Raw genomic sequence first — 56,427 nt, forward strand, 5'->3', positions numbered from 1 at the left:
GCGTGCCGGGCCGCGGGGGGGGGGGCGCCCCCCCCCCCCGGGGGGGGGGGGCCCCCCCGGGGGGGGGGGGGCCCCCCCCCCCCCGCCCGCGCCGTATTTCCGGTCCTCCCGGTGCCGGACACCGAGACTTCGTCACCGCCTTGACAGGTGACGCCACTCATGAAAGATTCATAACCAGTCAGGGCGGTGACGCACAAGGACACCGGCGATGCCGGACCGCCCGTCCGAAAGCCTTAAGGGCATCTGAAAAGGGGTTCGTCGTGGTCAGCATCAAGGGTGGACGCAAGCGGCTCGTGACGGGCGTGGTCTCGACTCTCACTGCAGGCCTCGCCCTCGGCGCGTTTGCCCTCAGCGGCACCGCGAACGGTGCGACGGGCACCGCCGAGGCGGGCCGGCACGTCAAGCCGACGATCGTCCTGGAACACGGTGCCTTCGCCGACGGCTCCAGTTGGAACGGCGTGATCGCCGACCTGCGGGCCGACGGCTACCCGGTCGTCGCCGCCGCCAACCCGCTGCGCGGCCCGGCCTCCGACGCCGCCGCCCTGCGGACGGTCCTCGACCACGTCAAGGGTCCGAAGATCCTGGTCGGCCACTCCTACGGCGGCAACGTCATCAGCGAGGCCGCAACCGACGACCCCGAGGTCAAGGGCCTGGTCTACGTCGCGGCCTTCCTGCCGGCGCCCGGTGAGAGCGCCCTGGAGCTGACCAACAAGTACCCGGGCTCCACGCTGCCGGACGCCCTCGACCCGGTCACCTACCAGCAGGCCGACGGCACCACCGCCACCGACCTGTACATCCAGCAGGACAAGTTCCGCCACCAGTTCGCCGCCGACGTCTCCGCCGGCCAGGCCGCCCTCATGGCCGCCGAGCAGCGCCCCATCGCCCAGTCCGCCCTGGAGGAGAAGGCCACCACCGCGGCCTGGAAGACCAAGCCCAGCTGGGACATCGTCACCACCCGCGACCTCAACATCCCCGCGGCCGTGCAGCGCTTCATGGCCAAGCGCGCCCACTCCCACACCACCGAGGTCGCCGCGTCCCACTCGGTCGCGGTCTCCCACCCGCACCTCGTCGCCGACGTCATCGAGCAGGCCGCCCGCGCCACCGTCCGCTGACATCGTCACGGATGACGAGACCGCTGGTTCCAGCGCCCCTCTTGTTCCGAACGCCCGTACACCTCACAGGTGTACGGGCGTTCGTGTGAGAAAGGACGTCAGACCTACGCCCCGAGGACGCCGCCGGACACCGGCGGGCGACCAACTGGGCGTGATCAGGCGTCGTAAGAGTAGAAGCCCCGTCCGCTCTTGCGGCCGAGGTGACCGGCGGCGACCATACGGCGCAGCAGCGCCGGCGCGGCATGGAGCGGTTCCTTGAACTCCTCGTACATCGATTCCGCGACCGCCTGCGCGGTGTCCAGGCCGATGAGATCCAGCAGTCGCAGCGGCCCCATGGGGTGGGCGCGGCCGAGTTCCATGCCCCGGTCGATGTCCTCGGGCCGGGCACTTCCCGACTCCACCATGCGCACCGCGCCGAGCAAGTAGGGCACAAGCAGAGCGTTGACGACGAAGCCGGAGCGGTCAGGGGCCTGGACAGGCTGTTTGCCCAGCTGCTCGGCCAGGGCCCGGGTACGGCGCAGGGTCTCTTGGCTGGTGGTCAGGGCCGGAATTATCTCGACGAGTTGCTGTACGGGCACCGGGTTGAAGAAGTGCAGACCGATGATCCGGCCGGGACGTTCGGTGGCGACAGCGAGGTCGACGATCGGGATGGACGAGGTGTTGGTGGCCAGCACGGCCTCGGCGTCCTCTACCGTCTTGTCCAGGGCGCGGACGACGTCGGTCTTGATGTCACGGTTCTCGGCGACGGCTTCGATGACGACCTGGCGGTCCGCCAGATCGCCGAGGTCGTGGGTGAAGGTGAGCCGGGCACGGGCCTGATCTCGCTGATGTGTGGTGAGTTTGCCGCGTAGCACGCCCCGGTCGAGAGATGCCGCAATGCGCCGACGGCCGGCGTCGGTTGCATCTGCTGAGATCTCGGCGACCCGGACGTCGAGGCCGCTCAGAGCCGCTACTTCGGCGACGCCTGAACCCATGAGGCCGCAGCCGACGACGCCTAGGCGGGTGACGGGTTCCATCTTGAGGTCCTCTCGCTTGGTTCGGACGTTACGCACGGCAGGTTGGAAGCGAAGTCATCGATGTGCATGCCACGAGCGAGATATGTCTCGGCGTAGGTGAACCACGACCGGGATGTCTTCCCGGAGGGGGCTGTGGAACGGCGACGGCAAAACAGTAGGACGACCTAGTAAATTACGTTAAGTGACAGCGCGTGTGAGCATGAGCACAACGCAGCAGGTCGGGATCGTCCAGCCGACGGCCCTCGAGGTGCGCAGCGGCCGGTGAGGGGCGCTTCGGAGCAGACACGTATCACTGTCGCCCGCGCGAGCCGGATCGACCACCTGGCCGGCCTGCGCAAGCGGACCCGATCGAGCGGATCGAATCACCGGCTTCCATCGTGTAGTCAAATCAGCCCTCAAGGTCTACCGTCGTAGACATGAGCGGCTTCGGCCGTCCACGTGCCGCGATCGACGCACGAGGAGGAACCGACAACCCGGCGGTGCCCCGCACGACCGGCATCGGGTCACACCGGCTGCACATGAGGGAGTGCTGATGACGACAGAGGCCCGAGTGGACACCCCGTGCCACCGAAAGGCGTCGCGCACTCGACCTCGCGGGCCTCGAAGTCGCAACGGCGGCGATACGCAGGCGCCTCCGACCGCCCTTCGAACATTACTGTGAAGCCCCGGCCCCGGAAATGCACCTGCGAGCACCTGTAGCCTCCGCCGGCCCTCCGGGTGTCCACCGACCGACCCGCGCTTTCGGCGGGAGGGCCGCGCTCCTGCGAGACCTCTGGTCTACGCCTGCCATCGGGCCGCGAAGGATTCGCAGTGCCTCGCGACGCCGAGCGGGCCACCGGCGATCCAGCCGCGACAAAACCCAAGGTCAACAGCCTCGAACGGGATTCGGGGGTTGACACTCTTCAGGTCGCTCCTATGATTATCCCCAATAGCGACCTGCGTGGAGATGAGCCGCCCACCACGACGGCGACGAGGCCTCGTGGTGGATCAAGAGATACGAGGACGCAATGTTGCGCTCTGACGTGAACGAACGTCTCAGTCTCGTCGGCGCCGGGACACCTGCGGGCGAGCTCTTTCGCCGGCAGTGGCAGCCGATCGCGACCGAGGCGGACCTGGCCGGGAACCCCGTCAAACGGGTGCGGATCCTCGGCGAGGATCTCGTGCTGTACCGCGCCACATCCGGCGAGCTGGGACTCGTGCGCGAGCGGTGCCCGCACCGCGGCGCCTCCCTCGGATACGGGTTTCCGGAGGAGAACGGGCTGCGGTGCCCCTACCACGGCTGGCTGTTCTCAGCGCGGGGCGAGTGTCTCGAGCAGCCCAACCAGGTGCCCGACTCACCGCAGCTCAAGTCCCGTGCCCAGATCACCGGCTACCCGGTCCAGGTGCTGGGCGGACTGGTCTTCGCCTACCTCGGTCCCGGGCCCGCACCGGCACTGCCGCGGCTGGACCTGTTCACCCGGGAGGAAGGGCCGGCCCGCTTCCGGGACATCGGATACGCGGTGATCCCGTGCAACTGGCTCCAGATCATGGAGAACTCCTTCGACCCGACCCACGTCGAATGGCTGCACGGTCATCTCTTCAACTACCACCTCGAACGCGAGGGCAAGGAGCCGACCGTCCTCGGCGGCCACCACATCAAGATCGGTTTCGACCTCGTCGACTACGGCATCATCAAGCGGCGCCTGCGCGAGGGACAGACCGAGGACGACGAGGACTGGAAGGTGGGCCACCCGGTCTACTTCCCCAACATCCTCAAGGTCGGCGGCTACGGGCTGAGCTCCTTCCAGATCCGGGTCCCGGTCGACGACACCCACACCCTGCACTTCTGGTACTGCTGGTACGACGTTCCCGAGGAGTACGGCCCCCTCGTGGACGACGTCCGCCACCTGCCGGACGCCTACGAGGTGACCCTGCAGAACGAGGACGGCAGCTTCCTGATGGACACCATCGACTCGCAGGACGCCATGGTGTGGGTGACCCAGGGTCCGCTCACCACCCGTGACGACGAACACCTCAGCTCCTCCGACCAGGGCATCGCCCTGTACCGCAACCTGCTGCGCAGCCAGCTGGAGATCGTGGAGAACGGCGGCACGCCGATGAACGTCACCGCGGCGGAGGACGCCAAGGACGTCATCGAACTGCCCCAGGAACAGAAGGAGCTGGGGATCGGCGGCGGGGGCGGCAATCCCGTGGCCTCCTTCCTGCGCACCCAGGCTCTCTACAGTCCGCGGCTGAGCGGACTGGCGCAGCGCATCGACTCCGCGCTGTGGAAGGCCGGTTGAGTCCGCCGTGGGGCACACCGACGACACCGGGTCAGCGGCCGGGACACCGTCCTGCGGCACCGGTCGGCATCTGAACACCGGGGGCATCTGCCAGGTGTGCGGAGAGTGGCTCCCCACCGCGACCTGCCGCGCGGCGGGCTGCGGGTGGACGGCCGCGATCGGCGCCCGCACCCATGAGGAGGCCGTCCGCCATCTGTGCGCGACCGGCCACACCATCCGCGTACTCGTCAACTGACGTGTGCGGGAGACGCGTTCACCCACGGTGGAGCCGTTCCGCCGCCCGTGAAATGAGAACCACGACATGCCGAAGCCAGGAACTGCTCCCCCGGCGGGAGGGCCCTCCTTCGGGCTGTTCACGCCCGTGGTGCAGCCCATCAACCTCCAGGACTGGGAGGACACCGCGGGCCCGGAGGACCTCGCCGCCGTCGTCACGGCGGCGGAGTCCCTCTCCCTGGACTTCGTCACCGTCGGCGACCACGCCGCCCTCACCGACGGTGAACGCGCCCTCTACGGCAGTGCCCGGTTCTTCGATCCGGTCGCGACCATCGGGTTCCTGGCCGCCCGCACCCGGCACATCCGGTTCGCCACGCACGTCTACCAGATCCCGCTGCGCAGCCCGCTGATCACCGCGAAGGCCTTCGCCACCCTCGATGTGCTCTCACAGGGCCGGGTCATCGCCGGGTTCGGTGTGGGCCGGCGCGCCTACGAGTCTCAGGCCGCACGGATCCCCTTCGCCGAACGTGGAGCGATCGCCGACGAGTACCTCGCGGCAGTGCTCCGACTGTGGGAAGGAGAGCCGGTCAGCAGCCGGGGCACCTACGTCACGATGGACCAGCTGATCTGCCGGCCGGCTCCCGTGCAGCGGCCGCGGCCGCCCGTCTGGGTGGGCGGCGACCGCGCCGTCGGACTGCGCAGAGCGCTCGACCTGGGCGACGCCTGGACCCCCTGGGCACTGACGCCTCATCAGGTCACGGAGCTGCTGGACCGAGCCGCCGCGGCACGCGGAGGACTGCCCGAGGACTTCCGGGTCGTCGTCCCCATCGCCCCGCTGGGCGGTCGCGCACCGCGCGGCCGGCCCGCTCCCCCCTCCGCCGCACCGGGCGCGCAGGCCACGCAGGCCTGCCTGGAGCTGGTGGAGCGCTGGCGGTCGGCGGGCGCCACCGACTTCATCGTGGACCTGCCCAGCCCCAGCCAGTCCGCACTGATCGAGGCCATGACCTGGTTCGGCTCGGACGTGCTGCCCGAGGTCCGGCCGGATGCCGCCGGCCCCGGCACCACCCCTCTTTGCTGATCACACCCCCTCAGGAAACCCAAGCCGTCCCAAGGAGCATGTGAGATGCCACAAAGGATCGTCGACGTCCACGGCCACATCGTCGCGCCGTCGGAGCTCTACAGCTACCGGGAGTTCCTCATCGGCACCCGCGGCCACTACGGCCGCCGGCTGAAGGGATTCTCCGAGGCGCGGGAGGGGATGAGCCACGGCCGTACCGGCGTCATCCCCCCCGAGGAGCTGAAGCACTTCGCCGAAGAGCACATCGCCTGGCTCGACCGGGTCGGCACGGACGTGCAGCTGGTGTCGGCGCGGCCCTACAGCCTGATGCACTCCGAGAAGCCGGCCCGGATCGTGCACTGGTGGGCGGAGACCGTCAACGACGCCATCGCCACCCAGGTGCAGTTCTTCCCCGACCGGCTCCAGGGCATCGCCAACCTTCCGGTGGTGTGGAACGAACCCGTCGATGTCGTCTTCGACGAGCTGGACCGCTGCGCGAACGAACTCGGTTTCGTCGGCGTGCTGCTGAATCCGGACCCCAGCGAGGGCCGGGCCCCCATGGACGTTCCGGGCCTGGGCGACGAGTACTGGTACCCGCTGTACGAGAAGCTGGTGGCGTACGAGATGCCGCTGCTGGTGCACTCGGCGGGCTGCGTCTCCATCCGCGAGAACCAGAGCCTGCACTTCATCAACGAAGAGTCCATCGCGGTGATGTCGCTCGTGCAGTCCGACGTCTTCGAGACGTTCCCCGAGCTGAAGGTCATCGTCCCGCACGGCGGCGGCTCCATCCCCTACCAGGTCGGCCGTTTCCGCGGCACCTACTGGGAGGGCACCGGCCGGGGCGGCACCTTCGACGAGGCCATCCGCAAGCTCTACTACGACACCTGCCTCTACACGGAGGAGGCGCTCGGGCTCCTGGTCAAGGCGGTGGGCAGCGACCGTGTGGTGCTGGGTACCGAACGGCCCGGCGACGGCTCGCACAAGAAGACCCCTGCCGAGGGCTGGGCCGACGACATCGCCGCCGTGCTGCGCGGCAACGCGGCCAACTCCACCGCCGATCTCGACCTCATGCTGGGCGACACCGCGCTGGACATCTTCCCGCGGCTGCGCAAGAACCTCGAGGCCGCGGAGTCCGGACGATGACCGGGAACGCGGTCGCCGAGCCGCTGGCCCCGGCGGAGAGAAAGCAGTTCCTGCGCCTGGTGAGGGAGTTCGCCCAGGAGAAGGTGGCCCCGCGGGTCCAGGAGTACGACGCCGCGGAGAAGCTGCCCGACGACCTCCTCGCCGAGATGGCCGGCCTCGGTTTCTTCGGCGGGGTGGTGCCGCCCGAGTGGGGCGGCCTGGGCCTGGACCACGTCACCTTCTCCCAGGTGATCGAGGAGATATCCCGGGTCGACCACTGCCTGGGCGTGCTGATGAGCATGCCGTCGGCCCTGGTGGGCGCCGGGCTGCTCACCTTCGGGACCGACGAACAGCGCAAGCGCTGGCTGGTTCCGCTCGCCGAAGGCAGGATCTTCGGCGGCGCGGGCGTCACCGAGCCCCGCTCGGGCAGTGACGTCGCGGGCACCAGCACGCGCTACGAGCGGACCCGTGACGGCTACGTGCTGCACGGCGCCAAGGCCTGGATCACCAACCTCGACCGGGCCTCGTTCTTCGTCACGTTCGCCACCGCGGACCCGTCCCTGGGACGGCGCGGCCTGTCCGCCTTCATCATTCCGGCCGACGCGCCGGGGGTGCTCAAGGAACCGGTGCACAACAAGCTCGGCTTCCGTCCGCTGTGCACCGGAGGCCTGACCCTCGGCGGGGTGGAACTGGGCGAGGAGGCACTGCTGGGCGAAGAAGGCCAGGGCTTCGCCGTCGCCATGACCGCCGTCGAGCGAGGCCGGCTGTCGGTCGCCTCCCGGGCGGTGGGTCTCGCCCAGAGCTGTCTGGACGCCTCGGTCGGCTACGCGGTGGACCGGGTCGTCTTCGGCCAGCCCATCGCCAACTTCCAGATGGTCCAGCACAAAATCGCCAACATGGCGGTCTCCGTGCAGGCGGCACGGCTGCTCACCCAGCAGTGCGCCGAGGCGATGCAACGCGGCGAACGGGCCCGCACCGAGGCGAGCATGGCCAAGCTGTACGCCAGCGACACCGCGCAGTCGGCCGCCACGGAAGCCGTGCAGATCCACGGCGCCTACGGCGTCTCGGAGGACTACGGAGTCGCCCGCGCCTACCGTGACGCCAAGGTGTTCCAGATCGTCGAGGGCGCCAACGACATCCACCGCCTCCTCATCGCCCGCGACGCCCTGGCCACCGCCGGCCGGGAGAGCGGGTCATGACCCAGGCGTCGGCTCCGACCGCGCACGGGACCATCGCCCGGGTGCGCCGCCGGATCCAGGTCCTACGGGCCGGCGCCGCCCTGGGCGAGGCGACCGGCCGGACCCTGCTCGAACCACTCGGTCTGCCGTTCGTACCGATGACGACAGCCGGCTCGGCGCAGGAGGCCGTCGCGGCCGCGGCCGGCTTCGGGGGCCCGGTGGTCCTCAAGGCACTGTCCGACGCTGTGATCCACAAGAGCGACGCCGGGCTGGTCCGACTCGGCCCGGCCACCGCCGAGCAGGTACGCGACGCCTACGCCCAACTGCGGGCCACCAGCGAGAACCTGGGTCTTGAGGACGCTGTCGTCGGGGTACAGCCGATGATCGGGGCCGGTGTCGACATGTTCCTCGGCTGGGTACGGGACGCCACATTCGGCCCGGTGATCCTGACCGGCATGGGCGGGGTGACGGTCGAGCTGTTCCGGGACGTGGCGCGCGCGGTCGCCCCGCTGACGGCAGCTGACGCGGCACGCATGCTGGGGTCGCTGGCCTGCGCCCCGCTGCTGGCCGGCTACCGAGGCCAGGAACCGGTGAACACCACCGCTTTCTGCCGGCTCGTCGCCGATATCAGCGCGCTGGCCATGGCACTGCCCGAGGTGGCGGAGCTGGATCTGAACCCGGTACGGATCCTGCCGGACGGCACGTGCCGGGTGCTCGACGTCGGCATGGTCCTCACCGGCGGCGCGCCCGCCGGGGCCGGCGGTGCCGTCCGTCCCGCGCCCGACCTTCGCCCGCTGGCCAGGCCGGACAGCATCGTCGTCATCGGCGCCTCCCGGGATCCGGCGAAGCCCGGCGGACGGGTGCTGCGTTCCCTGCGCGGGCACGGTTTCACCGGTGCCCTCTACCCGGTCAACCCCTCGGGCGGCGAGGTGGACGGCCTGCCCGCGGCCGCCTCACTGGACGACCTGCCCGTCGTGCCGGACCTCGCGTGCATCGCGCTGCCGGCCGCCGCCAGCGTGGACGCGGTGCGCGAGTGCGTGCGCAGGGGGGTGCCCGCCGCCATCGTCTACGCGTCCGGGTTCGGCGAGGCGGGCGCGGACGGCAGTGCCCTGGAGGAGCGATTGCGGCGGGCCGCCGAGGGCTCACGCACCGTCGTGTGCGGCCCCAACACGATCGGGGTGGTCTCCGCCCACCACCGGATGGCCGCCACGTTCAGCCAGGCCGTCGACGGGCAGGTGCTGCGGCCCTCGGGGACGTGTGTGATCGCCCAGAGTGGTGCCGTCGCCGGCAGCCTCGTCTCGCACGAGCTGACCCAGGGATACGGCATCGGCGACTGGGTCACCGTCGGCAACCAGACACAGCTGGACGTCGCCGACTACCTCGCCTACTTCGCCGGTCTGGACACCACGGACGCCGTCGCCGTGTTCCTGGAGGGTGTGGTGGACGGGGCACGTTTCCGCGGGGCGCTGCGCACGGCCCGGGAGGCCGGGGTACCGGTCGTCGTGTTCAAGACGGGCGTCACCGCGGCGGGCAGGCAGGCGGTGGCGTCGCACTCCGGCGCGCTCGCCGGCAGCGAGTCCGCCTACCGGGCGGTTCTGGAACAGGAGGGCGCCGTCCAGGTCTCCGAGATGACCGAACTGCTCGAGACGGCCTGGGTGCTGGGCAGTGTGCCCCGCCCCGCGGGCCGGCGCATCGCGGTGGTGACCACCTCCGGCGGCGCGGGCAGTGCCACCGCGGACCTGATCAGCCAACAGGGCCTGGATGTCGCCCGGTTCGGCGACGCCACCACCGAGGCGCTGGCGCGGGCGCTGCCGGCGTTCGCGCACGCGGCCAACCCGCTGGATGTGACCGCGGAGGGCGCTTTCGCCGCTGGCACGCTGCGCCGGACGCTCGAACTGGTCGCCGACGACCCCGGGGTGGACGTCACCTGTGTGGTGCTCACCAGCATCGTCGGGCAGGACGCGGTCCGGGTCGCCCGGGAGATCGCCGACGCCGGCGGGCCCGGCCGGCCGCCGGTGCTGGTGACCTGGCTGGTCGCCCGGGACCTCGCCGAGGAAGGCATGCGCCTGCTGGCCGAACGGGGGATCCGGGTGTTCGCCGAGCCGGCCCGCATGGCCCGGGCGGCGGCCCGCCTGGTCGCGGCCCCGCCGCGGTGACCGATCACCGACAGTCCTGAAAGGAACGTCTTTCATGAGCACCACCGAACTGGACGACCTGCGAGCCCTGGTCGCCCTGTCCTGCCGGATACTCGCCGCCACGGGATGCGTCCGGGAGATCACCGGCCACGTGAGCGCGCGGGTGCCGGGAACCGACCGGTTCCTGGTGCGGTGCCGGCCGCCGCAGGACCCCGGAGTCGAGTTCACGGTCGTCGACGACATCAAACTCGTCGGTCTCGACTCCACCAACGCCGACCTGGACGGCGGTTACGCCCTGCCCGGAGAGTGGCCCATCCACACCGAGCTGTACCGGGCGCGCCCGGACGTCGGTTGTGTGGTGCACGGTCATCCGCGTGCCTCGCTGCTGTGCGGGGTGCTCGGCCTTCCGATGCAGCCGGTGATCGGCGCCTACGACCCGGGAGCGATGGAACTCGCCGTGCGGGGCGTACCGGTGTATCCGCGGGCGGTCCTGATCAGCGACCGGGAACTGGGCGGCGCGGTCGCGGCCACGATGGGCGACGTCGACGCCTGTCTGCTGCGCGGGCACGGGATCGTCGCGGTCGGGGAGGACGTCCAGCAGGCCACCGTCCGTGCGATCAAGCTGGAGACGCTGGCCGACCTGACCCTCGGCTTGCACAGCGTGGGGGACGCCACGCCGGTGCTGCTGAGTGACGAGGACGCGGCGGAGGTCGCGGACTTCGTCGACAGCCGCAAGGCCGCGCAGACCTATGCCCACTGGACGTGGGACTTCTACCGGCACTCGCTGGGCGCGGCCGCCGATGTCACGAGGAGGAACTGAGATGGCGCAACTGGTGGGTGGCGCGGGCGTGTCCCACAGCCCGCAGCTGTCGATCGAGCCGGGCGGCTGGCGTGCGCACGGGGACCTGGAGCAGGGCAGGCTCGCCGAACTCGGCCTGCCGCCCACGACCCGGACCGCGGGCGAGCTGGAGGGGGAACTCGACCCGCATCTGATGGCGGCCCGGCACGAGGCCTGCCAGCGGGCTCTGGAGCGGACCCGGCAGGAGTTGCTGGACCTGCGGCCGGACGTCCTGGTGGTGATCGGTGACGACCAGCGGGAGCTGTTCCTCGACGACATCATGCCCGCCCTGTCGATCTTCTGGGGCACGTCCCTGGACGACCGGCCGCCGGGCATGGCCGGTTACCCGCACACGATGGAGTCCGCCTACCCGTACTACCACGCGGAGCAGGACGACACCTACGAGACCGATCCCGTACTGGGACTGCACCTGGTCGAGCAGCTCGTCGAAGCGGGCGTGGACGCCGCGCAGTTCACCGAGCAGCCGACGGACCGGACGCTGGGGCACGCGTTCACCTTCATCTACCGCAGGCTCTTCGAGGGGCTGCCCCGGCTGCCCCTGGTGCCGATCATGCTCAACACGTACTACCCGCCCAACCAGCCCACGCCGAAGCGGTGTGTGCAGATCGGGCAGGAGCTGCGGGCGGCGATCGACAGCTGGGACTCCGACAAGCGGGTCGCCCTGATCGCGTCCGGCGGTCTGACGCACCCGATCATCGACGAGAAGCTCGACCGCGGGCTGCTGGAGGCGCTGGAGCGGCACGACACGGACGCGCTGGCCCAGCTCCCGGTGGAGGGGCTGACGGAGGGAAGCTCGGAGATCCGCAACTGGATCGCCGTGGGGGCGGCCATGCGGGGCCTGCCGGGCAGGACCGTCGACTACATCCCCGCCTACCGCTCGACGGCCGGCTCCGGCTGCGGCATGGGCTTCTTCACCTGGGCCGAGGACGGCTCATGAGCGAACTGCGCGAGCGGCTGGCCGCGTTGGACACCTGTTTGATCTCCGACGCGCTGGACTCGCTGGGCCTCGCGGGCGCGGTGGCCGGAGTGCTGCCCGTCTGGGAGGGCGGCCGCCTGGCCGGGCGGGTCGTGCCGATGCGCACCGTGCCCGCCGAAGGCCGGTCCGCGCCACGCCACTTGGGGACCGCCGCGCTCGAACTGGCCGAGCCCGGCGACATCGTCGTGGTGGAACAGGCCGAGGCAGGGACCGTCCCGGTCTCGGCGACGTGGGGCGGGCTGCTCGCCCTGACGGCGTCCCTGCGCGAGGTCGGCGGGATCGTCGTCGACGGCGCCTGCCGGGACGTGGACGAGATCCGCGAACTCCGGCTTCCGGTGTCGGCGCGCGCGGTCGTCCCCTTCACCGCGCGCGGCCGCTACATCGAGGACACCGTCGGCGAGCCGATCGTCTTCGCGGGTGTGCCGGTGAACCCGGGTGACTGGGTGGCCGCCGACGCGAGCGGGGTGGTCTTCGTGCCGTCCGCGCGCATCGGCGAGGTACTGGACATCGCCGAACGGCTGGTGGCCAAGGAGCGGTTGATGGCCGAGGCCCTGCGGCGCGGGGACGCGCCCTCCGCGGTGCTGGGCCGGAACTACGAGGAGATGCTCGATGGAGAGTGACCAGACGGTCGCGCGGTTGCGCGAGATCGGCACATCCACCCTGTCCGACGCCCTGGACCGGCTCGGCCTGCCCGGTGCCGTGCCCGGTGTGCTGCCCTTCGACACCGGACTGCGGCTGTGCGGGCGGGCGTTCACCGGGCAGTACGAGCCGGTCGACGAGAACGGGGGCACGGTCGGCGACTACATCGACGACGTCGCCCCGGGCGAGATCGTCGTGCTGAACAACCACGGCCGCCTGGACTGCACGGTGTGGGGCGACATCCTCACCTACGTCTCCTCGGCGCGCGGCATCGGCGGCACGGTCATCGACGGGGTGTGCCGTGACGTCGGGCCCAGCCTGGAGCTGCGGTACCCGGTGTTCACCCGGGGCCGCACCATGCAGACCGGCAAGGACCGGGTCCGTCTCGCGCACACCGGGCGGCCCGTCCTGCTGGGGCAGGTCGAGGTCGTGCCCGGGGACTTCGTGGTGGGGGACGCGGACGGCGTCGTCGTGCTGGCCGCCGCCGAGGCCGAGCGGGTGCTCGCGGTCGCGGTCGAGATCGACGAGGCCGAGGACCGTATCCGGCGGGCCGTCGCCGCCGGTTCCCGGCTGGACGAGGCGCGCGCCGAGGCCGGCTACCACGTGCTCCAGACCCGCGGCGGCGCACGGTGAACGCGACGGCGGTGGACCTGCACCCCTACGGGACGGCGACCCTGCACGAGTCGGGGGCGGTGCCGCTGCCACCGCGGATCCGCCCGCTGGACCGGACCTGGTGGGTGTGCGGGCGGGTGTTCACCGTGGACGCCGCGCCCGGTCACAACATCTGGCTGCACCGCGCCATCTACGCCGCCGAACCCGGCGACGTCCTGGTGGTCGCGACCGGCGGCGGCTTCGAGTACGGCTACTGGGGCGACATCATGACCCACGCCGCGCGCGAACGCCGGCTGGGCGGCCTGGTCATCGACGGCTGTGTCCGGGACGGCAGCGATCTGCTCCGGATGGGTCTGCCCGTCTTCGCTCGCGGCCTGTGCGTGCGCGGCACCGGCAAGGACCCCTCCCGGGGCGGTCTGCGGGGGGAGTTGAGCATCGGCGGGGCGACCGTGTGCTCCGGCGACATCGTCGTGGGGGACGCCGACGGGGTCGTGGTCCTGCCGGCCGAACAGATCGACGTGGTGGCGGCCCGTGCGTACGAGCGGGAGCAGAAGGAGGAGTCGGTCCGTACCCGGCTCGCCGCCGGGGAGTCGACGCTCGACATCTACGGACTGGCATGAGCGCCGTTCGCGGGCTGGGCATCGTCGGCTGGGGCGCGGCCGGCCGGCTGATGGCCGCCGCGGTGGCCCGCACCGGCCGCTTCCGGCTGGCCGGGGTGGCGGACGTCAGTGACGCAGCCCGGACCCGGGCGGCGCGGGAGACGGGCTGCACGGTGTTCACCGACGTGGCCGGGCTGGCGGCCGCGCAGGACGTCGACGTGCTCTACGTCGCCTCCCCGACCGCCCACCACCTGAGTGCCGTACGCACCGCGGCCGGCCACGGCAAGCAGGTGATCAGCGAGAAGCCCCTGGCCGCGACGCTCGAGGACGCGCGGGCGGCGGTAGAGGCGGCGCGCGCGGCGGGTGTCGTCCTGCTGGTGGGCGCGACGCACAGCAGCGACGCGCCGGTGCGGGCCCTGCGCCGGGTGGCCGCCACCGGGCGGCTCGGCCGTCTGCTGTCGGTGTCCTCGGTCTGCCACACCGACTGGCACACCAGGCCCCGCTCCCCCGCGAACCTGGACGCCGGACTGGGCAACGGACTCGTCCTGCGCCAGGGCGCCCACCAGCTCGACATCCTGCGGTACGTGTGCGGAGGCCGTGCCGAGTGGATCTTCGGGATGCCGTTCGGCGGCACCGGCGGCACCGAGCTGGGGTTTTCGGCCCAACTCGGTTTCGCCGACGGCGTCCACGCCAGCGCCTACTACGACGGCACCGGCGCGTTCGACGGCCGCCTGCTGACCTGGGGGGTGGGGGAACTCGCCACGTTCGACATCGCCCCCTCCCCCGTGCTCGGCAAGTACTTCGCCCTGCCGGGGCGGGACGATGCAGGGCGGGTGTGCCCGATGTTCGGCGCCACGGTCGCCACGTTCAGCGGCGGGGCGGCCTGGGTGACCCCCAAGGGCCTGCTGCTGCGCGAGGGACAGCACGTCAACGAGGTGCTGGTGGACGACGAGCCCTCGGGATGGGACGCCGCCCTCGCGGAGATGGACGCGGCCCTCGACGGGCAGCCGCCCGCCCACGACGGTGCCTGGGGCGTCGCCACGCTGGAGACGTGCCTCGCGCTGTACGAGTCGGCCCGCACGGGCGCGCCCGTCGCCCTGCGCCACCAAGTGGGCCTGCCCCAGGCCCTGGTATCAAGCACCAAGGAGAACCCGTGATCATCGATGCCCACGCACATCTGAACGCGCCGGCCGAACTGTACGCCTACCAGGCCTCGTTGCTGTCCTCGCGCGGCACGCACGGACAGTTCGGCGCCGGGGTCACCGACGCCCAGCTCAAGGAGTACGGCGAGCGCACGGTCACGACGATGGACAGTGTCGGGACCGACGTGCAGCTGATCTCGCCGCGCCCGTTCTCGTGCGCGCACTCCGTCGAGCCGGCCCGTGTCGTGCACTGGTGGACGGATGCCGTGAACGACGCGATCGCCCGCCAGGCGGCCCAGTTCCCGGGGCGGCTGGCCGGTGTCGCCGGTCTTCCGCAGGCCTACGGCGAGACCCCGCGCGAGTGGGCGGTGGCGCTGGGGCGGGCGGTGACCGAGTTCGGCATGGTCGGCTGCGTCCTCAACCCGGACCCCTCCGAGGGCACCGGACATGTGGCGCCGCTGGGCGACGAGTGGTGGTACCCGCTCTTCGACAAGCTGGTCGAGCTGGACGTGCCCGCGCTCATCCACTCCGGTGGCTGCCAGAACGGCCGGGAGACCTACAGCGAGCACTTCATCACCGAGGAGAGCATCGCGATCCTGTCGCTGCTCAACTCCGAGGTGTTCCTGCGCTATCCCACCCTGAAGATCATCGTCGCGCACGGCGGCGGCTCGGTGCCGTACCAGATCGGCCGGTGGCGCGCGGCCCGGGCGCACCCCAAGCTGCGTCAGGGACAAGTGCTGACCGAGTCCTTCGACGACAGTCTGCGACGCCTGTGGTTCGACACCGTCCTGCACCACCCGCTCTCCCTGGAGCTGCTGCTGCGGACGGTGGGCTGGGACCGGGTGCTGTTCGGCACGGAGAAGCCGGGCAGTGGGAGCGCGCCCGATCCGCTGACCGGTCACGACTTCGACGACATCCGGCCGGTGATCGAGGGCTTCGGGTTTCTCGACGAGCGGCAGAAGCAGGCCGTCTTCTCCGGAAACGCGCTCTCCGTCTTCCGGATCCCCGGTGTCGACAGGGCCTGAGACGGACGAAGGGGCCGTCGTCCCGCGGTGTTCACCGCGGGACGACGGCCCCTTCGCGCGCCCGGCGTGCCGTGGTTCAACGGTGCAGGAACCGCTCGATCGCGTCCCGGGCTTGGGGGGAACCGGCGAGGGACGAGATCATCTCGCTCTCCCGGGCCAGCTGGGCGGAGAGGGTCCGGCCGGCCGCCGATTCCAGGAACAGCCGTTTGGTGGCGATGAGCGCCGCCAGCGGCACCGTGCCGAGGTCCCGGGCGACTTCCCGCGCGCGGTCGACGAGTCCGGTGTCCTCGACGACCTCGCTCGCCAGCCCCCAGGCGACCGCGTCCTCGGCGCTCACCACGCGGTTGGTCAGGGCGAGTTCCAGTGCGCGCCGCGGGCCCAGCAGTCGGGGAAGCGTCCAGCTGGCGCCGTTGTCGGGAGAGAGCCCGACGGCCGTGTAAGCGAGCCGTATCCGGGTGGAGCGGGCCACCAGGATGATGTCACCGGCCAACGCCAGTCCGACGCCGGCGCCCGCGACGGCGCCCTGGACGGCGCAGATCACGGGTACCGGCAGCCTGTGCAGGTTCTCCCGTGCCGCGTGGGCGGCGTCGGCTACCGCCTTGACGTAGCCGCCCAGGTCGTCGCCGTGCGCGGCGAAGGAGCGGAGGTCACCGCCCACACAGAAGTTCTTGCCCTCGGCGCGCAGGAGGACCGCGCGCAGGCCGGATCCGACGGCCACCTCGGCGGTGGCCGAGCGGAGCTGTTCGGCGGTGTCGAGGTCGAGTGCGTTGGAGCGGCCGGGCGAACTCAGCACCAGCTCGGCCACATCGCCGGCATAGCGGATCTGCACCCTGGAGTCGGTCACGGGGCGTTCTTCCTCACCTGGTCGTCGTCGGGTCTCACAGGTCCAGCACGAGTTCGTCGGACGCACAGCTGCCCACGCAGATCATCATCGAGGTGTGGCCGGCACGGTCGTTCTCGGACAGGACCGTGTCGCGGTGGACGGGCGTGCCGCTGAGCACCTTGGTGTCGCAGGTGCCGCAGAAGCCCTCCTCGCACGAGTAGGGGACCTCGGGGCGCAGTCGGCGGACGGCGTCGAGGATGGTGCATCCGTCGGTGACGGTGGCCGTCTCGCCCGTCTGCGCCAGGACGACGGTGAAGTCCCGCTCGTGCCGGTCCGGGGCGGTGTGGGGCGCGGCGTCGCCCGGGGTGGGCGCGGGGGCGGTGAACAGTTCCGTGTGCAGGGTGAGGTCGGGTCTGCGGGCGACGGCGGTGCGCAGGGCCGCGAGCATGGGCGCGGGGCCGCAGGCGTAGACCGCGCCGCCGTCGCCCGCGCCGGCGACGATGCCGTCGAGGTCGAGCAGTCCGTGGACGTCTTCGGGGAGCACGGCGACGGGGGCTCCCGCGGCCGCGGCGAGTTCGGCGATCGCCGGGACGAAGGCCATGGACCGCGCCGAGCGGCCGCCGTAGTGGAGGGACCAGGCCGTGCTCCTGGAGGTGGCCGCGCGCGCCATGCCGAGGATCGGGGTGATGCCGATGCCGCCGGCGACGAAGGTGTAGGAGGGCGCGGGCAGCAGCGGAAAGTCGTTGCGCGGGCCGCGGACTGTGAGCTCCCGGCCCACGAGGGCCGTGTCGTGGATCTCGGCGGAGCCGCCGCGCCCGTCGTGGGCCCGCAGGACGGCGACGGTGTAGCCCGTGCGGTCGTCGGGGGCTCCGCACAGCGAGTACTGCCGGATCAGCCTCGAGGGCAGCCGTATCTCCAGGTGGGCGCCGGGCTCCCAGGCGGGCAGTTCACCGTCGTCGCGGCGGGCGAACCGGATCGAGACCACGTCGTCGGCCTCGTGGCGGACCTGCCTGACGTGGAGGCGCAACTCCTGAAGGTGCTGGTGGCCGGTCATGACGCCTCCTGAGGGCGGGCATGGGAGGGGACGGGTCTCCGTCGGTATGTCCGCTGCGGGCCGCCGGGCTCTCGCGCTCCGGCAGGCTCAAGGGCCCCACTCAGCGGGCATAACTAGTATAATCAATCGTCTTTAATCTGGCTACGGTGGTGCCGCCCCCTCCGCACGTGGGGTGCGCGGGCTCGTACCGCGCCTGCTCGCGGCCTGTTCCGGCGCTCGCGAAAGGTTGTTGCGAGGGCCTGACGCGTATGATGAATAGAATTTTGGGAGCGTTCGGCGACCAGTCGAGAGGTGTGGGCCGCATGACGGATGGCGAGTCGGGCAACGGGGAATCCAGAGGGCGGGAAAGGGCTCCGCGACGCCGTCCCGAGAGCCGTCGCGCCCAGAAGGCCGCCCTGGTGATCGCCCAGCGCATTGTCGACGACATCACCGAGGACAAACTCGCCCCCGGCACGAAGATGGCCAGCGAACGCGACATGCTGAGCCGTTTCGAGGCGGGCCGGGGAACCCTGCGGGAATCGCTGCGCTTTCTCGAGATGAACGGCGTCATCACGGTGAAGGCGGGACCGCACGGCGGTCCCATCGTGTCCGAGCCCGACGCCCAGGACCTGGCCGGAGTTCTGGGCCTTTTCCTGCAACTGCGCGGCCTGCCCTTCAAGGAACTGGTGTCGGCGCGGGAGATTCTCGAACCCGAACTGGCGGCCCTGGCCGCCGCGGTCTCCGGCGGCGACGTGGCGGACGAGATCACCGATTCCATCGACGGAATGCGGCAGTTCCTGGACGACGAACAGAACTTCCTAGCAGAGAACGACCGCTTTCACGCGGCCGTGGCGAGCGCCGCCGGAAACGGGCTGTTCGCCCTGCTCATCTCGTCCCTCCATGCCATCACGGACGGTATGCCGCTCGGCGTGAGTTATCCGCTGGAGCGCCGCGAGGCCGTGCTCCGTGCCCACGAGGCCGTCGGCGAGGCGATCACCTCCGGTGACGCCGAGGGTGCCCGGTGGGCCATGCGCCGGCACATGCGGGAGTTCCGGCGCTATGTCGAGGAGAAGTTCCCCATGGTGTACGAGCGTCCGGTGCGCTGGCGGGATGTCGCGCCCTGACGGACGGGCGGGGGGGGGGGGGGGGGGGGGGGGGCACCCCCCCCCCCCCCCCCCCCCCCCCGCCCGCGCTTCTCGGCTATTTCGAATGCACCAGATTCCAGACCGTGTTGCGCAGGTCGGTGAATTCGTCGGACACCTGGTACTTCAAGGGCCGGGGCCGCGGCGTGGGGCAGGCGAGCACCTCACGCACCCGTCCAGGACGCCCCGAGAGGACCACGACCCGGTCCGCGAGGTAGATGGCCTCGCCGATGTCATGGGTGACGAAGACCGTCGTCGTGCCGGCCTGGACGGCGATCCGCTGCAGTTCGATCTGCAGTTCCTCCCGCGTCTGGGCGTCCAGGGCGCTGAACGGCTCGTCCATCAGCAACAGTTGCGGATCGATCGCCAGGGCCCGCGCAAGGTTGGCGCGTTGCTGCATTCCACCGGAGATCTGGTGCGGGTAGTAGTCCTCGAAGCCTTCCAGACCCACCAGCTCGATGAGTTCCTGTGCCTTGGCACGCACGGCTTTGCGCGACCGGTCACGACGGTGCGGGGTGCGCGCCCGGAGTTCCGTCCCGAAAGCCACGTTGCGCAGCACGGTCCGCCAGGGGTAGAGGCTGGCCTGCTGGAAGACGAAGCCCGTGCGGGCGCCGGCGGCGGTGCCGTCCCCGACGCCGATCGTCCCGCTCGTGGGAGGCATCATGGCGGCGATGAGCCTGAGCAGGGTGGTCTTGCCGCAGCCTGACGGGCCCACCACGGCGACGAACTCGCCGGGCTCGATGTCGAGGTCGATGCCTTCCAGCGCGGTGAGTGTCCGCCCGTTGTTCGGCTGGGAGAACCGCATGCCCACGTCCTTCAGGCGCAGGGCGGCTCCCCCGGTGCCGGTCGTAAGGGCGCCGTCGGTTCTCAGGTCAGCTCGCATCGGTCCTCCAAGGGCAGGTCATGCGCTCGACGAAACGCAGGAACGTGGTCAGGACGACTCCCAGGGCGGCGAGGAGGATGGTGCCGACGAAGACGTCGGCCGTGCGGAACTGCTGGGCCCCTTGCAGGATGAGGAAGCCGAGCCCCTTCTGGGCCCCGAAGAAATCGGCGACCACGATGCCGACCAGGCCGCGGCCGACGGCGAGCCGCAGCCCGGTGAAGATGAAGGGCAGGGCTCCCGGCAGCGCCACCTTGAGGAAGCGCTCCAGCCAGCCGGCCTTGAAGGAGGAGGCGACGTCGTTCCATTCACGCGCCAGGCTCTCCACACCGGACAAGGTGTTGATGGCGACCGGGAAGAACGCCATGAGCACCACGATGAAGGCTTTGGCCCCGAAACCGAATCCGAGCCAGATGATGAAAAGGGGTGCGAGTCCGATGCTGGGCGTGGCGTAGAGCGCCAGCACCCAGGGTTCGGTGGCGTACCTGACGTACCGGAACTGGCCCATCAGCAACCCGACCACCACGCCCAGGACGCCGGCGACGGCGAACCCCGCGCCGAACTGCCGCAGGCTGGTGGTGACATGCCCGGCCAGCTCACCTGTGGACATCAGGTCGCCGAGGGCCCGGCCTATCTGGACAGGCGACGCGAGGACCAGCGGATTCACGTGGAACACGACCGTCGCGCCCTGCCACAGGGCGATTCCGCCGACGATGGAGATCCATCCGATCCAGAATCCGGCCCTGTTCCCGGCCCGGCGGCCGAAGAGCCGCCGTGGGCGTGCCGTCGGCGCGGGCGCGGCGGCGGAGGACGGCGCTGCCGTCCGGTCGCCGGCCATCAGGCGCCCGCCGCACGGTTGAGAAAGCGCTGGTCCACGAAGCCTTCGATGCTGGTTCCCTTTTTCATCGTCCCGTGGTCGACGAACGCCTTGACCGCACCTTCCAATGCGGCGATGTCGATCTTCCCGTCCGCCGGGAAAAGGGCGTCGGCACGTTTTCCGGTGAGCCAGTATTCGTAAGCCTGCTGAATGACGGAAGCGGGTGAACCGAGAATGCGTGAGACGCGGCGCACGAGTTCTTTCTCATTAGCCGGGTCGTGCATCCAGCGCAGGGTGTGCAGCCACGCCCGGCAGAAAGCGACCAGTGTCGCGTCGTGACCGGAGGCGAAACCTTTCGTCGTGACGACGAAGCCGGACGCGAAGTGCGGCATGGTGTCATAGAGCGAGCCGAGCCGCCGCAGCCCCTGTTCCGCGGCCTGGAACTCCACGGGCGAGGTGACGACGGTCGCGTCGGCCCGGCCGTTGCGCACCGCCGTGAAGCGCTCGGCGGTGCCCCCGGCCGTGAACATCCGGTAGGAGCCTGTGCCGAGGCCCGCCTTCTGGAGCGTGGTCGTCAGCGCGACCGTGGAGACCGTGCTCGGCCCCGAGGTGGCGATCGTACGGTTCCGCAGGTCGGCGAGTCCGGAGATCCCGCGCTTGGCCACCACGCTCCAGATGGGGGCGTTGCACAGGCCGGCGATCGCGATGAGGGAGGCGCCCTGCTGGCGGGCGACGACCAGTTCCGAGCCGCCGATCTGCAGGTCGAAGGAGCCGCCCATCAGCCCGGCCGTCATCGTGCTGGTGCTCTGCCCGATCGTCGTCCTGATCTCCAGCCCCTCCTTGGCCATGAAGCCGAGGTCCTGGCCCAGGGTGAGGGGGGTGGTGGCGAAGTTCTGTTCCTGCACGGCGAGCCGGAGCACCTTCTTGCCGTTCGAGGAGCCGCCGGCCCGCGCACTGTTGCCCGTGAGCGAGCCACAGGCCGTTGCGGTGCCGGCGGCGGCCGCCGCCAGGAGGGTCTTGAGGGTCTGCCTTCGTGAACACGCGCTGAGCATCGTTGCTCCCGTCTGCGCCAGGATGCGTGGTGCCACTGGTGTGTCACCACGCTTGCGACCAATCGCTCCTATGATTAGCCTATAACGCGCACAGGGTCTAGCAGCGTGCACGAACTGATCGCCCGTATGCTCCTGTCCATGAGTACTGTGCAGCCTGCCCGCAAGCGTGACGGGGCCGCGACGCGTGAGGCGATCCTCGCCGCGGCGGTGGTGGAGTTCACCGAGCATGGATACGCGCGAGCCGGGGTCCGGCAGATCGCCGAGCGCGCGGGTGTGACAGCGATGATGATCAATCGCTACTTCGGTTCTAAGGAACTGCTGTTCGCGCGCGCCGTGGACCGCGCCTTCGAACCGCCGACAGTGGTCGGCGACGAACGCCCCGGGCTCTCGCGCACCCTCGCGCACACGCTCGCCGAGCGAACCGCGCCCGGTGCTGAACGACTCGATCCGTTCCTGCTGATGCTGCGCTCGGCGCCGGACCCGGAAGCGGTGGACATCCTGCGCCGCGGTATCGAGGCGCATGTCGGCACTCGGCTGGCGGGTCTGCTGGTAGGGCCGGACACGGACGTCCGGGCCCAGCTCGGGCTCGCCCTCGTCGCGGGGACATGGCTGCTCCGCACCGTCGTGGGAACCTCGGCGCTCGCGGCGGCCGACAACGACATGCTCGCGGACTTCCTGACGGACATGCTCACACCCGTGACCGGGGAGACGGCCGCCGCCGCTCCCGCCTGAGGCGGGAGCGGCGGCGGCGCGGTGCAGGTGCCGTGCCCCCACGGTCCGGCACCCGCACCGGCAACCGCGTTCTGTCCGTGGTGTTCTCAGAACGCGGAGCGGATGAGCCCGCCGTCGATGCGGATGGTGGCACCGCTGACGTACTGCGCGTAGTCACTGCACAGGTACGCGACCGCGGCCGCGATCTCGTCCGGCTCGCCGAAGCGCTCCTGGTCGTTCGGAATCAGGGCGTTCACCGCGTTGGGCTGGATCTCCTCCCAGGTCTCGCCCCAGCCGCGGGCCGGGCCGATCTGGGTGACGAGTTCCTTCGTGGCCTCGACGAGGATCGCTCCGGGCGAGACCACGTTGGAGGTGACGCCCGTGCCCTTCAGGTCACGGGCCAGCGAGACGGCGAGGTTGTGCCGCGCCGCCAGGGTGGCGTTGTACTGCGGGTGGGTGTTCATCGGCTGGGAGGCGAGTCCGCCGCCGATCGTGATGACCCGGCCCCAGCCGCGCTCGCGCATCGCGGGGACCAGGTGCTGGATCATCCGCACACCGGAGACCACGTTGATGTTGTAGGTGTCGCGCCACTCGTCGGGGGTGGCCTCGGCCCACGACAGGTGCCGGTAGAAGCCCGCGTTGTTGACGAGGATGTCGATAGGACCGTCCGCGACGGCCGCCTGAGCGACCTCGGCAGCGGTCGCGTCGTCGGCCAGGTCGCCCAGCACCGTGGTGGCGATGCCGCCGGCCTCACGGATCTCCTGCGCGACCTTCTCCGTGCGCTCCTTGTCGCGACCGTGGATGACCAGCGCGGCACCCTCGGCGGCCAGCAGCTTCGCGGTGGCCTCGCCGAGCCCGAGGCTCGAACCCGTGACGAGCGCCCGCTTTCCGGTCAGGTTGAGGTTCATGTCGTGGTTCCCTCTCGAAGTGTGTCTCTACGAACAAGTATACACAAGTAGACTTCTGATGCGAAGGGATGTCGCCACCCCCGGAAAGAGGGGCCGATCAGCCCGGCAGGGCAGGGCCGTGTCAGTTCACCGAACGGATGGTTCCGCCGTCCACGCGCAGGTTCGCGCCGCTGATGTAGTCGGCCAACGGGCTCGCGAGGAAGACGACCGCCGCGGCGATCTCCTCGGGGCGCCCGAAGCGGTTGGTGTCGTTGGGCACCCAGCTCTCCGCCGCCGCCCGCTCGATCTCCTCCCACGTGTCGCCCCAGCCGTGGCCGGGCGCGATCTGCCACAGCAGGTCCCGCACCGCGTCGGTGAGGATCGCCCCGGGCGCCACCGTGTTGGAGGTGATACCGCTCCCCTTCAACTCACGTGCCAGGGACACGGCGAGGTTGTGCCGGGCCGCGAGCGAGGCGTTGTAGTGCGGCTGCGCCGACATCGGCTGGACGGCCAGACCGCCGCCGATCTGGATGACGCGGCCCCAGCCGCGCTCCCGCATCACCGGGACCAGGTGCTGGATCATCCGCACCCCGGAGAGCACGTTGGTCTGGTAGGTCTCCGCCCAGATCTCCGGCGTGGCGTCCATCCAGCCGACCTGGTCGTATGCCCCCGCGTTGTTGACCAGGATGTCGATCGTGCCGCCGGCGAGCGCCGCGGCGGCGACGGCCTCGGCCCCGGCCGCCGTCCCGAGGTCCCCCACCGCAACCTCCGCCCGGCCGCCGCCCGCGAGGATCTGGGTGGCCGCGGCGCGGGTACGGACCTCGTCCCGGCCGTGCACCACGACGGTCACCCCCTCGCGGGCGAGCGCCTCGGCTGTCGCACGGCCCAGGCCGGCGCTCGAACCGGTCACCAGGGCGCGCTTTCCCGTCAGTTGCATATCCATAGGTATGCACCTCTCTTATCGGCGGAGTTTTCTCAAGTGTGCCCCTTGTGGACACAGATCACGTGTTTTGAAGCACGTGTCGGCTACGACGAGGCCGTTGATACGTGTGGACGCGAGCGGCATCTGCCCCGGCGCGGAAATGCGTGGGGTGTCTCCGAGGCGCCGCGGCCTTCGGGAGGTCGACCGGAGCAAGCCAAATCGGAGGAGTTCCGCACTGATGGGCCAGCTGCGCACCGCGGTGCGCACGCTCGCCGACGTCGACGTCGCCCCGGACGAACTGCTCACCCGGCTGGACGACGTGGTCCTGCGCCTGCAGAGCGAACAGACCCGGTCCACCGGGTCGGAGACGGACAGCGCGAGCACCGGGATCTGCGCCACCTGCCTGTACGCGGTGTACGACCCGATCACGCGCCGCTGCACCGTGGCCCGGGCAGGACACCCGGAGCCCGGCGTCGTGTTCCCGGACGGCACGGTCGACTTCCTCGACGTGCCGCTCGGCCCGCCGCTGGGCCTGGGCAACCTGCCCTTCGAGTGCGCCGAGACAGAGCTTCCCGCTGCGCCTGATCCGGTCCGCGACCCTCATCTGTGAGGTCTCCGACGAGAGCGTCGCGGCTCCGCATCTGCGGCGTGCGCGGACCCTCGACGAGGGCGGCCGGGGACTTCTGCTGGTGGCGCAGCTCAGCCGACGATGGGGGACCAGGCAGACCCCCACCGGGAAGAACATCTGGGCCGAGCAGCCGCTCTCCGCCCCTTCCTGAGCCGTCAGGACGCCTTCAGGTTCCGCGCACCCGACGGGGTGATGGCGAACAGGACGGCGCCGAGGCCGAGGAGGGCGAAAATGATGGTGTGCAGGCCGCTGTCCGTGGCCCGGTCGCCGAAGGAAAGGCTGATCAAGCTGGACGACAGCACGGCGCCCAGGTAGGTGAACGTGCGCATCAGCCCGGCGGCGACACCCAGGCTCTCGGCTGGTGCCTGCTGGTAGAGCGCCGCCTGGTTGCCGATGACTCCGAGACCGGAGACGACGCCGAACACCATGGTGATCAGGATCATCACCCAGATCGGTGTGTCCGAGGTGAACAGCAGCAGTCCGGCAGGGCCGACGACCGCCGCTGCGGCCGTGCAGTACAGGGCGGAGCGCACCAGGTTGCGCCGGGCGAACGGGATGGAGACGAGCGCTGCGAACACCGACATCGGCAGGATCAGCAGACCCACACCGATCGCGGACAGCCCCCGGGTCTCCTGCAGCCACTCGGTGAGGCCGTACAGGATGCAGTAGTTGAGCAGGAAGGTGAGGCAGACCCGCAGGTAGGTGGCGCTCAGCGGCCTGTTCCTGGCGAGCATCCGCACATCCACGAAGGGGTCCTGCGTCCTGCGCTCCCACACCACCAGGGCGGCGAGCAGGATCACGACGAGGGCGCAGAGCGGCCACCGCGGGTGGTGCAGGTCATTGAGGAAGAGCATCAGGGAGGCGATGGTGCCGGCGAAGAGCACCATGCCGGGGACGTCCAGCCGGGCCGGGGGCACGCCGTCGGCGGTGTGCTCGGCGCGGGGCGGGTCGCGGGGCACCCAGATGAGCGTCATCACCACGCCGATCAGCACCAGGGGCACGTTGATCAGGAAGGTGACCCGCCATCCGGCGGCCGCCGCCAGCACGCCGCCCAGCGGCAGCCCGAGGGCCGAGGTGACCTGCGCCGCGATGGCGAGCGCGCCGAGCGTGCCGCCGGTGTGGGCGGGCTCGTGTTCGGCGGCCCACCGGCGCACGATCACCATCGCGGTCGGGTAGCCGGCCGAGGTGCCCACGCCGAGAATGACGCGGGCCACCACCAGGGTCGCCAGGTTGGTCGCGACGGTGCCCAGGGCACCGCCGATCCCGACCAGGGTCAGGCCCGCCACGAAGACACGGCGCGGGCCGAGCAGTTCGGCGAGCTTGCCCATCGTCGGCTGGCCGATGGCGCTGGCCAGGTAGAGGGTCGACACCAGCCAGATGGTCGACGCGGCACCGGCGTGGAAGGTGTGCCCGATGGCGATGAGGGTCGTGGCGATGATGGAGCTGTTGATGGGGTTCAGCGACGACCCGAGCATGAGGGGGACGGTGAACCGCCAGCCGGGACCCGCCGCTGCCTCGTCACCCCCGGCCGGCTGCCCTCCGGCCCCTCCCGCCGCATGGCGGGCTGACGTTGCTTTACGTATGTCCATGCGAACAACTATACAGGTAACCTGAACAGGTAGCCTTAACATGTTGCGAACTACAGGTGTGAGGAGTGCCGCCGTCACCCTTTCGGACATCTTCAGGTAACCTGTATGATTTTTTCGTGGAACCGAACCAAACTCCGTCAGGGGCACAGGCCCTGGAACTCGTGCGGGCCATGGACCGGCTGCGTGGCCGTATCCGGTCGGAGACCGGCATGCGAACGGGCCCATGGAGCCGCAGTCAGCTGGCCGCGCTCCACCGCGTGGTGACCGGACCGCCCGCGACCACGAGCGCGCTGGCGGCCGCCGAGTACATGAAGCCGCAGTCCATGGCCCAGACCCTGGCCGTGCTCGAGAAGAACGGCCTGGTCACACGTAGCCCGGACCCGACCGACGGCCGGCGGGTGCTCTTCTCCGCGACCCCTCAGGGGCATGCGGAGGCGGCCCGCTGGCTCGACGCCCGCGAGGCCTGGCTCGGCGAGGCCATCGAGCGGGGTCTCACCGCCGAGCAGCGCTCGGGCCTGAAGACGGTCGTGGAGATCCTGGAACTCCTCGCCGACACCGACACCCCGTCATCACCCCGCCGAACCCACTGACCCATCGGGCATCGCGGGGTCCCCGAGCACCCAGCGACGACGCCGGTTCTCCCGATTGCGGTTCGGACGGACCTCTACGGTCCCGGTTGTCCGCGGGCGGTCCCGAGGACCGCCTACGGCCCTGGTTGTCCGCGGACGCCGGAGAATCCCGTACGGCTCCGGCGGCTCACCGGCGTCCCCGGGGCACTGCGGGCCGGGGGTGTCTCCGGTTCGCCGCGCCCCGCGGGCTCGCGGTGCCGGGTCTCAGGTGCCGGGTTCGGTCGTGGCCCGCTCGATGTCGTACAGCTCTTCGAAGCCCGCCAGGTCCTGCAGCCCCTCGTAGATCGCGAAGGACTCGGCGTCCGGACGCCCGCTCGGCCGTCCGGCCCGCTGCGCCCGGTAGGCCTCCCGAAGGGCCTCGAAGGCGGCTGCCTGTCCTGTCACCGGGTCGATGACCAGCGAGTATCCCAGCTCGGTCCACTCCTGCGGGGTGTGCAGGTCGAACGAGGTCAGCAACGCCACCGGACCGGGCAGGCGCCGCGGCGCGGCGGCCCGCTGTTCGGCGTTCTCCGGCAGCAGCATGACCGCGTCGGCGCCCGCGGCGAAGTACGCCTCGCAGCGTTCGACGGCCGCGTCGAAGCTCTCGTTCTGCACTGCTCCCGTGCGGGCGATCACCAGTAGGTCCGGGTCACGCCGCGCCGCCACCGCGGCGCGCACCTTCCCGAGCATCTCCTCCACCGGGATCAGGTGCTCCACATGGCGGTGGTGGCTGGCCCGCTTAGGCGCGATCTGGTCCTCCAGCTCGATGGCGTGGACGCCCGCCGCCTCCAGTTCCCACACCATGCGTGTCACGTGCACGGCGTCGCCGAAGCCCACTCCGCCGTCCACCACGAGGGGAAGTGCGGAACGCCGGCGGATCGAGGCCGCCGCCTGGGCGAGTTCCGTGACCGACAGAAGCGCCTCGGAGACCGCGAGCGACAGACCGAGCCCGCCGCCGCCGAGATAGCCGCCGTCAAAGCCCAGTTGCTCGCACAGACGCGCCGTGAGCGCGTCCGGGCAGTGCGGGATCATCAGCGGCCCCTCGTTCTCCACCCGCTGACGGAACTCCGCGCGTGCCAGTTGGTCCATTCCTCACTCACATCCCTTGCTCTGACCCGAATCCCACATGTATGCAACTGTAGACTTGTCGCGTCGATTTGACTACACTCCATCTTGTGGAAACGGACATGTCTCATCGGGGACCTCCCCCGGCAACGACCGGCAGACGGCGCAACGCGGCGGCGACCCGGGAGGCGATCCTCAGATCCGCGACGGAGGCCTTCAGCCGCCTTGGCTACGACGGCGCCGGTGTGCGGGAGATCGCCGGCGGCGCCGGGGTCAGTGCGATGATGGTCAACCGCTACTTCGGCTCCAAGGAACAGCTGTTCGCCGAGGTGGTCGACGCCTCTTTCACCCCACGTACGGTGGTGACCGGCGCCCTCACGACGCTCAGCCGCGACATCGCCGCGGCACTGGTGGACCGCACGGCCCCCGGGGCGGACGAACTCAGCCCGTTCCTGCTGGCCCTGCGTTCGGCACCCAACCCGCGCTCGGCCGAGCTGGTCCGGCAGGGCATCGAACGGCACGTGGAACGTCACCTCGCCGGGCTGCTCAACGGTGACCGGGTGCGGGAACGCTCCGCGCTCGCCCTCTCGGTGATTCTCGGCGTGTGGACGATGCGCAGCATCATCGGCAACACGGCTCTGGTCGAGGCGGATCCCGACAGGCTCGCCCGCCTGCTGGAGGCCCTGCTGACCATCCTGCTGGAGAGCCACGACGGCCGGCCTCCCCCGCCGGGGCGAGCCGCGGCCTGCCACACCCCATGAAGTATGTTGGGGCCCGGTACTGAACTGATCCTCTTTTTACAGCACATATGCGTATGTGCCCCGACGGCCCGCCCGGCAGCAGGCACTGCGAGCCCGCCCGGCCGGCGAGACCGCCGCCCAGTCGTGTGGCGTCCGGGGACGGCTCGTCCCCGGACCGCTCACCAGCTCATGCCCTCCGGCGCTCACAGCGCCGCGCTGAGCCGCAGGCGCCTGCGCGCTGAAGCCTTGAAAGAGCGCGCGTACAACCATTTGGTGCAAGGAGAAGAAGTCATGACGGAACGAGGACCGCTGGACGGTCGTGTGGCGATCGTGACCGGCGCCGGACGGGGCATCGGCCGGGGCGAGGCGATCGCGCTGGCGGCCGCCGGCGCGAAGGTCGTCGTCAACGACGTCGGTGTGAAGGCCGACGGGCAGGGCGCCGCTCAGGGTCCCGCCGACGAGGTCGTGGAGTTCATCCGCGCCCAGGGCGGCGAAGCGGTGGCCAGCTACGAGTCGGTGGCGGACTGGGCGGGCGCGGCCCGGGTGGTGGCCACCGCGGTCGAGGAGTTCGGCCGGCTGGACATCCTGGTGAACAACGCGGGGATCGTGCGCCAGCACAAGATCGAGGAGGTGACCGAGGAGGACTTCCAGCTGACCATCGACGTCAACCTCAAGGGAACCTTCGCGATGTGCCGCGCCGCGATCCCGGTCCTCCGCGAGTTCGGGGGCGGACGCATCGTCAACACCTGCTCCAACCAGTGGGCGGCGCCGATCGGCAACCCCGAGTACGCCGCGTCCAAGGGCGGAGTCGTCAGCCTGACCTACGAGCTGGCTTGGGAACTCAACAGCGACAACATCACCGTCAACGCGATCGCTCCGTTCGCGCTGACCCGGATGACGGAGGACGCCAAGCAGCGCGACGCCGCTCTGGTGGCCTCCGGCGCGATGAGTGAGCGCCGGATGAAGGCCAAGGAGCCGCGGGCCGAGGCGGGCATGGTCGCGCCGATCGTCGTCTACCTGGCTTCGGACGCGGGCGCCGACGTGACCGGCTGCGTCTTCAGGGCCGGCGGCGGGAAGATCGGACTTTACAGCCACCCGGTGGAGACGCGGACCATCTTCCGTGACGAGCAGAACGGGCCCTGGTCGTACGACGAGCTCGTCGACCTGCTGCCGCGCACCGTGCTCGCCCAGGGCAGCAAGGCCCCGCACATCCTCTGACCCGGGCGTTCGCCGCCGGACCGCCGACAGTTGGGGCTGCCCTGCGTGCGCCCGCAGGGCAGCGGGCTCAGGCTCGCCATGCCCGACGGCACTGGTCTCGCGACGAGTTTCCCCTTCCCCGGCACGATCGGCGTCCACGGGCAGACTCGTCACCTCCTGGTCGACCGGCCTGGAGCCGGGCCAGGAAGAGGAGCGTTGACCCCACCGGAGTGACCTCGGGCCCGTACGGTCCGCCGCGCCGAACCGCGGGAACGGCACGGCGGACCGCGGGAACGGCACGGCCGATGTCGCGAGCCGGCGGCGCGCGGTCTCTGCGCGCGGCGTACCTGACGGTGGAGAACCCGGACGCGGGCCATCGGTGGGACTGTCGTGGCGGCGCCCGCACGTGCGTCCACCTGCGACGACCCGGTTCCGGCCGTCGGCTGCGACCCAGCCTGGGGCCTGGGCGGCAAGACGTTCCGTATCTACGGCTCCCGAGCCGCCGCCGGCCAGGGAGCCGGCCGACCTTGCCGACGGCGGACCCTCACGTCAGGGCCCGGACGCCCCGGACACCTCGATGCGGTGCCTCAACCAAGAGACGCCTCGATTCCCTCGGAGCGGTTCTTGAGGAAGCGGGCGCGCCACCGGCCGATGGTGTGTTCGGCGACGGCGTACTCGAGGGCGATCTGCCGATTGGTCCGGCCCTCCGCGCTGGCCAGGATCACCCGGCTGCGAAGCACCAGTTGGTCCGGAGCGGAACCCGGCTGCGCGAGTCTCTCCAGCGCCTGTCTCTCGTGGTCCGTCAGCACCAGTTCCGCCTTGGGCCGGCCTCCCAAGTATGGATTGGACTGGTGCACGGGGATGTCGAGGCCCGTGAACCGGTGCACGACGAAGCGCGCCCGCCACTTCCCCACCGTCCCCTCGGAGACGCCGAGACGGCGCGCCACGTCGCGATTGGTCAGGCCCACGGCGCAGTCCAGAATGATCTGGCTGCGCAGAGCCGCTTGGCTGCCGGGTGCCGGGTCGAGCGCGAGGCTTTGCAACCGTCCGATCTCGTCGACGGTGAGTGTGAGATCAGCCTTCGGACGTCCCTGTCGCATGCAGTCCCTCAAGTGCTGAATCGCCGTGCGAGAGCCGTTCGGAGCGGGCCGTCGCGGCGCTGCCCGGCCCTGGTATTGGGTGTGCCCTCGTGTAGTACAAACGTGTGCCGCCAGGTGTGGGTTCGCAAAGCGCCGGCTCAACGCGCGGACGTACGTCGTGCGGCGAACATCCGCGCGGTCGGCTGGGGTTGTCCCAGGAACGTTGGGTTTCGGCACCCGGCCCAGGAACAGGGCCGGGGTCCGCCGTTGCCGGTTGCTGCGGCGGGGTCAGTCGGCGGCGAGGAGGTGAGCGGGAGCGATGCGGGACAACCGCCTGATCGGTACCGTCAGTGCCACGCACACCAGGGCGGTCGCGGCCAGCGTGGCCAGCAGCGCGGCGCCGCCGACCGCGAGAAGGTGACCGTGCAGCAGGCCCTGGCCGAGCGAGACCACCGTGACCAGGCCGGCCGCCGCCCCGGACAGGCCACCCAGCAGCGCCAGTCCGATCCCCTCGTAGAGGGTCAGCAGCGCCAGTTCGTGCTGGGTCCAGCCGGTGGCCCGCAGCACCGCGAGATCGGCGGCGCGCTCGCGCTGCGAGAGGACCAGAACGTCGATGGCGCCGACGGCGCCCAGCAGCAAGGACAGGGCCACGCTGAGGTAGTCGGCCTCACGCGCCTGCGCGACCACGGCGCTGCCGAGCAGTGATCCGGCCACCTCACCGCGGAAGGCCAGCGTCAGGGCGAGCAAGACCGTGAAGGCGGCCACTCCCAGGGCCAGCCCCGCCGCGCCCAACAGCGTACGGCCCCGCACCCGCAGCAGGTTGAGCACGGCCAGGCCTGCCACCGAACGCACCGGACGCGCCCGGCGGGCCGCCGTCACCGGCGGCCGGACAGCTTCCATCGGTCCCATCCTCGTGGCCAGCCAGGCGGGAATCAGGCCCGCCGCCGTGGCCAGCAGGAGCGCCACCGGCAGCACGAGCAGCGACTTGGTGCCGGCGTCGGGCTGTCCGAGCACACGGCCCAGCACGTACGCGAGCACCGCACCCGCGGCTCCCGCGGCGAGCCCGATCACCGCCAGTTCGCCGAGGACCAGCCGGAGTACCTCGCCCCCGCTCCAGCCCAGGCAGCGCAGGGTGCCGATCTCCGTGCGGCGGGAGCGGACCGAGGCCAGCGCCGCCTGTCCGAGGAAGAGCGCGCACACGACGAGGACCAGCACGAACAGCACCGCGCTCTTCGTGTCCACCGCCCTGAGGATGCGCAGTGCCACGCCCTTGGCGACCCAGCGCTCCGTCACCCGTGCCGAGGCGTCGAGCACCACGGTCTGCGGGGCCGGCGAGCTGCCGACGGTGACGTCTACCTGGAGCCGTGGGTAGGCCGCCCGGATCGCCCCCGCCACGGCGTTCACCCGGGCCCGGGAGGCGGTGTCGACACCGGTCACTCCGGCCACCCGAATCCTGATCGCGCTGACCGGCGCCTTGTCCTGCGGGCTCGGCACCCGGCGGCTCTTGGTGAGCGCGGTGATGGAGTCCAGAGTCGTCAGCATGGTGGGCGGCCGGCTGAGGTAGCCGCCGAGGTTGCGATCGGGCTGCAGCGGCGCACCGCCGAGCGCCGCGCGGGTGCCGCTGTCCGCACCGGTGACCTGTGGTGTCCGGTAGGTCTCCAGGGGAACCGCGGACAGCGGCGAGAAGCCGGCCAGTTTGCCGGTGTCGTAGCGGCCGACCAGATGGACGAAGGGGTTGGGCAGGCGTCCGGAGTCGACGCCGTCGCAGGATCCGAGGCCGACGCAGTCCGTGGCGGCGTGGCTGGTCACCGGCCGGTACTGCTTGCCCTGATTCTCCTCGGGGACGAAGGGGAACGGCTGCTGCTCCAGGTTGGTCACCCACAGGCTGGGCCGCTGCGCCGGCTGCGCCTGCACCGCGAGGTCGCCGCCGGACGTTCGGCGGTAGGTGACCGGGCCGACGGTCCAGTAGGAGTCGGTGTCGAAGGAATCCTCGTCCAGCTCCTTCCGGTAACCCTTGTTCAGATCGACCCCGACCTGGCCCACCCGGGTACCGTGCAGGGCTCGGACGAAGCTGTCGGCCTTCGGATTGCCCAGTTCGGAGGGCAGCTTGGCCGGGTCTCCCACGTCGAGCCGCTCGACGGTGGCGTCGAGGGTGCCGGCGGTCAGCGGGTTGTCGCTGAGCAGAGCCGGGACATAGCGGTCGCGCTTTCCGTGAACGCTCTTGGCGGAGGACACCGTCCACGGCTTGTCCTTCTCGGTGAGCATCCGGCCCGAGGTGATCGCGGTGTGGAGGCCCACCAGCCGGTCCTCGGCCGCCGGGTCGATGGCGGACAGCAGCACAGGGTGGGCGACCGGAATGTCGATGGTGGCCTTGTCCTGCCCGGTCTGACAGTTCATCCGCGAGTTCAGGTCCGGGTCGAAGGGCGACCTGTCCCTGAGGTCCTCGCCGATGATGTTCGGCTTGAGGGGGAGTTCGAGGTTGAATTCGGTCTGCTCGGTCTTGTCCCGGTTGAAGTAGAAGCAGACGTCGTACTTCCCCTTGAGCTGGTACCGCTGGGTGTTCTTGTCGACCGTGCCCTTCTCCAGGGTCTCGGACCGGAAGACGCCGTCCGCCGACGAGCCCGAGGTCAGGGGGGAGCGGGTCAGGTAGACGTATTCGTCGGACGTGCGATAGCGGCCCAGCCCGGCCGTGAGTGTCGGGCGCAGACGCAGGATCTGCCGGGACGCCTTGCTGTCCAGGAAACGGGACACGTCCATGGTGACGGTGCTCGCCACCATGAGGTAGCCGATGTTGGCCACCGGTGCGGCCACGTCAACCCCGGGGATGGTGCGGATGCGCCGGTACTGGTCCATCGTGATGCCACCGAACGTGCCGGACAGGAAGTTCGGCGCGACCGTTCCGCTCCTCCGCTCGATGTCCGTCTGCGCGTCAGGCGGGCGCACCAGGACGTCGTACGCGGATCGTGCGTTCTTCCGTACGTTGCCCACGGTGGTCGCCTTGCTGGTGCTCACCGTCGCGGTCAGCAGGGTGAAGCTGGTCGCCGCCACCAGGATCCCGGCAGCCAGGGCCAGCGCCCGCCCGCGCCTGCGCCGGAGTTGGTCGAGGATGATGGTCATCACGGGCGCAGCCCCCCCAGCCGGTCCAGCACGTCACCGGACGGCGTGACGCGCTGGTCGGAGGTGATCCTGCCGTCCTGCAGACGCACCACCCGGTCGCCGTTGGCGGCGACCTCCGCGTCGTGGGTGGCGATCAGCATCGTCATCCCGTACCGCTCGCGCAGCGACATCAGCAGGTCGATGATCTCCCGTCCGATGACGCTGTCCAGGTTGCCCGTCGGCTCGTCGGCCAGCAGCAGTCCCGGCCGGTTGATCAACGCACGTGCGACGGCGACGCGTTGCTGCTGACCGCCCGACAACTGCGAGGGCAGGGCGTCGGACCGGTCGGCGAGACCGACCGCTTCGAGCAGTTCCCTGCCGCGCTCGCGCCGGTCGAAGTCCACCCTGCGCGGCAGGACGGGGGCGAGCACGTTGTCCAGCACGGTGAGGGCGGGCAGCAGGTGGAAGCGCTGGAAGACGAAGCCGATGCGGCGCCGGTGGGCGTCCAGGTTGCGGGACGCCAGCTCGGTCCCGTCGATCTCGACGTGCCCCTCGTCGGGCCGGTCCATGCCTCCCGTCAGGTGCAGCACGGTGGACTTTCCGGCACCGGAGGGTCCGGTCAGCATCACCGCCTCGCCTGCCGCAACCTCCAGGTCGACCCCGTCCAGAGCGGTCAGCCCGGGGTATCGGCGACTCACCCCGCGCAACGCCACACTCACAGCCATCAGTTGCAGCCTCACCCTCATACATTGTCGCAATCCAGAGGTATATTGGCACAATGCAAGAAGGAGATATATGCCGCTCCACCACGCCGTGCTCGCGTTGCTGACCCAGCGGCCGAACCACGGATACGAGCTCAAGGCCCGGTTCGAGGAGACCATCGGCCCCCAGTGGGGTGGCCTCAACATCGGCCACCTGTACCAGATCCTCGAACGGCTGGTCCGTGACGGCTATGTCTCTCGCTCGCAGGTCACCCAGACCGACCGGCCCGACAAGAACCTGTACACGCTCACCGAGGCCGGCGAAGCCGAACTGCGATCGTGGGCGACCACGTCCTGGGTACGGGTCGGCGGCTTCCGCGACGAGTTGTTCCTGAAGCTCCTCGGCGCCGCCGCCCTGGGCACGCAGGCGCTGGGCACGCTGATCGAGTCGCAGCGGCAGACCTACTTGTCCGAACTCGCGGGACTGGCCCGGCAGCGCCGGGCCCACGCCGACGAACCCCTGGTCGCCATTCTGATCGACGCCGCCATCGCGCACACCAAGGCCGACCTCGCCTTGCTGGACAGCGCCGCCCAGCATCTGGGACCGATCGCCGCGGCACACGGCGTACCCGCGGCCGAACGGCCGCGGCCGGACACCGACGGCGACGACGGCGCGGGAAGGACGCCGCGCGCGGAGTCCGCGTAGGCGGCGCCGGACACGTACCGGGGTGACGCCGCGGCCACGGCCCGGCTCCGTAAGCCGCCGACCGCCGGGCCGCCATGACGGCGGGCGGCGCCGCTCGCCGAACGCGTTTCGCGTGCGGCCGGGCCGACGGTGAACCCGGGACCCCGCCTCGTTCGTGCTACGGAGAGATCACCGTGTCGCAGGGAGACATGTCGCCGCCCGTGACGAGGCAGCGCCGTACCCGTGCCGCCCTTCGCGCCCTTGCCTGGAAGAGAGAGCCGTGACACCTCTTGACGACGCCCCCCTGGATGTCCTGGACGCCTACCGCACCTGTGAGTTCGCCACGCTCGGGCGGGACGGCACCCCGGCCGCCTGGCCGACGGCAGTACGGCGGAAGGAGGACGGCACCCTGCTGCTGACGACCTCGCTCGCCTTCGCGCAGAAGGCATTGAACGTGCGCCGGGACAGCCGGGTCGGCCTGCTCTTCTCCGACGCCACCGGCAGCGGTCTCACCGACGCGCCGCAGATCTTCGTCGGCGGCCGGGCGGAGTGCCCCGACCAGATCGTGACGGGGCCCGAGGGCGCCGAGGACTACTGGCAGATGCTCTTCGAGCGGCAGCCGCACAGCCAGGCATACGTCTCCGCGCCGCTGCGATGGACGATGGACTGGTACTACCTGCGGCTGCTCATCACGGTGACGCCCGAGCAGGTGATCGTCAGGCCGCCACTCGTCGCGTCCGCGCCCGGGACGGCGACCGCGGCGGACAAGGCCGGCGGGGCCGGCGGGGCCGGCACCCTGCCGGGGGCCGCTCAACTGGCCCCGTACGACAGTGCGGTGCTCAGCGCCCGCGACGCCTCGGGCGCCCCCGTTCTGGCCCGTACCCGGCCCGTGCCGACCGCGGCCGGCTACGCGGTGGAACTGCCCGACGACTGCAGGGCCGAACCGGGACCCGCCGCACTGCTGGTGCACCGGCACGACGACCGGATGAACAACATGCACAACGCGCTGGTCCGCGGGCGCCTGGAGGCGTCCGGCGACGGTCTGCTGCTCGTCCCCGAGAAGGTCGTGCAACCGATGGGCACCGGCCGCGCGAGCGACGCGCTGGGAGTGATGCGTCGTACCAAGCACGCCACGGCCCGCTACCTGGAGCGGCGGGGACTGCCCCGGCCGGAGGTGCGCTGGAACGAGTTCCGGGCCCTGGCCGCGGCCGCCCGGAAGAAGAACGCGAGCTGACGCCGGGACCGTCTGCGCGATCCCCGTGCCGGACTCACGGGGGTGAGATCCTGTCCGGGCGGCGACGGAAATACGTTTCTGAGGTCCGGTGATAATCAGCATGTAGAGCCGGGTCATTGCTGCATGGAGTCTTTCCACTGCTCCGGCCGGCAGAGCAGGCCGGCGGGAGCGGTCGTATCGAGTCGGCCTTCGAAACCGGCGCCTGCCTCCGGCTCGACGACGACTGCAACCGCGGAGACGTGCCGTCGCGGTCCGGCACGGATTGCGGGGAGGGCTTCGTGGTGGATATCCGCTCGCTGGCCCGGCGGACGCAAGGCGGCGAAAACCATGAAGCCGGGTCAAGACGCGTTCCACCAGCCACCGGCCGGTGCCCGGTCCGGTGCCGCGGCGGTCGGTCTCGGAGACGAGGCCGCGATCGCGGACCCGGCCACGGCCGGGAGGGACCGCACCGAGCCGACAAGGCGCCGTATCCGTCGGTGATCGAGTGACGCATCGAGCCCGCTCGTCGACACTCGACCGGCGACGGACCATCTCCACGTTGCCGGAACGGCCACCGGGGCCGACCCATCTCATGTGTGCCTGTCCTTGTTGCCATCGGCACACTGCCTCGAAAACTGGCGGCCGCGGAGCCGGCACTTGGGCCGCGATCACTCAGGTGGCACTGCTGATGTAAGCCGCGTCCTGACACGGAAGGGATGCCGTCGGCCGGGGCGGCATCCATGCTGCTGCGGGAGACTAGCTAGGGCCACCAGGGCGTGGCATGTCGCCCAGACCGGCGATCTGGTGCTCGACGAACCGCGCCCGCCAGCGGCCCACCGCATGCGGCGTCGAGCGGTGTGCTGCCGGAACGCCTCGATCGCGGCCCGCACTTGCGGCGCCCCATCCCACTCCGCGCCGTACTCGCCAGTGGGGGTACGCCAGTCACGCACCAGCCGCTCGGCCGCCTCGGCGACGTCGCCCGGGCCCGCGAAGACCCGGCGGAGCGCGGTAACGGAACCTTTGGCGATCGCATCCCTGGAGTGGAGTCCGAGCTTGTCAGGGGCCCAGCCGGCCTCCTGCCAGGTCAGCCCGAGCTTGGCGTACGCCCAGCCGGTCGGTCGCCGTCTACCGCCGGGCCTCGTGACCCGGTATCCCGTGGAGGTAGGTCTGTGCTGCTTGATCCGCCAGGAGCCGGAGGCGGTGGCCGCCACAGTGATCGACGGGCCGATCCCGCGGCCCAGGACGTCACCGTTGGCCGACGGCGCAGCAGGGCACGACCTGACGGTCCGTCGTGGGGAACATCTGTCGGTCGTCGGCCCTTCCGGATCGGGCAAGCCGCCTCGGCCACCAGACGGGCCTCGCGGGCGCCGTCGAGGCTGATCTGCTCGGCGACCCGTCCGGCACCGATGAGGTCCTCCCCCTTCAACACGAGCCCGGTCAGGCGGCCACGCTGCAGGCCGGCGGCACTGCGCCGGGGTACGGCGGTGGAAGCGGGGCAGGTCAGCGAGCAGCGGGTGCCCGTCGGGGGCCTCGCACGGCGCCGGGTCGATCGGGTCCTTCCCCAAGGAGCCGGGGTTGTGCTCGGAGTGCCGCTTGCCGTTGGCATCGGCCTCCGAGGCGCGGGTCGGCGGGTGCAGGGCGGTCAGCAGTTCCAGACCGGTCACCGCGGTCGACCCGCGCGGCGTCATCACTCGGGACGCGTACACCCCCAGGATCCGGGCGAGTTCCGCCGGCGGAAGCTGCCCGGCGTGGGCCCAGCTGCGGGTGTCGAGCGCGTTCCAGGACGGGATGCACAGCTGGACGCAGGACGGCTCTGAACCCTGCGCGGGGCGGTAGATCCGCGCCCACGGCCCGAACCCGCGCTTGGTCAGCTTCCAGTCGGCGCGCGCCAGCTGCTTGATGACCTTGTGGCCCTCCGGCAGCCGCCCGGCGTCCCGCTCCTCCTCCGAGAGGACGGCCGGCAGGCCGTAGCGCTCCAGCGCGGCCTCGGTGAGCACGATCAGCGGGTCGGCGTCCTTGCCCGGACCGGACAGCTTCGGCTGCCCGAGCTTCGCCTCCCGCAGCGTCCAGTCGACCAGGGACGGGAGGGACTCGGCCGCGCGGACTTGTGTGCGCAGCGCTGCCGCTGCTGCGACGTGCGCTGCGCACACCGGCTCATGCTTGAGCAATCGGCTCCTGCGTGAATGTGGCATGGAGGCGCCGCGTGTGGTCCACCTGACGCTCGGCTCCGGTCAGTGTGACGCCGGCCGTCAGACGCGGATCCGCGCTGGAGGCGGCCAACCGCACCTCCAGCTCGCCCGGTTCGACGATGCGCCGACCGTCGCGCCCCGTGAAGGAGGCGAGGTCGGACGGGATCGTGACCCGGACGCGGCGGGCCGCGCCCGGCTCCAGCTCGAGCCGGGTGTAGCCGACCAGGCGCTGGACCGGCTGGACGACGGAGGCAACCGGGTCGTGCAGATAGAGCTGGACGACCTCGGCTCCGGACCGTCCGCCGGTGTTGCGCACGGTGAAGGCGAGGGTGAACTCACCGTCCGTCGGGGCTTCCTGGGCGTCCATGGTCAGGTCGCTCCAGTCGAACTGCGTGTAGGACAGACCGTGGCCGAAGGCGAACGCCGGGGTCGGATCGATGTTGGACACCTCGCTGGCGTGCGCGAGCCGTGCGCCGAGGTATGTGGTCGGCTGGGAGCCCGGCCTACGCGGCACGCTGACCGGGAGACGTCCCGAGGGGTTGATACGACCGCTGAGGACGCCGGCGATCGCGTGCGTGCCCTCCTCCCCGGGAAAGAAGGACTGGACGATCGCGGCGGACTCGGTCACGGCGCGGCCGAGGGCGTACGGCCGTCCCGCGAGCAGCACGGTGATCACGGGTGTCTCCAGGTCGAGCAGGGCGTCGACCAAGTGCTGCTGCGCACCGGGCAGGTCCAGCGACTCGGCGTCGCAGCCCTCGCCGCTGGTGCCCCGCCCGAACAGCCCGGCGCGGTCGCCGAGCACCACCACGGCGACGTCGGCCTCGCGGGCCGCCTGGACGGCCTCGCGGATGCCGGAGAGGTCTCCGTCGTCGATGCCGGTGCCGCGGGCGAGCGTGATCTCGACGTCGGGGAATTCCGCGGCGAGAGTGTCGCGCAGCGTGGGCAGTTCGATGCCGAGCGGGGTCCCGGGGTGGCGGACGCCGATGTGCTGGGGGAAGGAGTAGCAGCCCAGTACGGCGGTGGGTTCGTCGGCGTTGGGACCGATCAGGGCGATGCGGCGCGGCCGGGTCAGCGGCAGGGTGCCGTCGTTGGTGAGCAGGACGACCGCCTTCTCGGCGATCTCGCGGGCCAGTTGACGATTCTCGGGCCGGTCCAGGTCGACCGTGCCGCGCAGGGCCTCCGGGTCGTCGGCGTCCGCGCCGTCGAGCGCCGCCGGCATCGGGCTCCAGTCGGGGTCGAGCAGGCCCAGCATCGCCTTCTGGGTGAGGACGTGGCGCAGGGCGCGGTCGATGAGCTCTTCCGGTATGCGGCCGTCCCTGACGGCTTGCACGAGGGGTTCGCCGTACGTCTTGACGTTGGGCAGTTCGACGTCGATGCCCGCCGTGAGCGCGGTGCCGGCGGCGTCGGCCCAGTCGGCTGCGATGCCGTGCAGCGTCTTGAGGAAGGCGATGGCGAAGTAGTCGGCGACGACGGTGCCGTCGAAGCCCCACGTGCCGCGCAGCAGCCCGGTCAGCAGGTCCTCGTCGGCCGCGGAGGGCATGCCGTCGGTGTCGGTGTAGGCGTTCATCACCGACCGGGCGCCGCCCTCGCGGATCGCCATCTCGAAGGGAGGCAGCAGAACGTCGGCTCGCTCACGCGGGCCCACGGAGGAGGGGGCGAGGTTGCGGCCGGCGCGGGAGGCGGAGTAGCCGACGAAGTGCTTGAGGGTGGCGACGATCCCGGCGGACTCAAGGCCCTGCACGTACGCCGTCGCGACGGTGCCGACGAGGTACGGGTCCTCGCCGATGGTCTCCTCCACCCGGCCCCAGCGGGCGTCGCGTACGACGTCGAGGACGGGCGCGAGACCCTGGTGGACGCCGACGTGCCGCATGTCGCGGCCGATGGCGGCGGCCATGCGCCGCACCGTGTCCGGGTCGAAGGTGGCGCCCCAGGACAGCGGAACGGGGTAGGCCGTCGCTCCCCAGGCGGCGAAGCCGGCCAGACACTCGTCATGCGCGAGAGCGGGAATGCCGAAACGGTTCGCCGAGGTGATACGAGCCTGGGTGCGGGCCAGGGAGAGCGCACCCACAGCGGGGTCGACGGGGACCGTGCCGAAGGGCCGGGTCAGCTGACCGAGTCCGGTGGGCAGCAGCGCCTCGAGATCGACGGCCTCCTCCATGTCGTGCTGATGGGGGGCCACTTCACCGCCCTGATCGGAGGCGCCCACCCACACTCCGTACAGCTGGGCGGTCTTCTCCTGAAGGGTCATCGCGTCGATCAGAGCGTCGACTCTCGCGGTGACGGGAAGGGTGGGATCGTTCCAGAGGGGGATTTCGGGGGTGGTCTCTACGGCCACGTTGGCGTTCACTTTCCTCCCACGCCCATCAGGCCCTGGACCAGGGCGCGACGGGCGAACAGGCAGACGAGCAGGACGGGCAGCACCGACAGCACCACGGATCCCGGAAGGCCCGCGACGCCCTCCGTGGTGCCGGCCCACCACTGGCCACAGCGTCGGCGTCGATCAGCGGCTGAATCCGGCGGTCAGACCGCTGAGCAGCTGACGGCGGCCGAATGCATACAGGACCAGGACGGGCAGTGTGGTGAGGACGACGGAGGCGAGAACGGCTGGGACATTGACCCCGTACTGGCCCTGGAAGGTCCACAGTGCGAGCGGCAGGGTCCGGCGGTCAGGGCCCTGGGTGAGGATCAGTGGCAGCAGGAATCCGTTCCAGATGGTCAGGCCGTTGAAGATGGTCACGGTGAGGATGGCCGGTCGGGTGAGCGGTGCCGCCAGCCGCCACAAGGTCGTCCACTCGGTGGCGCCGTCGACCCGCATCGAGTCGAACAGTTCCTTGGGTATGTCGCGGACGAAGTTGGCGAGCACCAGCACAGACAGCGGGATGGCGAAGGCGATCGACGGGAGGATCAGCGCCAGCAGGCTGTCATACAGATGCAGTTTGATGATGATCAGATAGACCGGGATCACCGTCGCCTGCAGCGGGATGGCCAGGCCCATGAGGAACAGCCCGTTGATCACACGCAGGCCCCGCATGCGCCAGCCGCGTACGATCGCGTAAGCGGCCATGAAGGAGAACACGACCGCCGGCACCACCGCGCCGACGGTGACCACGGCGCTGTTCACGAAGTAGCGGATGAAGTCGGACTCGATGACCAGCCGGTAGTTGTCCAGTGTGGGGTCGCCCGAAGGCACCAGCGGGTTGCTCGAGTAGTAGCGGCTCTGGGCCTTGAGGCTGGTGATGAGAATCCAGTACAGGGGCACGGCGACGACGACGAGCCAGATCCATCCCGCCAGGCCGCCGGCCCAGTTGCGCCGGCGGGCCGCCGGACGGGAGTGGCGTTGCCGCTCGCGGTGGCTGGCCTTCTCCGGTCGTTGCGGCTTGGTCAGCGTGGTGGTCACGTCAGGCCCCCTCGAGTTGGCTCTCACCGGCGTCCCGGCCCCCGAGCCGGCGCAGCAGCAGGGCGAGAGCGAGGCCCACCAGGACCAGGATGACCGCGATGGCGCTGGCTGGTCCCATCTGGCTGGCCCGCCAGCCCTGTTTGTACATGTCCAGCGCGAGAACCCGGGTGGCGTCTCCGGGGCCGCCCTCGGTCAGGACCCAGATGAGGTCGAAGAAGGTCAGCGACCCGACCACCATCAGCGTGGACGAGGTGATGATGGTGTACTTCAGCTGGGGCAGCGTGATGCTGGAGAACTGCCGGATCCGCCCGGCGCCGTCCAACTGCGCGGCCTCGTACAGGGACTTCGGAATCTGCTGCACGCCACCCTGGTAGATCAGTGAGTGGAACGGGATGAACTGCCAGGAGACGACGAAGACGATGACGCCGAACGCGAGCCCGGGCCGCCCCAGCCAGTCCTGGCTGAGTACCTTGATCTTCAGCCCGGCACCGAGCCCGAAATTGGGGTCCAGCAGGGCCTTGTACGCGACCGCGATCGCCGCGGAGCTGAGCAGCAGCGGGACGAAGTACACCACGCCCAGCACTGCACGGTAGCGCTGGCGGCCGGCCAGGAACGTGCCGAGCAGAATACTCAGCGGAGTCTGAACGGCCCAGGACACGATCATCACCAGGAACGTCACCCAGAGGGCATGCGGCAGCCCGGGGTTGGTGAGGACCGTACGCCAGCTGGTCAGTCCGGACGCGTGGATGGCGCCGATCCCGTCCCACGTGGTGAAGCTCAGCACGAAGACGCCGACGAGCGGAATCACGGCGAAGCAGACGAAGACCACCAGCGCCGGCGCCGCCAGCCACGGCAGAATGCTGCGCGGTTGGCGACGCGGCGGATGGCTGGTGAGCGCGCTCATTTGCCGATGACCGCGTTGAGGTTGCCGGCGAACTGCTGCGGCGAGATGGACAGCTGGAACAGCTTGGAGATGTTGTCCAGCAGCGTCGCGGCGGCCGTCGGACTCAGCGCCTGGTCCCAGGACTGGCCGAACGTCTTGGCCTTGCTGGCGATGTCGTAGGTGAGCTGGAGGAAATCCGCGCTCTTGGAGGCGGCCAGCAGCTTCTCCGTGCCCAGCCGGATCGGCACCGACCCGTTGTCGATCCACTGCTTCACCTCGTCGTCCTGCAGGACGCCGGTGGCGAAGAACTCCTTGGCGACCTTCTTCTCCTCGGCGCTGGCCTTCGAGGAGATGGACAGGTACTGGGCGGGGTTGCCGACGGTGTCGCTCGGATCGCCCTTGCCGCCATCGACGGGCGGGAAGTTCATGAAACCCAGCCCGCCGCTGGAGACGAAGTCCCCACCGTCGGACTGCTGGATGCCGTACGACCAGGCGCCGTGCAGCATCATCGCGGCCTTGCCGGTGTACAGCAGCGCCTGGTCGGCGTTGGAGTCCGCGGTGATCGAGGAGAAGCCCTTGATGAACCCGTTGGCCTTGACCAACTCCTGCACCTTGGTCAGCGCGGTGATGGCGGCCGGGTTGGACCAGGCGTTCTTCTCGCCCTCGATGACGGCCTGGAACACCTCGGGACCGCCGATGCGGTCGAACAGGAACTCCAGCCACATCATGTTCGTCCACTGGGACTGGCCACCCAGGGAGAACGGTGCGATGCCCTTCGCATTGAACTTGGGCACCAGCGCCATGATGTCGTCCCAGGTCTCCGGCGGCTTCACGCCGACGTGGTCGAAGACCTTCTTGTTGTAGTAGAGGATGATCGGCTGCACGGTCTCGCACGGCATCGCGTAGATCTTGCCATTGACGGTCGCCGCGCCGAACGAGGACGGGAACAGCCGCTGCTTGACCTCGGAGTGCTGGTCGAACCACGAGGTGAGGTCCTCGACCTGGCCCGCCTCGACGTAGGTGCGCAGCGTCCCGCCGCCCCAGCCCCAGATGATGGTGGGCGCCTGCCCGGCGCCGATGGCGGTCTTGATCTTCGTCTTGTACGCGTCGTTCTGGAAGGTGGTGTCTTTGATCTGCGTCTTGGGGTGGGCCTTGTTGAACGCTTTTACCGCGCCGGCCCTGACACCTTCCTGCGGTTGGCCGTTCAGGTACCAGTACGTGGCTGCGGCGTTGCTCTTGCCGGGACCGGACGAGCCGCAGGCCGTGAGCGCCGCGGAGACCGGTATGCCGGCGGCCAGGCCGAGGAGTGTACGCCGAGACAGGGTGCGCCGAGAGAGAGGGATCTCCATGTTTGTTCTCCGCACTCGAGAGCCACCGGCTTCTCGTGAGTCATGGTGAAAGCATTTCGAAAGAGCCGACTTGGATTTCCGTGCGTGCAAATTAGGTTTCGGGCTGATGTCGTGTCAAGGGATGTGCAAGCACGTTGCTGGGCAACCGTCAGGCGCATAAGCTCGGGCGGGTGCGGCTCTCACGAAGCCCCGACAGGCATCGAAATGTTTTCGAAATATTGAAGGTAAGAGCAGGGAAGAGTGGGCCTACGATGGCTGCGACTGATTCACTGCCGGTGACGGACCAGGTCATGCCGCGCCGGCTGGGTGTGGGCCGGTGCCGGACCGGGTCGGTGTCCTCCGGGCCGAGATGGCGGTGACACGGCGGCGATCGCCGGTGTACCGGCCCGGTCCGGCCCGCGGACATGCTGCAGGTGCAGCTCCCCCGCCCTCCGGGCTCCCTGCCGGGTTGCCGTACGGTTGACCGGTTCCACCCGCGTCGCCGGCCACGACCGGCGGCTCACCGCGCCGGTGGACGTACAGCTGAGAGGAACCGATGCCACCGAACGTCAGACGCACCACTTTGGCGGACATCGCCCAAGCGGCTGGGGTCTCCGTCGCGACCGTGTCCAAAGTGGTCAACGCTCGCGGTGACGTGGCGCCGCAGACCCGCGCCCGGGTGCAGGAACTGCTGCATCAGCACGACTACCTCGCGCCTGTGTTCCGCCACACCGAGGCCCTGGAAAGGCCGACCATCGAGGTGCAGTACCAGGGCGACCTCAAGTCGTACGTGGCCAAGGCCCTGGAAGGCATCGTCAACTCCGCCGCCGAGGCAGGAGCCTCGGTGGTGATCAGTAAGGCGTCCCGTGCCCCGCACTGGGCCCGGGATCTGGTCTCAGCCGGACGCCGCGCCCTCATCGCGGTCACCAGCGTGTACACCGCCGCGCATCTGAAGGAACTGGCCCGTGTCGGGCTGCCGCTGGTCGTGCTGGACCCGCTGCACCTGCCGGACAGCCAGGTCAACAGCGTCGGGGCGACCAACTTCTCCGGTGGCCTGGCTGCGACCCGGCACCTGCTCTCCCTCGGCCACCGCCGCGTCGCCTATCTCGGCGGACCGGCCATGGCCGTGTGCAACCAGGCACGCATGCACGGCTATCGCGCCGCCATGGAGGCGGAAGGAGCACCGGTACCCGACGCCTACATCCGGCCCGGAGAATTCACGTACGAGACCGGCTTGCTCGGCGCCGCGGCACTGCTGGACCTGGAAGAGCCACCGACAGCGATCTTCACGGGCAACGACGAGATCGCCCTCGGTGTCATCGAGACCGCCCGCGCCCGAGGCCTGCGCGTCCCCGAAGACCTGAGCGTGGTCGGCTTCGACGACACGGACCTCGCCCAGATGGCCTCACCGCCACTGACCACCGTGCGCCAGCCGCTGAGGGAAATGGGCGGTGCCGCCCTGCGCACCGCCCTCCGACTGGCCAACGGCGACAAGGTCGAGTCCCACCACATCGAACTCGCCACCGAACTCGTGGTACGCGCCTCGACGGCACCGCCCGGGGAAGAGGCCTCGCCACGTAAGTAATCGCAGGTGGGGCGCCTTCGGGCAGGACTGGCGATCCGGTCAGGGGCGCCTTCCGCGCGGGCCGCCGTGAGCTGGTCGATCTGCTGCCCGAGGGCGCCTCGGCGGGCGCTTCGGATGCGGACTGCCGGGGCATCCGACTCGAGGTGCATGACGCCCATGAGGGTCAGATCAAGTCCCGGCACCGCATGAGCGAGGGAATATCGGACTTCGCGTAACGGGCCGTCTCATGAGGCGAGTCGGCATACTCGTCATGCCCTGTGATCAAGACGGAGCGTGCTCTGCCTGGTTGTGCCAACCGCTGCGCGGCGTCCCTTGAGAACTGACCGGCGCGGCCACCCGCAGGCGCTGGCCCGGCGCGCCGCAAACCGCGAACGGGACGCGGCGGTGGCCAGGAGATGTTGCTGATCGTGCGCGGCAAGTGCAGAGCCCGCCCCGCGCGTGGAGGACCGGGATACGGCCCCCGGGAGTCAAGCCGGTGTCGCCTGCGGCGGCCTCCACGATGTCCAGCGACTGGTGCTTCCCGCCCTGTCTACCCACCTGACCAGCACAGATCACACAGCGTCGGAATTCAGCCCGCATTCCTGGTGCGTACGCGTGTGGGCTGCTGGCAGTCGATGCAGGGTGCCCGTGCCCGCGAAGGCGGCAAGGCCGCTGAAGGAAGAGATGTTGACGATACTCCCGAGCGGCGGGCCCGCATACCGGGCAGTACGACCTTGAGGACCGTCACCACGCCGTGCACGTACCTCGGCCATCATGCGCGCTCCGATCGCGTGGAAGGTGCGGTCGATGGCGGTACTGAGGAAGTGGACACCCAAGGCACCTGTGCGAGGGTGGCGCACATAAACACGCCAGTTGCTCTGCAGAGGCGAGGGCAGCAGTCGCCGCCACCGGCCGAGGAGCGCCGGACCAAGATGCCCGTGGCGGTAGTTCAGAAAGGTCAGCATCGCCTGGTCGCCTGCCTCGCCGATGCGCTGCAGCTCAAGGCCGGGCGGTATCAGTGGCGCGAGGCGGTCCGCGCCGACCACGTAGTTGACGTACACGACGTCGGACATGTCACTCATGTGGGATGCGCTCGCACAGCATCCGCAACATGCGGCGGTTGGCCGCCCCGTTCAGTGGTGCGGCGATCCGGCCTCGTGGGTGGATCCACGGCGCATACCGTCCGTACCTGGTCTGCCGGCGGGTACGGCGCAGCGCACGCTCGACAACCCAGGTCGCCGAGCCGATCGACAGAACAAGGTCGAGCACAGCGAGGAGTGCGAGCATGAAGGGAGTACGACAAGTGCACTGTGGGGGTTCGAACGGCGGCCCGGTCGAAGCAGACGAGCACCCGCAGCACACACCCCACTCCTCCCACCAGCCACCTTCGGAACGTTGCCGAGTCCACACCCGTCGGTACGGAAGTGCCCCCGAACTGCTTCCACGTGCGGCGGGCAGGACCTATGACCCCGCCACCGGCAAGCTACGAGCGCGGCTGTGCCGTCTCACCCGGGATCCTGGGAAAGTCCCGGTGACCGGGTGATCTCCTTTTCGGCCGCTTCGACGACGGTCAGTACGGCGGCCGCCGCTGCCGCGGGATCGCCGGCCGCCACGGCATCCACGATGGCGCGGTGGCCGGGCAGCGAGGCTTCCACCGCGCCCGGGGTCTGGGTGCTGACGCGGAAGCTGTGTTCCAGCGCGATGGCGATGGCGCGGCCCAGTGAGCCGAGCAGACGGTTGCCGCCGGCGTCCAACAGGGCCCGGTGGAAGGCGATGTCGGCCTCGATATAGCCGCTGCGGCCGGGTTCCGCCGCTGCGGCCTCCATAGCGGCCAGGGCGTCGTACAGGGCTCGTACGTCGTCGGGGCCGGCCCGGTCGGCGGCGAGCCGGGCTGCCTCGGGCTCGACGATCCGGCGCAGTTCACTCGTGTCGCGCAGCAGTGCCGTGGCGTCCCCGTCCTGTTTCCAGCGCAGTACGTCACGGTCCAGGTGGTTCCAGTGCTCCGGGGGCAATACGCGCGTGCCGGTGCGCGGGCGTACACGCAGCATCCCCTTGGCCACCAGAGCCTTGACCGCCTCCCGCAACACGCCCCGGCTGACTCCTATCTCGGTCGCGAGCAGGTCCTCGACCGGCAGCGGATGCCCCGGTTCCCACACTCCGCCCACGATGCGGCGGCCGAGCTCGTCGACCACACGCTCATACATGGTCGGAAAGTGCACCACGATCTCCGCTTCCCCCCCTGGACGCCATTCATCGAATCATTTAATGATTACCTCCCAGGCTACAGCCTGCGGGTCCTCACTCACCCGACATCGCCCCACCGCGAACCAGCCGAAGCGAGAGGCACGGGAGTACCTACATGACCGACGGGAACAAGACGAGCCGCCGCAGCCAGGCATGGTTCGGTGCGAGTGGCCGCGGCGGGATGCTGTACCGCTCCTGGATGCGCAACCAGGGGATCGGGCACGAGGTGTTCGACGGGCGCCCTGTCATCGGCATCGCGACCAGCGCCTCCGAACTCGCCCCGTGCAACGCCCACCTGACACGTGTCGCCGAAGCCGTCAAGCGTGGTGTGTGGCAGGCGGGCGGCTTCCCGCTCCAGTTCCCCACCATGGCCACCGGCGAGACGCTGATGCGCCCCACCGCCATGCTGTACCGAAACCTGATGGCCATGGAGGTCGAGGAGCTTATCCGGGCGAATCCGCTCGACGGGGTGGTGTTGCTGTCCGGCTGTGACAAGACGACGCCCGCGATGCTGATGGGTGCGGCCAGTGTCGACCTGCCCGCCGTCATGGTCACCGGCGGCCCGATGCTCAACGGCAAGTACCGGGGCCAGGACGTGGGGTCGGGGACCCATGTGTGGAAGTTCGAGGAGGACCTGAAGACCGGCCGGATGACCGAGGAGGAGTGCTTCTTCGCCGAAGGCTGCATGGCCCGATCCAACGGTCACTGCATGACGATGGGGACCGCCTCCACGATGGCCTGCATGGCCGAGGCGCTCGGCATGCAGCTTCCGGGCTCGGCCGCCTGGCCGGCCGTCGACTCCCGGCGGATGGAGACCGCGCAGGCGGCGGGGCAGCGCATCGTGCGGATGGTGGAAGAGGAGCTGCGCCCCTCGCGGATCCTCACGCGGGAGGCATTCGAGAACGCCATCCGGGTCAACGCGGCCATAGGCGGATCCACCAACGCCATCATCCATCTCACCGCCATCGCCGGACGCGTCGGTGTCGACCTGAGCCTGGAGGACTTCGACGCCCTGGCCCGCGAGGTGCCGACCCTGGTCAATCTGATGCCCAGCGGCAAGTACCTGATGGAGGACTTCTGCTACGCCGGTGGCCTGCCGGCCGTCATGGCCGAGCTGCTCCGTGGCCGGCTGCTGCACGGCGAGCAGATCACCGTCACCGGACGCGGCATCGCCGAGAACGTCGAGAACGCCGAGCGCGTCGACTCCGACGTGATCACCGGCCTCGACGCCCCGTTCCAGCCGGCCGGCACCGGTACCGCCGTGCTGCGCGGAAACCTGTGCCCCGACGGCGCGGTGATCAAGCAGTCCGCCGCGTCGCCGCACCTGCTCGACCACCGCGGCCCCGCGCTCGTCTTCGACTCTCCCGAGGCTTATCACGAGGTCGCCGACGACCCGGATCTCGACGTCGACGAGAACACCGTGATCGTCATCCGCAACGCCGGCCCCAAGGGTTACCCTGGCATGCCCGAGGTCTCCAACGTCCCGCTGCCCGCCAAGCTGCTCAAGGCAGGTGTCACGGACATGGTGCGTATCTGCGACGGCCGGATGAGCGGCACCGGATACGGGACCGTGGTACTGCACGTCGCACCCGAGGCCGCCGTCGGCGGACCCCTCGCCCTGGTGCGCGACGGGGACCCGATCGTCCTCGACGTCCCGAACCGCACCCTGCATCTGGACGTCGACGACGCCGAGCTGGTGCGCCGCCGGGAGGCGTGGAAGGCCCCCGTCGAACGCCACTCCAGCGGCTACGCCTGGCTCTACACCCAGAACGTCGAACAGGCCGACAAGGGCGCCGACTTCGGCTTCCTGCGCGGAAGCCGCGGACACGAAGTACCCCGCGACTCCCACTGAGTCCGCCCCCGGCGACCGAACCCCTCGAATCCAGGAGAGCATCGATCGTGGAATCGGCAGCAACGCGGCCGCGTCCGGTCCTCACAGCCGCCTCCGTCCTGCCGGAGGACGTCGGCCAGGCCGCCCTTGTCGCACGTGTCCACCACCCGGAGTGGGACGGACCGTGCGTGGCCGCGGTGCGCGGCGAGCAGGTCGTCGACCTGACGGCCATCGCACCCACCGTCTCCGACCTGCTGGAACGCGACGACGCGGCGACGGTTGTCCGCGAGGCCGACGGCGGACACACCTGGCGCCTCGACGAACTGCTTCAAGCCCCGGCCGACCGCCGTGACGTCGCGCATCTGCTCGCCCCCATCGACCTGCAGGTGGTCAAGGCTGCGGGCGTCACCTTCGCCCGGAGTCTGCTGGAGCGTGTCATCGAGGAGCGCACGGGCGGCGATCCGGCGCAGGCCGCCCGGGTGCGGGCGCGCATCGGGCAGATCGTGGGCGGCGCGCTCGACGGCATCCGCCCCGGATCGCCGGCGGCCGCCAAGGCGAAGGAACTGCTGGTCTCCGAAGGGCTGTGGTCGCAGTATCTGGAGGTCGGCATCGGGCCGGACCCGGAGGTGTTCACCAAGGCCCCGGTACTGTCCGCGGTCGGCACCGGTGCCGACATCGGAGTGCTCGGCACCTCGGTGTGGAACAACCCCGAGCCCGAGGTCGTCCTCGTCGTGGACTCGCGCGGCCGGGTACGCGGCGCGACACTGGGCAACGACGTCAACCTCCGCGACATCGAGGGACGCAGCGCGCTGCTGTTGTCCCGGGCCAAGGACAACAACGCCTCTTGCGCGATCGGTCCGTTCGTCCGTCTGCTCGACGACGGCTTCGACCTCGACACCGTACGCGCGCTCGACATCGACCTGCGGGTCGACGGCACGGACGGCTACGTACTGCACGGCAGCAGCTCCATGCGCGAGATCAGCCGCGACGTACTGGACCTGGTGGCCGCCACGCACGGTGCGCACCACCAGTACCCGGACGGCTTCGTGCTGTTCACCGGCACCTTGTTCGCTCCCACCGAGGACCGGCACACACCCGGCTCGGGCTTCACCCACGAGCACGGCGACATCGTACGGATCTCCAGCTCGCGGCTCGGCGCTCTCGTCAACACCGTCACCACCAGCGAACAGGCCGCACCGTGGACGTTCGGCGTACGAGAGTTGATGCACAACCTCGCCCAGCGCGGCGTGCTGTGAGCTACATAACGCCCTCAGCAGGGGCGACGCCCTGCGGCGATCCCGCCCGGGTGTCACCCCTGCTACTGGCGACGTTGCCTTTGCCGTGTGCTCAGCGCTCGATGGTTGCGGCGAGCAGCGTGGTCATGGCGGCGTCGCTGATCAGGGCGCCGTCCCACAGGGCCTGGAAGACCGCCGGTTCGGTCGGCACGAGTACGACGCCTTGGTGCGGGACATGCTCGCCGTGCCCGGGGCCGGCCCGGATACTCCGCTGGTCGCAGTCTCCCGCAGTGGCGTCACCAGAGGTCTGCCACTGGCCGCTCACTGGGGGCCAGAGGACCTGGTCGGGGCCTGGCAGTAGCGAACACCGGCTCGGCGGCCCGTGGATGCCTCGTGGCCGACGGGCCCGCCGTTCACAACAGCCAAAGCGAGCGGAGCAGCTGGGCCAGCCGAACTGCAGCTCGTACCCCTCGTCCTCCAGCGTGACCAGTCCGCTTCCGCTGCCGCCACCTGAGAAGGTGAGGCCGGCCGTCGTATTCTTCGCCCGCACCAAGCCGTCGGCCTCGCGCACGAGGGTGGTGTCGATGACCGCCCAGCTGCCGTCGTCCTTCCGGCACGGACGGGAGCCGCGTTCATCTCCTGCGTGAAGGTGCCGTCCGGATTGGCGAAAACCTGGGACGACTCGGTCGTCGCCGCCTCCACGGCCACCCGCTCACCGGTCTCCGCCGCAAGCGCACTCGCCTCCGACTCCGGAGCCCCCTCAGCCGCTACCGAGGCCACCCCGTCATCGGCGATGGCCGGACTCGCCCCCGCCCCGACCACCGCACCCCCAGGAGTAGGACGGCTATCGCCCAACTCCCCACCGCCTTACGCCAACCGTGTCGCCTTTTTTGCATGAACACGCCCCCACCCGTCCCCTTTTACGTGCGGGCCATGCGGCGGGTCCAGGGCGGGGTGAGGGCGAGGATGAAGCTGACGCGGTCGGCGAAGCGGGGCCCGGGGACGGGGATTTCGACGCCGGGGTGGCGGCGCTGGCCGTGGGTGACGGCTTGGGCAACGTAGTTGGTGATGGCGTCGGCGCGGTGGGTGCGTGGTCGTTGGCCGGGCATGGCGAGGTGGCTGAGGATGCGCAGGACGGTGGGGATGCTGGCGTCGAAGCGGAATTCGTGCAGTGTGCAGGCGCCGGTGATGCTGAGGGTGTCGGAGTCGTCGGCCGCCTCGAGGCCGGTCTGGTCGTACCAGAAGGCGGCGGCGTGGGCTTCGCCGCGGGCGTGGTGGTGCAGGGAGAGGCAGTAGGCGGCCGGGGTGTGTCCGGCGCCGGCGGCGTACTGCCACCAAAACCGTGCGCCGTCGTCGACGCCGGCGAGGTGGAGTGCGCAGCCCAGCAGCCAGGCGCCGCGGGGTTCGGGGAGCTGGTCGGTGAGGAACTGAAGAGCGCCGGGGCGACGGTGGTGACGACGACGTCGCAGAGGTGGTCGAGGTCCCGGACGGCGGCGGTGTCGGCTGTCGGCTCCTCGGGCAGGGGGGTGACTGTGGCGTGGCCGGAATCGAGGTAGGTGCAGTCTTCGTAGGCGACGGTGTCGGCGGGCACGCTGGGGTGGTGGACGAGGCGGGCGCGGGCAAGGAGGGCGTCGATGGGGGAAACTGACCAGGATGACCACGTTGGCCAGTTGCTGTATCGGGCGAGCTGTACGCCACTTTCGGCATGGTCCTCGCGGACGGTCCACGGGACGTCCTGGTCGGGATAGGTGTTGGCGAGGATGGTGCGCGCGCGTTCGACCGCCGACGCTGACCCGTCGGTGGCCACGACGATCTCCTGGACCGGGAGGCGGGCGATGCGCTGGGCGGAAATGACGGCGGCGGGGGATGACGTCCTGCATGTGCCGGGGCTGCAGTCGGCCCACCAGACCCTGCTGGCCGGGCGATTCGAGCGGGAAGAGGCCGACGGTGTCGGAGGCCTGGATGAGCTCGAAGGCCAACCGGTCGTTCAGATCGACGTGGTCGGGGTTGTCGAGATCGAGCTGACGGGGCGGGCGCGGCTGCGTGAGGCGGCGTTGGAGCCGTTCGCCGAGGGGGTAGGGCGGCGCTGTCCCCTTGATCACGACGCCCTCGCTGCCGGGCCCAGCCAGTTCTGCGGTCGCCCGCCCGGTAGGCGGTGGCGGGCAGTGGGGTGAACGGGCGGTGGATACGTCGAGGGTGAAGAGGAGTTCCAGGAGGGTGGGGCATCGTCTCCGCCCGCGCGCGACGTGTCCTGGCCTTTACTCGCTTGTGGAGGCGACGAAGGTGGCGATGTGGTGGGCCGAGGCTTGTGGATGTTGGTGTTGCGGGCCGTGCCCCGCACGCGGATAGGTGAGCAACTGGAGCGTGGGAAGTTGCTGACTGAGGGCGTACCAGTTTTCGACCGGGAAGCAGATGTCGTGATCGCCTGCGATGTGCAGGACGGGTATGGAGGTCGTCTTGAGTAGGTCCAGAACCGGGTCGGCGAGGAATATCTGAGAGCGGGGTTTATCGGCGATCTGTTCGCTGGCCCAGCGCCAGGGCACCGGCACGCTGGTCTCGGTTGTGCGTGCGGCGATGCGGTCGTGCGAGGTCTGTGCGGCCTGGAGGCTTTGCTTGGAGGCTGGTTCGAAGAACAGCACGCCCTCGTCGATGAGGTCGTTCTCCGGCTTGCGGGAGATGTCATAGAAGAGCTGTTCGGCCTGCCTGATCAAGGGGCCGGGAGGGCTTGTGCCGATGAGGACCAGGTGGCTGATGAGCTGGGGGTACTGGGTGAGGGCGACTTGCGCGGCGACGCCGCCGATGGACCAGCCGGCGAGGACGATTCGGTCTAGGCCAAGGGCTTCGATGAGGTCACCTGCGTCCCGGGCCAGGGAGGCCGGGTTGTACGAGGGGGTGCCGGTGGACAGGCCCAGACCGCTGTAGTCGAAGGTAATGACGCGGAAACCCTGCTCGGCCAGCGTGTCCAGGAAGGCCGGGTCCCAGGTGTCGATGTTCCCGCGGAAACGGGTGCACAGCACCAGCGGGCGGCCGTGTCCGATCGACCTGTAGGCGAGGCGGCGGCCGCGGGTCTCGATCACTTGGTTCGGGGCATGGACGGCGCCGGCGGGTGGAAGGTACGCGTCGGAGGATGTCGTGGTCACGGCTGTACTCCTTGGGGTGTCGCCCCGCACCCGGGGACGTTGCTGGGCGGGGAGTGTCCCCCCGGTCGCGGGGCTTTGTGGGGGCTGAGGGCGCAGGGATGAGCGGGTTCCGTGAGGGGAGTGGAAGAGTTCTACTGCACGTGTTGGTCATGTGGTTGGGCTGGCGCTGGAGCCCGTCCGTGAGGGCCGGGCAGAAGGCCGCATGGGCGTGACCTTGGGTGAGGGGCGGACCCGTGGGCGAGGGTGGTGTGGGAGTTGTGGCACGCCACGGATCAGGCGCTGATGTCCGTGGCGGCTCCGGTGGGAAGCCAGCGGAAGCGGTTGCGGGTATCGGCGGGCGCGCGGGCGAGTTCGTGCTCGATGGCGTCGCGGCCTTCGTGGAAGTGGTGCCAGCCCTCGTAGTGGACGGGGATGGCGGTGCGGGGTCGCAGCAGGCGGCACAGGTGCACGGCCTGGGCGGCGGTCATGGTGTAGCGGACCGGTCCGGTGATCGGGAAGCGCACACCGCCGACATGCAGCAGCGCGGTGCCCACGTTCAGGCGCTGGGCCACCTCGCGCACGCCGCCGTACAGGACGGTGTCCCCGGAGATCCACAGTGCGCCGTGTTGCTGGCCCTCCCAGGTGAGGGCGAAGCCAGTGACCTGTCCGGTCAGGGGCCGGGACAGGGGCGGGCCGTGGCGGGCTGGAGTGGCGGTGACGGTGATGGTGGGACGATCCGGGGCGTGCAGGCGGGTCACGGTCCACGGGGCGAGGCCGTGAGCCCCCCGGCCGAGGCGGCGGGCGCCGGCCGGGGTGGTCAGGACGGTCCGGGCGGTGCGCAGGACGTCGCGTCCGGTGCGGTCGAGGTTGTCGCCGTGCTGGTCATGGCTGAGCAGGACGGCATCGATCGGCGGCAGGTCGGGGGTGACGAGGGCGGGGCCGGCGGACTTGTGGGAGGCAGTGCCCCAGCCGAAGCTGTAGCGCTGTCCGGGCGGGTCGAAGGTGGGATCGGTCAACAGCCGCCAGCCGCCCGTCTCGATGAGGGTGGTCGGGCCGCCGATGTGGGTGATACGCATGTCGCTCATGTGGAGGCTCCCTTCCCGGGCCCGGGCCGGGGGTGCCCTCCCGGCCGCGGTGCGTGCCGCGGGTGCGATCAGGCGTGGGCGAGGGCCCAGTCCAGGGCGTAGTCGGCGACCTCTTCCCAGCCGTCCTGGGCGGGCATCAGATGGGAGCGGCCGGGGAACACCGTGACCTTGGTGATGGTGCCCTCGGCCTTGTAGTGCTTGGCGTTGGACTGCTGCACCTTGGGCGGCATGAGGTGGTCGTTCTCACCCGAACAGAACAGCAGCGGCGCCCGGCCCGCGTTGTGGTAGTCGACGTAGGTGTCGGTGTGGCCGGGGTGGATGTTGGCCAGGGCACTGCCCCAGAAGACGCTCCCGGAGGCGGGGACGTGGTAGCGCTCGTAGGTGGCGCGCGCCTGGTCCTCGGGGAAGGTGTTGGTGAAGGCGTAGCGCCACTGGTCGTAGTCGAGGCCGACGGCGCGGTGCCGGTTGGCCGGGTTCTTCAGCACCGGGAAGGCGGCGCGCACCTGGGAGAGCGGGACGACGGCCACCCCTTCGGTGGGCGCTGAGTTGATCGCGACTCCCGCGGCGCCGAAGCCGTGGTCGAGCAGGATCTGGGTAAACGCGCCGCCCGCGGAGTGGCCCATGATGATCGGGGCCCGGTCGAGTTCGGTGATGACCTTCTCCAGGGCGGAGATGATGGCCGGGACGGTCACGGTCTCGATGGGGGTCGGGTCGGCG

49 protein-coding genes and 3 pseudogenes (1 of these 52 running past the window's edge) are annotated in these 56,427 nt (G+C 70.3%); 26 read left to right on the forward strand and 26 right to left on the reverse strand.

The window, feature by feature from the left end; genetic code table 11:
• The first annotated feature begins 260 nt into the window (after positions 1-260).
• A complete protein-coding gene (locus ACFY16_RS35395) occupies positions 261-1,112 on the forward strand; it encodes an alpha/beta fold hydrolase (protein WP_390651334.1) in 852 nt (283 codons plus the stop codon).
• A 155-nt stretch (positions 1,113-1,267) separates the two neighbouring features.
• Here ACFY16_RS35395 and ACFY16_RS35400 read toward each other — a convergent pair whose 3' ends face one another.
• Positions 1,268-2,128: a 3-hydroxybutyryl-CoA dehydrogenase gene (locus tag ACFY16_RS35400; protein WP_390651335.1), complete on the reverse strand. Its 861-nt coding sequence runs from the start codon at positions 2,126-2,128 to the stop codon at positions 1,268-1,270.
• A gap of 1,022 nt (positions 2,129-3,150) precedes the next feature.
• Here ACFY16_RS35400 and ACFY16_RS35405 point away from each other — a divergent pair.
• The 13 genes from ACFY16_RS35405 (at position 3,151) to ACFY16_RS35465 (ending at position 15,967) form a co-directional block, all read left to right on the forward strand.
• The gene (locus ACFY16_RS35405) at positions 3,151-4,410 is read left to right on the forward strand and encodes a Rieske 2Fe-2S domain-containing protein (protein ID WP_390651336.1); all 1,260 of its coding nucleotides are present in this window, start codon (positions 3,151-3,153) and stop codon (positions 4,408-4,410) included.
• A gap of 7 nt (positions 4,411-4,417) precedes the next feature.
• The gene (locus ACFY16_RS35410) at positions 4,418-4,645 is read left to right on the forward strand and encodes a hypothetical protein (protein WP_390651337.1); all 228 of its coding nucleotides are present in this window, start codon (positions 4,418-4,420) and stop codon (positions 4,643-4,645) included.
• 66 nt (positions 4,646-4,711) lie between these two features.
• The gene (locus ACFY16_RS35415) at positions 4,712-5,701 is read left to right on the forward strand and encodes a TIGR03619 family F420-dependent LLM class oxidoreductase (protein WP_390651338.1); all 990 of its coding nucleotides are present in this window, start codon (positions 4,712-4,714) and stop codon (positions 5,699-5,701) included.
• 45 nt (positions 5,702-5,746) lie between these two features.
• Positions 5,747-6,823 (forward strand): amidohydrolase family protein, encoded by a 1,077-nt coding sequence (locus ACFY16_RS35420; protein WP_390651339.1) that lies wholly within the window; start codon positions 5,747-5,749, stop codon positions 6,821-6,823.
• The gene (locus ACFY16_RS35425; protein ID WP_390651340.1) at positions 6,820-8,001 is read left to right on the forward strand and encodes an acyl-CoA dehydrogenase family protein; all 1,182 of its coding nucleotides are present in this window, start codon (positions 6,820-6,822) and stop codon (positions 7,999-8,001) included. Before ACFY16_RS35420 ends, ACFY16_RS35425 begins: the two co-directional genes overlap by 4 nt.
• Positions 7,998-10,136 carry an acetate--CoA ligase family protein gene (locus tag ACFY16_RS35430; protein WP_390651341.1) on the forward strand — a complete coding sequence of 713 codons (2,139 nt, stop codon included), beginning with the start codon at positions 7,998-8,000 and terminating at the stop codon, positions 10,134-10,136. Before ACFY16_RS35425 ends, ACFY16_RS35430 begins: the two co-directional genes overlap by 4 nt.
• Before the next feature lie 34 nt (positions 10,137-10,170).
• Positions 10,171-10,935: a class II aldolase/adducin family protein gene (locus ACFY16_RS35435; RefSeq protein WP_390651342.1), complete on the forward strand. Its 765-nt coding sequence runs from the start codon at positions 10,171-10,173 to the stop codon at positions 10,933-10,935.
• Between the two features lies 1 nt (position 10,936).
• Entirely contained in the window at positions 10,937-11,911 is a 975-nt protein-coding gene (locus ACFY16_RS35440) for a hypothetical protein (RefSeq protein ID WP_390651343.1), read from the forward strand.
• Positions 11,908-12,570: an RraA family protein gene (locus tag ACFY16_RS35445; RefSeq protein WP_390651344.1), complete on the forward strand. Its 663-nt coding sequence runs from the start codon at positions 11,908-11,910 to the stop codon at positions 12,568-12,570. The genes ACFY16_RS35440 and ACFY16_RS35445 overlap by 4 nt, the downstream gene beginning before the upstream one ends.
• Positions 12,560-13,222: an RraA family protein gene (locus ACFY16_RS35450; protein ID WP_390651345.1), complete on the forward strand. Its 663-nt coding sequence runs from the start codon at positions 12,560-12,562 to the stop codon at positions 13,220-13,222. The genes ACFY16_RS35445 and ACFY16_RS35450 overlap by 11 nt, the downstream gene beginning before the upstream one ends.
• Positions 13,219-13,821 (forward strand): RraA family protein, encoded by a 603-nt coding sequence (locus tag ACFY16_RS35455; protein ID WP_390651346.1) that lies wholly within the window; start codon positions 13,219-13,221, stop codon positions 13,819-13,821. The genes ACFY16_RS35450 and ACFY16_RS35455 overlap by 4 nt, the downstream gene beginning before the upstream one ends.
• Positions 13,818-14,957, forward strand: a complete 1,140-nt coding sequence (locus ACFY16_RS35460; RefSeq protein ID WP_390651347.1) for a Gfo/Idh/MocA family protein — start codon at positions 13,818-13,820, stop codon at positions 14,955-14,957. Before ACFY16_RS35455 ends, ACFY16_RS35460 begins: the two co-directional genes overlap by 4 nt.
• Complete coding sequence (locus tag ACFY16_RS35465; protein ID WP_390651348.1) at positions 14,954-15,967, forward strand: amidohydrolase family protein; 1,014 nt, start codon at positions 14,954-14,956, stop codon at positions 15,965-15,967. The genes ACFY16_RS35460 and ACFY16_RS35465 overlap by 4 nt, the downstream gene beginning before the upstream one ends.
• A 76-nt stretch (positions 15,968-16,043) precedes the next feature.
• Here ACFY16_RS35465 and ACFY16_RS35470 read toward each other — a convergent pair whose 3' ends face one another.
• Together ACFY16_RS35470 and ACFY16_RS35475 are read right to left on the reverse strand one after the other, a co-directional pair.
• Positions 16,044-16,811 carry an enoyl-CoA hydratase/isomerase family protein gene (locus ACFY16_RS35470; RefSeq protein WP_390651349.1) on the reverse strand — a complete coding sequence of 256 codons (768 nt, stop codon included), beginning with the start codon at positions 16,809-16,811 and terminating at the stop codon, positions 16,044-16,046.
• A 34-nt stretch (positions 16,812-16,845) separates the two neighbouring features.
• Positions 16,846-17,844 carry a PDR/VanB family oxidoreductase gene (locus ACFY16_RS35475; protein WP_390651350.1) on the reverse strand — a complete coding sequence of 333 codons (999 nt, stop codon included), beginning with the start codon at positions 17,842-17,844 and terminating at the stop codon, positions 16,846-16,848.
• Between the two features lie 302 nt (positions 17,845-18,146).
• Between ACFY16_RS35475 and ACFY16_RS35480 the strand changes: the two genes are divergently transcribed.
• Entirely contained in the window at positions 18,147-18,947 is an 801-nt protein-coding gene (locus ACFY16_RS35480) for a FadR/GntR family transcriptional regulator (protein ID WP_390651351.1), read from the forward strand.
• A 76-nt stretch (positions 18,948-19,023) separates the two neighbouring features.
• Here ACFY16_RS35480 and ACFY16_RS35485 read toward each other — a convergent pair whose 3' ends face one another.
• From ACFY16_RS35485 to ACFY16_RS35495, 3 genes are read right to left on the reverse strand one after another with little or no spacing between them, the layout of a single operon-like run.
• On the reverse strand, positions 19,024-19,848 hold the full coding sequence (locus tag ACFY16_RS35485) for an ABC transporter ATP-binding protein (protein WP_390651352.1): 825 nt from the start codon (positions 19,846-19,848) through the stop codon (positions 19,024-19,026).
• Complete coding sequence (locus tag ACFY16_RS35490) at positions 19,838-20,683, reverse strand: ABC transporter permease (protein ID WP_390651353.1); 846 nt, start codon at positions 20,681-20,683, stop codon at positions 19,838-19,840. The genes ACFY16_RS35485 and ACFY16_RS35490 overlap by 11 nt, the downstream gene beginning before the upstream one ends.
• Complete coding sequence (locus ACFY16_RS35495) at positions 20,683-21,825, reverse strand: ABC transporter substrate-binding protein (protein WP_390651354.1); 1,143 nt, start codon at positions 21,823-21,825, stop codon at positions 20,683-20,685. Before ACFY16_RS35495 ends, ACFY16_RS35490 begins: the two co-directional genes overlap by 1 nt.
• 27 nt (positions 21,826-21,852) lie before the next feature.
• On the opposite strand from ACFY16_RS35495, the gene ACFY16_RS35500 reads away from it, so the two are divergent.
• Entirely contained in the window at positions 21,853-22,446 is a 594-nt protein-coding gene (locus ACFY16_RS35500) for a TetR/AcrR family transcriptional regulator (RefSeq protein WP_390651355.1), read from the forward strand.
• An 86-nt stretch (positions 22,447-22,532) separates the two neighbouring features.
• On the opposite strand, the gene ACFY16_RS35505 is transcribed toward ACFY16_RS35500, so the two are convergent.
• Positions 22,533-23,333: an SDR family NAD(P)-dependent oxidoreductase gene (locus tag ACFY16_RS35505; protein WP_390651356.1), complete on the reverse strand. Its 801-nt coding sequence runs from the start codon at positions 23,331-23,333 to the stop codon at positions 22,533-22,535.
• A 121-nt stretch (positions 23,334-23,454) separates the two neighbouring features.
• Positions 23,455-24,255: an SDR family NAD(P)-dependent oxidoreductase gene (locus tag ACFY16_RS35510; RefSeq protein ID WP_390651357.1), complete on the reverse strand. Its 801-nt coding sequence runs from the start codon at positions 24,253-24,255 to the stop codon at positions 23,455-23,457.
• 202 nt (positions 24,256-24,457) lie between these two features.
• Between ACFY16_RS35510 and ACFY16_RS35515 the strand changes: the two are divergent.
• A pseudogene (locus tag ACFY16_RS35515) lies at positions 24,458-25,013 on the forward strand (ATP-binding SpoIIE family protein phosphatase); the annotation flags it as partial.
• A 4-nt stretch (positions 25,014-25,017) separates the two neighbouring features.
• On the opposite strand, the gene ACFY16_RS35520 reads toward ACFY16_RS35515, so the two are convergent.
• On the reverse strand, positions 25,018-26,451 hold the full coding sequence (locus ACFY16_RS35520) for an MFS transporter (RefSeq protein ID WP_390651358.1): 1,434 nt from the start codon (positions 26,449-26,451) through the stop codon (positions 25,018-25,020).
• 116 nt (positions 26,452-26,567) lie between these two features.
• On the opposite strand from ACFY16_RS35520, the gene ACFY16_RS35525 reads away from it, so the two are divergent.
• Positions 26,568-27,041 (forward strand): MarR family winged helix-turn-helix transcriptional regulator, encoded by a 474-nt coding sequence (locus tag ACFY16_RS35525; protein WP_390651359.1) that lies wholly within the window; start codon positions 26,568-26,570, stop codon positions 27,039-27,041.
• Between the two features lie 243 nt (positions 27,042-27,284).
• Here the strand turns inward: ACFY16_RS35525 and ACFY16_RS35530 are convergent, their stop codons facing one another.
• Positions 27,285-28,148: an oxaloacetate decarboxylase gene (locus tag ACFY16_RS35530; RefSeq protein ID WP_390651360.1), complete on the reverse strand. Its 864-nt coding sequence runs from the start codon at positions 28,146-28,148 to the stop codon at positions 27,285-27,287.
• A 98-nt stretch (positions 28,149-28,246) separates the two neighbouring features.
• Between ACFY16_RS35530 and ACFY16_RS35535 the strand changes: the two genes are divergently transcribed.
• On the forward strand, positions 28,247-28,885 hold the full coding sequence (locus tag ACFY16_RS35535; RefSeq protein ID WP_390651361.1) for a TetR/AcrR family transcriptional regulator: 639 nt from the start codon (positions 28,247-28,249) through the stop codon (positions 28,883-28,885).
• Positions 28,886-29,155: 270 nt separating this feature from the next.
• Positions 29,156-30,082: an SDR family NAD(P)-dependent oxidoreductase gene (locus tag ACFY16_RS35540; RefSeq protein ID WP_390651362.1), complete on the forward strand. Its 927-nt coding sequence runs from the start codon at positions 29,156-29,158 to the stop codon at positions 30,080-30,082.
• 566 nt (positions 30,083-30,648) lie between these two features.
• Here the strand turns inward: ACFY16_RS35540 and ACFY16_RS35545 are convergent.
• The 3 genes from ACFY16_RS35545 to ACFY16_RS35555 all read right to left on the reverse strand — a co-directional run bounded on the left by ACFY16_RS35545 (position 30,649) and on the right by ACFY16_RS35555 (position 34,961).
• Positions 30,649-31,161: a helix-turn-helix domain-containing protein gene (locus ACFY16_RS35545; RefSeq protein ID WP_390651363.1), complete on the reverse strand. Its 513-nt coding sequence runs from the start codon at positions 31,159-31,161 to the stop codon at positions 30,649-30,651.
• A gap of 267 nt (positions 31,162-31,428) precedes the next feature.
• Positions 31,429-34,257 (reverse strand): FtsX-like permease family protein, encoded by a 2,829-nt coding sequence (locus ACFY16_RS35550; RefSeq protein WP_390651364.1) that lies wholly within the window; start codon positions 34,255-34,257, stop codon positions 31,429-31,431.
• The gene (locus ACFY16_RS35555; RefSeq protein ID WP_390651365.1) at positions 34,257-34,961 is read right to left on the reverse strand and encodes an ABC transporter ATP-binding protein; all 705 of its coding nucleotides are present in this window, start codon (positions 34,959-34,961) and stop codon (positions 34,257-34,259) included. Before ACFY16_RS35555 ends, ACFY16_RS35550 begins: the two co-directional genes overlap by 1 nt.
• 70 nt (positions 34,962-35,031) lie before the next feature.
• Here ACFY16_RS35555 and ACFY16_RS35560 point away from each other — a divergent pair, with 70 nt between their 5' ends.
• Positions 35,032-35,643, forward strand: a complete 612-nt coding sequence (locus ACFY16_RS35560) for a helix-turn-helix transcriptional regulator (protein WP_390651366.1) — start codon at positions 35,032-35,034, stop codon at positions 35,641-35,643.
• A gap of 259 nt (positions 35,644-35,902) precedes the next feature.
• A complete protein-coding gene (locus tag ACFY16_RS35565) occupies positions 35,903-36,856 on the forward strand; it encodes a pyridoxamine 5'-phosphate oxidase family protein (protein WP_390651367.1) in 954 nt (317 codons plus the stop codon).
• 1,445 nt (positions 36,857-38,301) lie between these two features.
• Here the strand turns inward: ACFY16_RS35565 and ACFY16_RS35570 are convergent.
• The 5 genes and pseudogenes from ACFY16_RS35570 to ACFY16_RS35590 all read right to left on the reverse strand — a co-directional run.
• A pseudogene (locus ACFY16_RS35570) lies at positions 38,302-38,931 on the reverse strand (transcriptional regulator); the annotation flags it as partial.
• 58 nt (positions 38,932-38,989) lie between these two features.
• Positions 38,990-41,371, reverse strand: a complete 2,382-nt coding sequence (locus tag ACFY16_RS35575; protein WP_390651368.1) for a glycoside hydrolase family 3 N-terminal domain-containing protein — start codon at positions 41,369-41,371, stop codon at positions 38,990-38,992.
• A 153-nt stretch (positions 41,372-41,524) separates the two neighbouring features.
• Positions 41,525-42,421 carry a carbohydrate ABC transporter permease gene (locus ACFY16_RS35580; RefSeq protein ID WP_390651369.1) on the reverse strand — a complete coding sequence of 299 codons (897 nt, stop codon included), beginning with the start codon at positions 42,419-42,421 and terminating at the stop codon, positions 41,525-41,527.
• Between the two features lies 1 nt (position 42,422).
• Positions 42,423-43,325 (reverse strand): carbohydrate ABC transporter permease, encoded by a 903-nt coding sequence (locus ACFY16_RS35585; protein ID WP_390651370.1) that lies wholly within the window; start codon positions 43,323-43,325, stop codon positions 42,423-42,425.
• Positions 43,322-44,653 carry an extracellular solute-binding protein gene (locus ACFY16_RS35590; protein WP_390651371.1) on the reverse strand — a complete coding sequence of 444 codons (1,332 nt, stop codon included), beginning with the start codon at positions 44,651-44,653 and terminating at the stop codon, positions 43,322-43,324. The genes ACFY16_RS35585 and ACFY16_RS35590 overlap by 4 nt, the downstream gene beginning before the upstream one ends.
• Positions 44,654-45,188: 535 nt before the next feature.
• On the opposite strand from ACFY16_RS35590, the gene ACFY16_RS35595 reads away from it, so the two are divergent.
• Positions 45,189-46,217 carry a LacI family DNA-binding transcriptional regulator gene (locus ACFY16_RS35595; protein WP_390651372.1) on the forward strand — a complete coding sequence of 343 codons (1,029 nt, stop codon included), beginning with the start codon at positions 45,189-45,191 and terminating at the stop codon, positions 46,215-46,217.
• A 551-nt stretch (positions 46,218-46,768) separates the two neighbouring features.
• Here ACFY16_RS35595 and ACFY16_RS35600 read toward each other — a convergent pair.
• The 3 genes from ACFY16_RS35600 to ACFY16_RS35610 all read right to left on the reverse strand — a co-directional run bounded on the left by ACFY16_RS35600 (position 46,769) and on the right by ACFY16_RS35610 (position 48,400).
• Positions 46,769-47,269: a DUF2071 domain-containing protein gene (locus tag ACFY16_RS35600; RefSeq protein ID WP_390651373.1), complete on the reverse strand. Its 501-nt coding sequence runs from the start codon at positions 47,267-47,269 to the stop codon at positions 46,769-46,771.
• 1 nt (position 47,270) lies between these two features.
• Positions 47,271-47,483 (reverse strand): hypothetical protein, encoded by a 213-nt coding sequence (locus tag ACFY16_RS35605; RefSeq protein WP_390651374.1) that lies wholly within the window; start codon positions 47,481-47,483, stop codon positions 47,271-47,273.
• Between the two features lie 218 nt (positions 47,484-47,701).
• Positions 47,702-48,400: a FadR/GntR family transcriptional regulator gene (locus tag ACFY16_RS35610; protein ID WP_390651375.1), complete on the reverse strand. Its 699-nt coding sequence runs from the start codon at positions 48,398-48,400 to the stop codon at positions 47,702-47,704.
• 155 nt (positions 48,401-48,555) lie between these two features.
• On the opposite strand from ACFY16_RS35610, the gene ACFY16_RS35615 reads away from it, so the two are divergent.
• Together ACFY16_RS35615 and ACFY16_RS35620 are read left to right on the forward strand one after the other, a co-directional pair.
• Entirely contained in the window at positions 48,556-50,292 is a 1,737-nt protein-coding gene (locus tag ACFY16_RS35615; protein ID WP_390651376.1) for an IlvD/Edd family dehydratase, read from the forward strand.
• 47 nt (positions 50,293-50,339) lie between these two features.
• Entirely contained in the window at positions 50,340-51,527 is a 1,188-nt protein-coding gene (locus tag ACFY16_RS35620) for a fumarylacetoacetate hydrolase family protein (protein WP_390651377.1), read from the forward strand.
• An 899-nt stretch (positions 51,528-52,426) separates the two neighbouring features.
• Here ACFY16_RS35620 and ACFY16_RS35625 read toward each other — a convergent pair.
• Complete coding sequence (locus ACFY16_RS35625) at positions 52,427-52,615, reverse strand: hypothetical protein (protein WP_390651391.1); 189 nt, start codon at positions 52,613-52,615, stop codon at positions 52,427-52,429.
• A 6-nt stretch (positions 52,616-52,621) separates the two neighbouring features.
• Here ACFY16_RS35625 and ACFY16_RS35630 point away from each other — a divergent pair, with 6 nt between their 5' ends.
• Positions 52,622-53,062, forward strand: coding sequence for a hypothetical protein (locus ACFY16_RS35630; RefSeq protein WP_390651392.1), 441 nt, complete (start codon positions 52,622-52,624; stop codon positions 53,060-53,062).
• Positions 53,063-53,347: 285 nt separating this feature from the next.
• Here ACFY16_RS35630 and ACFY16_RS35635 read toward each other — a convergent pair.
• The 4 genes and pseudogenes from ACFY16_RS35635 to ACFY16_RS35650 form a co-directional block, all read right to left on the reverse strand.
• Positions 53,348-53,533: pseudogene (locus ACFY16_RS35635) on the reverse strand (hypothetical protein); the annotation flags it as partial.
• Positions 53,534-53,764: 231 nt separating this feature from the next.
• Positions 53,765-54,646 carry an alpha/beta fold hydrolase gene (locus ACFY16_RS35640; protein ID WP_390651378.1) on the reverse strand — a complete coding sequence of 294 codons (882 nt, stop codon included), beginning with the start codon at positions 54,644-54,646 and terminating at the stop codon, positions 53,765-53,767.
• A gap of 272 nt (positions 54,647-54,918) precedes the next feature.
• Positions 54,919-55,710, reverse strand: a complete 792-nt coding sequence (locus tag ACFY16_RS35645; protein ID WP_390651379.1) for an MBL fold metallo-hydrolase — start codon at positions 55,708-55,710, stop codon at positions 54,919-54,921.
• A gap of 68 nt (positions 55,711-55,778) precedes the next feature.
• Positions 55,779-56,427: the 3' portion of an alpha/beta hydrolase gene (locus ACFY16_RS35650; protein WP_390651380.1), read on the reverse strand. The gene runs 146 nt beyond the window's last position; the window shows 649 of its 795 coding nt (coding positions 147-795); the start codon falls outside the window, past its right edge; the stop codon is at positions 55,779-55,781.

It is taken from the genome of Streptomyces sp. NPDC001315, assembly GCF_042896175.1.
In the GTDB taxonomy this organism is placed as follows: domain Bacteria; phylum Actinomycetota; class Actinomycetes; order Streptomycetales; family Streptomycetaceae; genus Streptomyces.

What these genes read in the sequence shown, in the direction of transcription:
- ACFY16_RS35400 (WP_390651335.1), bottom strand. Translation starts at nt 2,128, where the DNA reads ATGGAACCCGTCACCCGCCTAGGCGTCGTCGGCTGCGGCCTCATGGGT.
- ACFY16_RS35415 (WP_390651338.1), top strand. Translation starts at nt 4,712, where the DNA reads ATGCCGAAGCCAGGAACTGCTCCCCCGGCGGGAGGGCCCTCCTTCGGG.
- ACFY16_RS35420 (WP_390651339.1), top strand. Translation starts at nt 5,747, where the DNA reads ATGCCACAAAGGATCGTCGACGTCCACGGCCACATCGTCGCGCCGTCG.
- ACFY16_RS35425 (WP_390651340.1), top strand. Translation starts at nt 6,820, where the DNA reads ATGACCGGGAACGCGGTCGCCGAGCCGCTGGCCCCGGCGGAGAGAAAG.
- ACFY16_RS35430 (WP_390651341.1), top strand. Translation starts at nt 7,998, where the DNA reads ATGACCCAGGCGTCGGCTCCGACCGCGCACGGGACCATCGCCCGGGTG.
- ACFY16_RS35435 (WP_390651342.1), top strand. Translation starts at nt 10,171, where the DNA reads ATGAGCACCACCGAACTGGACGACCTGCGAGCCCTGGTCGCCCTGTCC.
- ACFY16_RS35440 (WP_390651343.1), top strand. Translation starts at nt 10,937, where the DNA reads ATGGCGCAACTGGTGGGTGGCGCGGGCGTGTCCCACAGCCCGCAGCTG.
- ACFY16_RS35445 (WP_390651344.1), top strand. Translation starts at nt 11,908, where the DNA reads ATGAGCGAACTGCGCGAGCGGCTGGCCGCGTTGGACACCTGTTTGATC.
- ACFY16_RS35450 (WP_390651345.1), top strand. Translation starts at nt 12,560, where the DNA reads ATGGAGAGTGACCAGACGGTCGCGCGGTTGCGCGAGATCGGCACATCC.
- ACFY16_RS35460 (WP_390651347.1), top strand. Translation starts at nt 13,818, where the DNA reads ATGAGCGCCGTTCGCGGGCTGGGCATCGTCGGCTGGGGCGCGGCCGGC.
- ACFY16_RS35475 (WP_390651350.1), bottom strand. Translation starts at nt 17,844, where the DNA reads ATGACCGGCCACCAGCACCTTCAGGAGTTGCGCCTCCACGTCAGGCAG.
- ACFY16_RS35480 (WP_390651351.1), top strand. Translation starts at nt 18,147, where the DNA reads ATGACGGATGGCGAGTCGGGCAACGGGGAATCCAGAGGGCGGGAAAGG.
- ACFY16_RS35485 (WP_390651352.1), bottom strand. Translation starts at nt 19,848, where the DNA reads ATGCGAGCTGACCTGAGAACCGACGGCGCCCTTACGACCGGCACCGGG.
- ACFY16_RS35490 (WP_390651353.1), bottom strand. Translation starts at nt 20,683, where the DNA reads ATGGCCGGCGACCGGACGGCAGCGCCGTCCTCCGCCGCCGCGCCCGCG.
- ACFY16_RS35500 (WP_390651355.1), top strand. Translation starts at nt 21,853, where the DNA reads ATGAGTACTGTGCAGCCTGCCCGCAAGCGTGACGGGGCCGCGACGCGT.
- ACFY16_RS35505 (WP_390651356.1), bottom strand. Translation starts at nt 23,333, where the DNA reads ATGAACCTCAACCTGACCGGAAAGCGGGCGCTCGTCACGGGTTCGAGC.
- ACFY16_RS35510 (WP_390651357.1), bottom strand. Translation starts at nt 24,255, where the DNA reads ATGGATATGCAACTGACGGGAAAGCGCGCCCTGGTGACCGGTTCGAGC.
- ACFY16_RS35520 (WP_390651358.1), bottom strand. Translation starts at nt 26,451, where the DNA reads ATGGACATACGTAAAGCAACGTCAGCCCGCCATGCGGCGGGAGGGGCC.
- ACFY16_RS35530 (WP_390651360.1), bottom strand. Translation starts at nt 28,148, where the DNA reads ATGGACCAACTGGCACGCGCGGAGTTCCGTCAGCGGGTGGAGAACGAG.
- ACFY16_RS35535 (WP_390651361.1), top strand. Translation starts at nt 28,247, where the DNA reads ATGTCTCATCGGGGACCTCCCCCGGCAACGACCGGCAGACGGCGCAAC.
- ACFY16_RS35540 (WP_390651362.1), top strand. Translation starts at nt 29,156, where the DNA reads ATGACGGAACGAGGACCGCTGGACGGTCGTGTGGCGATCGTGACCGGC.
- ACFY16_RS35545 (WP_390651363.1), bottom strand. Translation starts at nt 31,161, where the DNA reads ATGCGACAGGGACGTCCGAAGGCTGATCTCACACTCACCGTCGACGAG.
- ACFY16_RS35550 (WP_390651364.1), bottom strand. Translation starts at nt 34,257, where the DNA reads ATGACCATCATCCTCGACCAACTCCGGCGCAGGCGCGGGCGGGCGCTG.
- ACFY16_RS35555 (WP_390651365.1), bottom strand. Translation starts at nt 34,961, where the DNA reads ATGGCTGTGAGTGTGGCGTTGCGCGGGGTGAGTCGCCGATACCCCGGG.
- ACFY16_RS35560 (WP_390651366.1), top strand. Translation starts at nt 35,032, where the DNA reads ATGCCGCTCCACCACGCCGTGCTCGCGTTGCTGACCCAGCGGCCGAAC.
- ACFY16_RS35585 (WP_390651370.1), bottom strand. Translation starts at nt 43,325, where the DNA reads ATGAGCGCGCTCACCAGCCATCCGCCGCGTCGCCAACCGCGCAGCATT.
- ACFY16_RS35590 (WP_390651371.1), bottom strand. Translation starts at nt 44,653, where the DNA reads ATGGAGATCCCTCTCTCTCGGCGCACCCTGTCTCGGCGTACACTCCTC.
- ACFY16_RS35595 (WP_390651372.1), top strand. Translation starts at nt 45,189, where the DNA reads ATGCCACCGAACGTCAGACGCACCACTTTGGCGGACATCGCCCAAGCG.
- ACFY16_RS35600 (WP_390651373.1), bottom strand. Translation starts at nt 47,269, where the DNA reads ATGTCCGACGTCGTGTACGTCAACTACGTGGTCGGCGCGGACCGCCTC.
- ACFY16_RS35605 (WP_390651374.1), bottom strand. Translation starts at nt 47,483, where the DNA reads ATGCTCGCACTCCTCGCTGTGCTCGACCTTGTTCTGTCGATCGGCTCG.
- ACFY16_RS35610 (WP_390651375.1), bottom strand. Translation starts at nt 48,400, where the DNA reads ATGTATGAGCGTGTGGTCGACGAGCTCGGCCGCCGCATCGTGGGCGGA.
- ACFY16_RS35615 (WP_390651376.1), top strand. Translation starts at nt 48,556, where the DNA reads ATGACCGACGGGAACAAGACGAGCCGCCGCAGCCAGGCATGGTTCGGT.
- ACFY16_RS35625 (WP_390651391.1), bottom strand. Translation starts at nt 52,615, where the DNA reads ATGCCCGGCCAACGACCACGCACCCACCGCGCCGACGCCATCACCAAC.
- ACFY16_RS35645 (WP_390651379.1), bottom strand. Translation starts at nt 55,710, where the DNA reads ATGAGCGACATGCGTATCACCCACATCGGCGGCCCGACCACCCTCATC.